This is a genomic window from Mucilaginibacter defluvii (assembly GCF_039543225.1).
GTDB lineage: Bacteria > Bacteroidota > Bacteroidia > Sphingobacteriales > Sphingobacteriaceae > Mucilaginibacter > Mucilaginibacter defluvii.
In genome coordinates this window covers 1,728,423-1,786,093 of record NZ_BAABJI010000002.1, presented here as the reverse complement: position 1 = coordinate 1,786,093, position 57,671 = coordinate 1,728,423, and the positions used below count along the sequence as shown (strand labels likewise).

Sequence of the window (57,671 nt, the reverse complement as noted above, 5' to 3'; positions counted from 1 at the left end):
ATCAGGCTTGCCGGGATTGTTGGCACTATTATAAAGCATACTTGATTTATCGGCGCTGGGTGTTCCCGCGTCTTTAAATGCCTGGTTAATGTTTAAATAATAACAATTGAGCTTTTTACCAAGCGAATCAATTATTGAGGTGATCGTATCGGTTCGGCCGTTCTTAAAATTATCAGGCAAGCCAATCACTTCGGTTCCTCTGGGTGGCGGGCTCATCAACAATACTTTTGCGCCTGATTTTTTTATCCTGTTTATAACAATGCTAAGGTTATCTGCAAACTTTTTGTAAGCAACCTGCCTCGAAACATCATTAGTGCCTATCATAACAATAGCCAGATCGGGGTTCGATTGTAGCGCCGTATCAATACGTATCACAACGTCGCTTGCTTTATTGCCGCCAATGCCCTGGTTAATAACCGTAATCTGATTTGTTTTACGACAAGATGTTAAAGCCAGTAACAATGCAATAAAGCACCACTTGATCATGATTGAAAATTTATGTTCTTAAATATAATAATTGTCGCCAAGTATTTCAAATACATCTACGATGACTGTAAATGCGGGCTGCGCAAATTTTTTCTTTTCCTTCGGATTTAATCGGCTGAAAATATCATATACCGGTTAAAATTTTAAACATCAAGTTGTTAATTAATAGTTATTATTATCTGAAATTAATCTCAGTTGATAAAAGGTTTTAATTGTAACCTTATTTTTACAATATGTGTATTTATCTGTAAATAAATCGGTTTACCAACAAAAAAATGTTTTACAGAGAATTTGTTGAGCATTTTCTAATTGTTGAAATATAATAAAGTTGTACTTAAAAAAATAATGCTTTAGGTTAGAGCCGATTTAAGCTATACTTTGGCATGTTCACCACAGGGCATGCGCAATATTACCTTGTAAATTTATTTTATGAAAGCCATTTTTAAACGAGCGGAAGTGCGTCCGCGTGTAAAAAATTGCACTACCAACCAGGGGCCACCTCTGAAAAAACTAACCCTTTTTCTGGTACTCTTTATCAGCAGCATTTTATCGTTACCGGCGTTTGCGCAAAAACAGGTAACCGGTACTGTTGTTGATAAACAAAAGCTGCCGTTACCCGGTGCAACAGTAAAAATTAAGGGCACCACAACCGCTGTCGCGTCTGACATGAATGGTAAATTTACCATCAGCGTGCCGGGAGACAATGCCGTTCTTACAGTCTCATCAATCGGTTTTACCTCAAAAGATGTACCTGTGGGTGCACAAAACAATTTGAGTGTAACCCTGATTGAAGAATCTCGCGGCCTGAACACCGTAGTAGTAGTAGGTTACGGCGCGCAAAAGAAGGGCGAGATTACCTCGGCTACCGGGCATGCTGACAGCTCTGACTTCAGGCAAAGCGGTTCGCGCAATGCGCTCGATCTTGTACAGGGTAAAATTGCCGGTTTGCAAATTACCCGTGCAGGCGGCTCTAACCCTAACTCAGGCGTAAATATACAGCTACGTGGAGTTACCTCTATAAACGCTCCGCAAACACCGCTTATTGTTATTGACGGTATTCCGGGCGGTAACCTGGATCTGTTGCAACAGGACGACATTGAGTCGATAGACGTATTAAAAGACGGATCAGGTGCAGCCATTTACGGCACTAACGCCAGTGCAGGTGTAATTTTGGTAACCACTAAAAAAGGCAAAGCAGGCCCCCCTCAATTTAGCTATTCAAGTTACTTGCGTAAAGAATACCTCGCGCGTATCCCTAAATTTCTGAACGCTGACGAGTTTAGGCAAAAGCTTGCTTCGGGAGAGATAAAAGGTACGGATTATGGAAACTCTAATGATTTTTTTGATCAGTTGGTAAACCATGGCAACCTTTCGCAAAATCATAACCTCGCGTTACAGGGCGGAACTGATAAAAGCAACTACCGCGCAAGCTTAAATTACAGAAACCTGGACGGCTTCGCGAAAGAAAACACCCGTACTGAGTATACCATACGTTTAAGTTTAAACCAAAAGGGTTTTAACAATCGTTTAAATACGCAGGTTAACCTTGCTACCAACTTTAACCGTGCTAATTTACTTGGCGGCGGCGGATGGGAAGATCAGCTGATGAGAAATCCAACGCTATCAAACTATAATCCTGACGGAACTTGGTACTTTGAGAACACAAGTACAAACCAATTGGCACGGTTGAGCCAGGAAACAAACAAGCGTCAGCAACAAACCACTTCAGCCGATGCTAAAGCCGAGTTTGAATTTATTAAAGGTTTAACGGGCGCCGCGTTTATTTCTTACCAGCGCAATAGCTATGTTGATGGTATTTACAGAACCCTGGCCAGCGAATTCTCATTGGAAAATGATGTTTTTAAAAACGGTGGTTATGCGCAGCGTTCAACCTTTTTGGAGCAAAACTTAGCTTTTGAGCCTACTATTAATTATACGCGGTCATTCGGCGATCATAGCCTAAAAGGTGTTGCGGGTTATAGCTATCGTTATAATCAAACCGAAAACTTCAGCGCGTTTAACTATGGTTTCCTGAATGACAACTTCGAGGAGAATAACCTTGGGGCCGGTAATCAGTTAGCGGCGGGCAAAGCAGGGATGTCGAGCAACAAAGAATCTGATAAACTTATCGCATTTTTTGGCAGGGTGAATTACTCTTATAAGGATAAATACTTATTGCAATTCATACTTCGCCGGGAAGGCTCAACCAAATTCGGCAGGCTTAACAAATGGGGAAATTTTCCTGCGGTTTCTGCAGGCTGGGCAATCAGCCAGGAAAGTTTTATGGAGAACGTAAAGTTTGTAAATTACTTAAAGCTTAGAGCTGGTTATGGCCAAACGGGTAACTCGGGTGTTAACAGGTATACCAGCGACGTTTACTTAGGTACAGGTGGCGTATACCTTTATCCTGACGGGCAGTACCGCGAAACTTACGGTCCTAACAACAACCCCAACCCTTACCTGCGTTTTGAGCGTAAAAAAGAGTTAAACATAGGTGCTGATTTTACCTTATTTAACAACAGGTTGAGCGGTAGCTTGGATTTATTTAACAGGGTGACAGATGGCTTGTTAGACACTTATACCACGCCTCAGCCACCATATGTACGTAGTTCAATCTATGCTAACATCGGTCAGATGTCTGCAAAAGGTGTGGAACTTGCTTTGAGTTTTGCGGCAGTTAAGTACAAAGATTTTAGCTGGAATATTGACGCGACAGCCAGTACTACCAGAAACAAGTTGGACAAATATTCTGATGATATTTTCGCTATTGATTACCGTTCATTTGGTGATATTGGTGGTTACGGCGCGCTTGGCCAGGCAATACGTACTTATGCGGGCGGAGCTATCGGCGAGTTCTGGGGTAAAAAGTTTGCCGGATTTACTGAAGATGGCAAATGGCTGTTTTACAATCGTAATGGCGAAAAGGTACGTAATGACCAGATCAACAACTCATTTGATAAAAACGTAACTGATTACCAGAAATTGGGTAATGGTATACCTAAATATTACGCATCGTTAACTAACACATTCAAGTACAAGGGTTTTGATATGCGGATATTTATGCGCGGAAAATTTGATTACAAAATACTGAATACTACAGCTATATCATACGGTAATAAAGTAACCGGATCAAACTTACTTTCTGACGCATTTACAAAATATGCCGAAATCAATGATACTTACATGTACTCAGATTATTACCTTGAAAATGGGTCATATTTAAAAATTGATGAGGTAACGCTTGGTTACACATTTAAACTGAAGTCAAAGCAAATACGTTCACTACGTGCCTACCTAACCGGCCAAAACCTGGTAACCTTTACCAGCTATAGCGGTAATGACCCGGATTTTGTTAGCGACGCAGGCACTGGCCCAAGTATAGATGCCCGCGGCCCATATCCAAGTACGCGTTCATTCATATTAGGTGTAAACTTTGGATTTTAATTAAGAAGTAAACATGAAAACATTATACAAAAAACTGGCGCAGGCTTCATGCCTTACTGTGTTGCTTAGCGCTGCTGCCTGTACAAAGCTTGATGAAACGGCTTACAGTCAGATCCGGAGCGACGATTTTTTTAACAATAAAAATGAGGTTATATCAGCGGTTTTAAGGCCGTATACACATGCTAACGCGTGGGCAACACCATCAGGACAGGACGGTTGGTGGAGGCCTTCAGAGCTTTCTGCCGATCAGTTAGCCTGGCCAACCAAGGGCCGTCATGGCGAAGATGGCGGTAAATGGAAACGTCTGCATTATCACACCTGGACAAATGATGAAGGAGGGTTAAACAATGCCTGGTCGTTAATGTACTGGGGCGTTGGCCTATGTAATATAGCGATACAATCAATTGAAAAGGTAAATGGGCCTGCTATCGGCTTAACTGAAGTGGAAAAAGCCGGTTACCTGGCCGAGTTGAAGTTGCTGCGCGCCTATCATTACTTAAAACTAATGGATTTGTTCGGTAACATCCCGCTGGCAACAGTGGTACCGGATGGCCCTACAACCGATTATCCGACCAATCTTTCGCAAAAAGAGGTTTTTGATTTTATTGAAAAGGAGATTAAGGATAATATTGATCAGGCGCCTAAGCTATCTAAAACTATGCTGGGCCGTATGTCTCAGGCCGGCGGTTACGCCATGTTGACAGAGTTATATTTAAATGCCCAGGTTTGGAGCGGTACCCCGCGTTGGGACGACTGTATAGCGGCAGCAAATAAACTTATTGACAACCAGGCGGGTGGCCTTAACGGTGCTATGGCGCTTGACGCCAACATTACAGATGCTTTTAAGCCAAACAATGATCTTTCAAAAGAAGCAATTTTTTCTATCGCCTACGAATTTCAGCGCGCTAATTTCCAGCCTTCGTGGACAGGTGAATTCTTTCACTTCCAGCAGCAGTTCATCTACGGTGGTAGTCGTAATGGTAACGATGGTGTAGTTGTTGTACCCGGTAACTACACGAAGTTTGATGATGAAGATCTTCGTAAAAAGGAGTGGATACTGGAAGGGCCAATGACGCGCTTTGATAACGGCCAGCCAGTTATAGCTACCGGTGGTAATGAGTATGACGGTAAACCGCTTGTGTTTGTTGATAACATTCGCCGTAACAGCCAGGGTGGTACATCATCAACCATGAGCGATGGTGAAGAGAACAGCGGTGTGCGTTTTAATAAATACAAATTAGGTAACAACATTGCAGGTTTTAAAGGTGAATTGCCTAACCCTAACTACAACAGTACCGATTGGCATCTATACCGCTTATCGTGGATTTACTTTGCTAAGGCAGAAGCCATAATGCGCAAAAACGGAGGCGCTGCGAACGCTGAAGCGGTACAATTAATAAATGATAGCAAAAAACGCGCTTATAGTAGTGCTGATTGGGCTAACCACGCTTATACAACGGCTACCTTAACAATGGATGAGTTATTGAATGAGCGCGGGCGCGAATTTATATTCGAAGGTTTCCGTAGAGATGACCTGATTCGTTTTGGTAAATTTACCACCGGTAGCTGGTGGGATCATCAACCAAGTCAGGATTTTAGAAAGCTGTATGCTATACCACAGCAACAAATTGCGTTAAACAGAAACCTGAAACAAAATCCGGGCTATCCAAATTAATGCGGTAATTATTTAATTGGCAACGGCCGGGCGTTTAGCCTGGCCGTTGTTATTTTAGTATTGTTGCAGTAACGAAAGTTGTATTTCTAACAGTTGTTTTTTTAACTTAAACGTACGCTCGTTAATTACCGCAATAAAGCTTGATAGCGCAATTTCCAGTGTGGCAATCGCTTCATTGTCATAATCGGGATACGCAAAATAAGTCCAGTTATGTGAAAGATATTTTTTTATTGCTTCGGCTTGTTCAATAACCATAACCGCTTTATAAGCATCATCATTAGCAATCTCCTGCAAACGTGTTTTTAAGCGTTTTTCAACTTTATATAATTGCGCAACCGCGCGTTCAATTTCCGCATAAGGCATGGTGTTGAATAATGGTGAAAACGCGGCCCATACGTTATTATAAATTTCGTAATCGCCGTTATCCTGCTTTTGGTCTTTAAATAGCAATATATAGCCGTCTCTAAGCTTTTGCTGCTCATCTGTTTCCGCATTCTTATAAGTAGCTATAAATAGATCCTTGTCCAGTTCTTTCACCTGGCTCTCGGCCTCCGATAGTTCCTGGTTAAGCAGTTCTTTAACTGAAGCAGCTTCGCTGTTTGGGTACTTGGTGCCCTTAAAGTCGAATGATTTTACGCCGCTTTCTATCCGGTTTTCAATAATGGCGTCCAGCTTCGCAATATCATCGGCAAGGTAGCTGATCCGTTTGGGCAGATTACTTTTCTCATCTGTAAACAGCTCGGTGAATCTGATTTTGCCTTTATCGTTTTCTGATTGCCGTATCGCTTCGTCGATGTCAAAATTATTTAAGTGCCGCCCATTATAATAACCGCGGTATTCGGGATGATAATTATTTTCATTTACATCCTTATAATACTTCGCTTTAAAAGCTTCGAGGTCGAGTTTTTCAAATGTATTAATTTCATTAACTGATGAATACATATCGTCGGTAAATTTACGCTGCAGCTGGTCGGCATCATTAAATAAGCTCCATGCGCTTTGATCTTCAATCGGCTGCGGAATATTGAGCGCTTCCAGAGCCGCCTCACGGTCTTTACTTGAAGGATGCGATGCCCATTGATCCTCGATAACTATCTGCTCATTATCCAGCGCCGCTATACGATGATGTACAACAGGCAGGCCGTTGGCATCAATAGCAAGCTGATTAAGCGTCGAAAATTGACGAACGATCTCACTGTGTTGCGGATAAAAATTGTCTGCACGCTTTTTGTCTTTTATTTCGGCATTCCAGTAATTTAAAATCGTGTTATAGCACATGCCGCCAATGTCTAACCTTCTCGAAGCGGTAATGGCATTGTTTGAACCGGCGACATAGGCTGATATGGCATCAGCATGAAACTCCATTTGCCTTGAAAGGCTCATCTGGTTTTTATTTAAGAACACATATACCTTGCGCAAAATAAACTGAATACCTTTTATAATTTGTACGTTGATCCATGCCGTTCCCCGTAAAAATGAATGAAAGCTTGCCCACTTATCAATAATACTTTGATAGCTATCATTATCATACAGCATGTTGTGTATCACCTTGTTCATGTTGTACACATAGCTGCCGAACTTCATGCTGCGTTGCGAGAAGTGCCCAAACTCATGTGCCAGTACCGATTTAAACTCTGACCGGTTAAGGCTGTTCACCAAGCCCAGACCAATGGTAAGGTTTTTCTTGACCGGTAAAAACATGCTCCAAAAGGTAGAATCGTAACTTACGTATGCATTTACTTCGGGCGTTAGGTAAACATGTTTTGGGAAATCGGTGCCCGTTTCGGCAGTAAGCTGGCGGATAAAGCTGAACAGTTCAGGTTGATCGGCTTCGAAAATCTCAAAACGTTCTCCATAGTGATCCCTGTTCCGTTTAAAAATAAACTTAACAACAAAGAAAACGAGCATCAGCCCCGAAAAAATAAGCCCAAGGCCAAAAACGATTGTTACCCAATGGGCTTTAAGGGCTATGATGCCTACGCCCAAAGCACCAAAGATGATGGCACAGCCGATAGCGCCTAACAGTAGCAGCAAGTAAACAATAACAAATAATATTACGGCATTTACCGAGCGCGATATCTGTTGTTTAAAAGCCTTTGAGGGTTGGATTACCGATTTGTCGGGTTTAGTAGTATGCATTTTGATATTAAGGTTTAGCGGCTTAAAATAAAAGATTTATGTTAACAAAAACAAAAGGCCGTGTAATTATTACACAGCCTTTTTGATATGCTTATAAAGCAGGCTTATTGCAGAATATTCTCTATAGCGTTCAACTCTTCCGCGGAGAACTGTATGTTATCCAGCGCTTTTAACGAATCGGCTAATTGCTCCGGTTTGCTGGCGCCAATAAGTACTGATGTTACGCGTTCATCCTTTAGTAACCAGGCCAAGGCCATTTGCGCCAGGCTTTGGTTGCGTTGTACGGCTATATCATTCAGTTGTTTTATCTGGCTGATGCGTGCGTCGGTCACCTGGTCCTTTTGTAAAAAGCCGGTTGATTTTGCCGCACGTGAATCTTCAGGAATGCCGTTCAGGTATTTGTTGGTAAGCAGGCCCTGCGCCAATGGCGAAAAGGGGATGCAGCCCACGCCATTATCTTCCAATACTTCCAATAGACCACCCTCAACCCAACGCTCAAACATAGAGTATTTAGGCTGATGGATAAGGCATGGCGTGCCCAGTTGTTTTAATATTTTGATGGCTTCAGCAGCTTGATCGGCCGGATAGTTGGATATACCGGCGTATAATGCCTTGCCCTGGCGCACGATCAGATCGAGCGCTTGCATGGTTTCTTCAAGCGGCGTATCAGGATCGGGGCGATGGTGATAGAAGATGTCGACATAGTCGAGCTCCATGCGTTTCAGGCTTTGATCCAGGCTGGCCACCAGATATTTTTTTGAACCCCAGTCGCCATACGGGCCATCCCACATAGTATAACCGGCCTTGCTTGATATGATCATCTCGTCACGATAACCCCTGAAATCAGCCTTCAGTATCTTGCCAAAGTTCTCCTCGGCCGATCCCGGAGGCGGGCCGTAGTTGTTAGCGAGGTCAAAGTGGGTTATGCCACTATCAAACGCCAGGTGCAGTATTTTTTGGTAATTATCGTAAACATCTACATGCCCAAAGTTATGCCATAAGCCTAATGATATAGCGGGCAGCTTAATGCCGCTTTTACCGCAGCGGCGGTATTGCATGTTCTGGTATCTGTTTTTTTCAGGTTGATATGTCATTCTGTTTAATGAGTTGGTTGCGGTAAAAATAGGCTTTTATCGTAAATGCCTACCCGAAAAATATAATGCTTGCTTATTGTTACAAAAGAGAGAAAGCAGCTTGCTTACGGCACTATCTCGGCTACAACAAAGGTGCTTCCACCAGCAAAAACAAGATCGTTATTATTAGCTGCCGCCTGCGCCGCCCGGAGCGCCGCCTTTACCGAGGTATAAGTATCACCGGTCAAATTAAACGATAAGGCTTTTGCCTGCAATTCTTCAGCGGCAAGCCCTCTGGGTATATCAGGTTTGCAAAAATAATAAATGGCAGCCTGCGGCAGCATGGCTAACACTTTTGTAATGTCCTTATCGTTCACCATGCCTATTACAAAGTGCAGCTGGTTATAATTTACACCGGCAATATTTTTCAACACTTCCTGAATTCCGTCCGGGTTATGGCCGGTATCGCAAATGGTAAGGGGAGAGGAGCTCAGCACCTCCCAACGCCCATGTAGGCCGGTTAGTGTTTTTACTTTTTTAAGCGCCTGTTCAACATGCTCGTCAGTTATGTGGAAGCCTTGCGCACGCAACTGCTCAACCGCTTCTAAAACGCCTTTTATATTTTTCTGCTGATAGGTACCGGTTAGGTCAACATCCAGTTTGTAAACCTGTTGCTTTTTTTTAGCGATGAGGGTGTTGTGTGTTAAAACATCATCCTGATGATCCATAACTTCTACCTGCCATTCATCGGTAGCAAAAGTGATTAGAGTGTTTACCTCAGCGGCTTTCTTAATAAACACACCGGCAACTTCATCCTGCCGTTCGCTAATGATTACGGGGACGTTTGGTTTGATGATACCGGCCTTTTCTCCTGCTATCTCAGGCAGGGTATTGCCCAGCATGTTCATGTGGTCCCAGCCGATGTTGGTGATGAGGGATAACAGGGGAGTGATCACGTTAGTTGAATCGAGCCTGCCGCCCAGGCCAACTTCAATAATGGCTATATCAACCTGCTCCGTAGCAAAAACATCAAAAGCCAGGGCAACCGTCATCTCAAAAAAGGAGGGTTGTATATGCTCAAAGTCGGCCTTGTAATTTTCAACAAAATCAATTACCGTTTGCTCGGTTATCATTTGTCCGTTTACACGGATGCGTTCCCTGAAATCCTTAAGGTGAGGGGAGGTGTATAAGCCGGTTTTATAGCCGGCCGTTTGCAATATGGCGGCCAGCATGTGCGACGTCGATCCTTTGCCATTGGTACCGGCTATGTGTACGCTTTTAAATTTTTTATGCGGATTGCCCAGCCGATCGCAAAGGGCAATGGTATTATCCAGACTGTTTTTTATGGCCGATGCCCCAATGCGCGTGAACATGGGCAACTGGCTGAAGAGATAGTCAAGGGTTTCAGCGTAAGTGGTCATGGTTACTAAGTCAATAGTCGATGGTCGATAAAGAATAGTGATAGTCGATAAGCTATAGCCTATAGTGAATTAATTAACATAAATCATTCTATGGACTATCGACTATCGTCCATGGATTAACCTGTCTTGTTACCATGGACTATGGTCCATTGACTATCGACTAAATTATTTCGCTTTGAATACAAATACCTGGGTGTACTTGCGGCCGTCTGCCGTGCTTGATGATGGGGTTACCTTGGCATTGCGCACGGCTTGTATACATTTGCTTACCAATTCATCGTCAATAAGCGTTGATCCACGGCCGACACCTGCACTAACCACGTTACCGTTATTATCTACCGTAAATTCAATAACTACCTTACCATTATATCGATTACCTACATCGGGTTTAGCCGGTGCCCTGTCCCAACCCGGTGCAGATGTTGCACCGCCACCACCGCCAGAGCCTGTACCATCGTAGCTGTTAGTTAATGTAGTACCGGTGGTTTTTCCCTGGTTGCCGGGTGTATTGCCGGTACCGTCGCCACTACCGGTACCATTGTTTGCTTTACCTTTAAACAGCGCGTTTTGGTTTATCACCGGTTTGCTTTCTGTTTTGTTAGGCTTGGTGGCTACTGTAGGGCTCGGCGTTTTGGTGTTGGCCGCTATTTCGGGTGCGTCCTCGTTATTTTGGGTCACTACGTTTTTGTCGCTGTTATCAGCCTGTACCTTTTCTTCGGTTGGCGGTTCAGGCGTAACCTTGTCGGGGCGGGTATTATTCGCCTTTTCGGCTACGGATGGCTCTTCCATGCTCATGTAAGCATCGCCCATACCTTCATCAACCGTACCATAGTTCACTAAAATACCACCGGTACCGTCGGCTTGCTTAGGCAGCGAGTGCAGCACTATAAAGTAGCTCAGCGCGAGCACCACAGCCAGTATAATGCCTGTTGCCAGGAACGCCTTAGGGTAATTATTTTCTTCTCGGTAATCCATTTTTTCAGTGTGCAGTGTTCAGTTTGCAGTTGCCAGTTTCAGTTTGCAATTACCGGTTGGCAGTATTCAATTTGCAGTAATGTTTGCCAACTGCAAACCGCTCACTGCAAACTAAGCAAACTAACTAACCTTTCTTCTCCGTTGCTAATACCAGCTTAATGTTCAGTTTTTGTGCTATATCCATCACTTGTACCACATCCTGTATGGCTACGGTACGGTCAACATATAAAACTATGGTCAATTCTGTTGCCAAACTTTTATAGCCACCCAGGGTAGCTTCCAGCTGGTCAACAGGAGTTTCCTTTTTATCGATATAATACTTCAGGTCCTTGGTTACCGATACTGTGATAGTCTTTTTAGAAACCGATTGGCCTGATGACGATTTTGGCAGCATCAGTTTGATCACGTTCGGGTTGGTAACTGTTGACGCGATGAGGAAGAACAGCAGCAGGAAGAACATGATGTCGTTTAGTGCCGAGGTATGCACCTCAGCCGTTACGCGTCCGTGTCTTTTTCTCAGGTTCATTTGCTTGGTTCTTCTAACAGGTCAATAAATTCAATAGCGTCGGTTTCCAGTTTCAGTATCACTTTGTCAACCATCATATTTAACACATGGTGGCAAACGTAAGCTACGATACCAACAAACAAACCGGCAGCCGAGGTTACCATCTTTACATATAAACCGCCTGATATTACACCCATGCTGATGTTATCAGTTTTTGAGATGTTATAAAAGATCTGGATTACACCCGCGATAGTACCCAAAAAGCCGAACATTGGCGCGATACCGGCCACAATGCCGATGATACCGATGTTTTTTTCGAGCTTGGCTACTTCCAGCTTACCAACGTTTTCAATAGCGCCTTCAATATCCTTTATCGGCCTGCCGATGCGTAACAAACCTTTTTGCAGCATACGGCCAAGCGGTGTATTGCTGTTGCGGCATATAGCCACTGCCGATTGCAGGTTGCCCGACATAATGCTGGCACGTACCTGCGCCATCAGGCTCGATTCATCCTTAGCGGCTTTGCGGATGGTAAAATATCTTTCAAAAAATATAACCAGGCCCAATACAGCCAAAATACCAATGGGAATCATTACCCAGCCGCCTTTTAATATCAGGTCGCCAAAGCGCAAATCATCTGCCGGTACGGTTGGTACCGCTGCATTGTTCACTGTATCCGCCATTTGTGCAGCCGTATCTGCAATCTGTAGTAATAGTGTCATCGTTTTTTAGTAATTTCCAGGGTATATGCATCTCCCCTGAGCTTTTTTGATTTTATGAGTTTGTTTTTTTCTTTTAATGCTTCCGCAAGCGTTTTGTAGGTGCCTACAACAACCTTACGCTTTTTACCATAACCGGGCTCTGCCAAAATATGGGCATCAAGGCCTATCTTTTTATAGTTGATAATGCATCTCTCCGCTTCCTCAACCGTAGCAAACGAGCCGCCTATTATTACCGTATATGGATAACCCATAGCAGGCGCTACAGCCGCAGTTGTTGGAGTGGTTTTGGCCGGAGTAGGTTTAGTCGTTTTTTCAGTTACGGGTTGTTTTTCCGCTTCCGGCTGCGGATTGATTACCGTAGTTTTTACCGAATCGTTCAGGCTCATATCCGCCTGGGGTTCCTGCTTTGCAACTGTATCCGCAACCTTACTAGCCGGGGCCACCTTGGTTGTTTCCGTTTCCTGCTCCGGTGTATCGGCTTCGTTAGTTAATGAGTCGTCGGTAACCGGCGCTGCAGCTTCGGCTTTGTTTTTGTCCATACCCAGCAGTTCCGGGTTATACATATATAAACCGATGCCCGCAATAGCCAGCAAAGCAATTACAATAGCTGTAATTACCCAAACGTTTAAACCGCGCTTTTCGTCTTCAATAAATTCAGTCTGCGGTGTTTCAATTACTGGTACTGCACGTTGCACGGCAGGTTGCTGTTCAGGTGTTGCTTCAACGGCTGGTGGTATAACAGCAGGCTCAGGAACCTGAGTTTCAACTACAGGGATTGCCGCTTTCGGCTGTTCATTAACCGGAGCGTACTCAGCTTGCTGCGGCACCTCAACCGGTGGGGGCGGCGTTAAAATAACAGTTGTTGTTTTAATAACGGGCTCACCCCTTTTGCATAGCTCAATGGCAGGTAAGCCAAAGCCCGCGCTGACTTCTGTTTGTTCGGTACTCCTGAAAATTATTTTAAAGCCATCGTTGCGCAGCCAGCCTTTAGTGCCCACTGCAAAATCGCGGATGGCGGTTTCCTGTAAAACATCGTTTACATAGCGGTCAACAAAATATCTTGCTGATGCCATAGAGATATTTTTTTTTTGCGAAATAAATTCGGCAAAACCATCGCTGTTATCCGCCTGCTGTTCAAACTGCAATGTTTGTTTGGGTGGATAGATGCGCGCTTCGGCTGCGTTATAGAACGCGCTTTTCTTCGCATAATAAAAACGCCCCAAGCCTGGTATGCTCACCTCGCCACGCTGCCCAAGTAGTTCTATTAAGTAGTTGGCTAAGTCCATTCCCGTAAAAGTACAAAAAAACTAAAACGCGTAACCAACGCCGCCAAAAATATTAAACCCGTAGTTATTATAATATAAAAAGGTTGGGTTGCTATTGTTCAGTATGTTGTTCACCTGAACAAAAATTGACAGCTGCTTAGTCGCCTTATATTCGGCGCCGCCATTCAGGTCGACGTATGATTTAATTTCAACAGCCCGCGGCTCTGTGAACGTGGTGCTCAGCGGATCAAATATCCTGTCGTAGGCGTTACCGCGAATTAATAGCGAGCCGTTAATATTCACCTTGTCGCTTATGCGGATGATGGTACCGGCGGTAAGTTTAAATTTAGGCATGTTCCACGCCTGCTCCTCGGTATCCATTTTGTAATCCTTAAATTCGGCACGGCCGAAGATGTTCAGGTCGTCAGTAGCTTTAAAATCTAACTCACCGGTAAAGCCGCTAACGGTGGCGGTGCCATCGTCATAAATAACCGCGAACTTATTGTTGGTGCTGTTGGTGTTAAAATTGGCAATGAACAGTGGCATATCCTTAACCCTGTTGCGGAAGAAGGTAGCCTTAAAGCCCAGGCCCGGTGCTAGTGTGCCCTTTAAACCGGCGCTCAATGCTAAACGGTCGGCAGAGTTTTTAAGGGTGATGTTTTCAGCAATGAATGGATTGGTTTCTGCAAAATCACGGATCGATGCTTTGTTGATATCGCCTTTCGCCTCAGCAAATAAGCGTACGTATTTCGGTATTACCTGGAACTCCAGCTTAGCAGCGGGGAAGATGGAAAAGCGGCTGCTTAATCCAAACTCTTTGGTGATGTTTACACCTGCGTCAATTTTATACTTTTCGCCCTGAAATTTAATATACGGGTTTAAACGGATGATACTGTTGTTGTAAGAGTACAGACTGTCTTTTTGCGTACCCAGATCAAGCGATGCGGCTAAACCCGCGTAAAACTGCTTAACCGTTTGGTTGACAAAGCCGGATAGCACCAGGTTATTCTCTTTGGCGTTGTATGCGTTGTTAAAAATGTAACCGTTAGCTTTTACAGCATAGGTAAAATCATTTTCTACATCTCGGTAGTTTTTGGCCAGTTCGCCTTCAGCGGATATCGTGTTAAACGTTTGCTTTTGCGGATCGAACTGTAACTGCGGCTCAATGTCGCGGTTATAGCCGTAAAAATTCACGCCACGGCGCTTGTAGTTTATTGTACCGCGTAAGGTATGCTCATCGGTAATGCTCTTACCAAACACACCTAACTCGTTACGGCTTTCATTTTGTTTGTTGAAAACGGATGAACCTTGCGCAAAGTGCTTAACGTAGCCACCAACCTGTAAAGCCTCATCGGCACCGTTTGAAAAATAGCCTTCGCCGAAGGTGGTTTTCATACTGCCTAAGCCGCCTTTTACATAATTATTGGTTGGGATAGAGTCGCGTTCAGGCGGGCGTTTCATGGCCTCAAGCTGCTGAATCTCGTTGTCTTTAGTCAGGCGTTTATCAATCGCGCTGTAGCTTAGTGGGGCCTTGAACGGTGTTTTGTCTTCCAAATCCGGGTTGCGGCGAATTTTTACCGCATCAGCCAATACCGGTTTATACGAGGTGGTTACCACAATCTCTTCAGATATGGCGCCTGCCTCATTCGGGTTCTGATTGGCCTTCTTACTCGTATCCTGTGTAGTTTTTGATGCCGCGTCGCCCAACTTCTTGGCGGTATTTTGCGATGCCGGTGTACTTTTCTGACCTTTTTTGGTGTTGTTTTTAACCTGCGCGTTTGCCGGTAAATAATAACAGGCGGTTAACGCGGTAAACAATATATAGGTGTATCTTAATTTCATTTGTCTGTTGCTCGTTGGTTCTCGTTGATGTTTCCTGTTATTGCTGGGTGGTGTCCTGCACGGCAGTGCCGGTTGTATCGGTACTGTCGGTTTTCGTAGTTTCAGGTGCTATCTTGATACCTTTAAGTTTAGCCAGTTTTTGTTTTGCCTCAGGTAATATGTCATCCTTAGCGGTATAGTTGTCAATTATACTTTGCAGGGTAGCTGTAGCCTGGTAATTATCTTTAAGTTTGATGTAGTTATCTGCCAGGAGAATAAATGTTTTGGCCGTCCAGTATTCATAGTTCTGGAAATCCTTGGCTATCTCAAAACATGTTTTTTGCGAAGCTTTGTATTTACCCTGATTGTACTCAATTAAGGCGATGTTGTATTTAGCCTCGGCAGCTGCAACGGTTTTGGTATTGCTGAGGGTATAGTTGAATTCTTTAATTGCGGCTTCATTGTTCCCCATTTCCAGGTAAGCTTTACCCGCGTACAAACCCGTACGGAATTTATCTTCCTGGCCGGTTTTTTCGTTAGCACGAACAATAGCTACGTATTTCAATACATCGTCAGACATCTGCATCTGATCGTAACAGTACAATAGCGTGTTAACCGCGTAAGTATAATCAGCTTTATATTCTGAATTGGTTTCCAAACGTTTCAGGAATACAACTGCATCATTGTATTTCTTTTGCGCCATATAAAGCTTAGCCATGCTGATCAGCGATTTCTCGGTATAAGCGCTGGTCCAGTCATTTAGTATGTAGTTGTAATCAACCACGGCTTCCTGGGTACGGCCTAAATTGTTAAGGCCCTGAGCGCGCAGGTAACGTGCCTGCTTATCATAAATCTGCTTGGTCGGAAATTTATCTAAATAAGCGTTAACAGCGTTTACAGTTCCCTGCCAGTCGCCTTTAAGGTAAAGGTTGTTGGCGGCCGTTATCATGATGCTTTCCTGCTCGGCAGTGGTATAGTTGCCGATAGGGGTAGTGCCCGCGTAATTAATAAATGTTTGGGCGTCGCCTTTATCTGTGTAGATTTTCTCAACCTGCTTTAAGGCCTGTTTAGCCTCATCGCTTGATGGATAATCAGACACTACTTTTTTGAATGATTCAACCGCGGCATCATCCTGGTTCGCGTTGTAATCTATCAAACCAATAGTCGTTATAGCGCGTGGCACATAACTGCTGCGCGGATACTTTTGTATCATGGCCTGCAGGTCAGTTTTGGCACGCGGACCGTCATTTTTAAGAAAGTAGGTATACGCTATCTCAAAAGAAGCATCATCCGCGTAATCTGAATTGGGGAACTGCTGCAACACATCGTTAAGGGTGGCTATCTTGGCATCGTAGTTACCCTGCAAACCCTGTATCACGCCCCGCTGGAACAGGGCATAATCTTCGCCCTTTGTTTTTTGCGCAATAATGCGGTTGTAGTACTCCAGCGCTTTGCCATAGCTTTTTAACACAAAATAGCTATCACCTATGCGGGTAATCGCGTCGTTAACAGTATTCGGGTCTTTTTCGGTGCCTTGTAAAAAGCGCTCAAAATATTTGGCCGCTTTGCCATACTGGTTATCATAAAAGGCAGCATAAGCAAGCGCGTAGTTGGCATAGTTGCTCAGGTTGGTTTGCTTGGCTTCGGGCATCGCCAAAAACTTTTCAAAGTTTTCAACCGATTCGCCGTATTTACGCACCTCGTACATGGCTTCTGCCATCCAGTAGGTTGTCAGTGCTTCTATTTGCGGGTCAACCGGTGCGCTTAGGGAACGCAGGAAGATACCAATAGCGTTTTCGAAAGCGCGCTCGTTATAAAATTCCAGGCCGCGGTAGTAAGTAACCTTTTGATAAGCGGTACGCGCGCTAACCGATTTGTTCGGTATCGGCTCTAAAATTTCAACCGCTTCGCGATAATTGCGGGCGTTAAGCAAGGCCTCACCAAGTAATATTTTTACTTCTTCGGTGCGTGCCGAGCGCGGATAGTTCTTTAAATAAGTACGGGTGGCCTCAAGTGCCGCTGCATTAAAATCAAGTTCGTAGGATAGCTTGGCGTAGTTAAACAAAGCGTCTTCCTGTATCTGTTTGTCAAAATCAAGCCTTGATGCTGTTTGATAAGCGGTACGTGCGCCTTGCTTGTTGTTTTGCTTGATAAAAATGTCGCCTAAGGTATAGTTACCGCTCTGGCTGTAAACATCGTTCTGGCCAACCAGCTTTTTAAGTTCTGCGGCGGCTTTGTTCAGGTTGCCGGTTTTGTAGTGGGCGTAACCTATCTGATAGCTGTCCTGGCTGTTCTGCGTTTTACCCTGGTCGCGATCCTGGAAGCGGTTATAGTAACTTACCGCCTGCGGATAATTGGCCTTAGCGAAATACGAGGCAGCAATAATGCGCAGCATCTCGGTTTCGTTTTGCTGTTTGGTGTTGTTTACTATAGGGATGGCGTAGCTCAATACGTCATCATAGCGTTTATCTAAAAAGTAAACCGCTGTAATATAGTAAGGATAGCTTGCTTCGTATTTTTTTGAATTTTTTAGTTTCTCAAAGTTAGCCAGTGCCAGGTGATAGTCCTTATTAAGGTAGGCGATGTAGGCAAAATAGTACGTAGCATCCTCTGTGTAGGGCGAGCGTTTGTTTTTTACATCGCTGAATAATTTTTGGGCGTTCGGGTAATCGCCAAGGGCGAAATAAGCGTAACCTTTACGGAATTTATATTCGGTATTATCCCGGCCGCTTAGTTCGCCGGCCTCAACCTTGTCAAACCATTCAAGCGCTTCTTTGTACTTGCCTTGTTTAAAATACGATTTACCCACCTGGAAAAAAGCGAGTTTGGCAAGTGGGTTTTCAGGATGCTCTTTTATAAAGCGCTGAAACATGCTCTTGGCATCGTCGCTGCCTGATTCAAGGGCGCAAAGCGCTTCGTAATAATGTGAGTTTTCTTTTATTAATGATATTTCTGACTCGAAGCCCGGTTGATTACTGGTGCGGATCTTTGAGGCCTCTACAAGCTTGAACTGTTCGGCAGCCGCTACGTACTTTCCTTTATCCAACAAATCAAGCGCGGTGTGATATGTTTTATAGATGTGGAACGACGGATTTTGCTGTGCCTGAGCTTGAGATACTAAAAATGCTGCTGTGGGCAGCACAATATATTTAAGTTTTATCATACGGTACGTACTTGCGTTGCGCTAAATTAGCTAAATGGCAAAGATGCAATCCACCTTAGTAATTAACAAGTGTGGAAAACACTTTTTTAAACGAAGCTAAAACCCGTATGTTGTTGGTGTGGAAAAAAATAAGAGGGGGCGGTTACGCAGCGGTATGAGATTCAACCGCACCAATCAGGTCATTAATGTCAAAAGGTTTTGCGATAAAAGCGTTAGGTGCGCCTTTATGTTTTTGTGCTACGCTGTCGGCCATATTATGGCTTGCTGAAATTAATATAACAGGTATCATGCTGGTTTCAGGCCGCATTTTAACTTGTTCACACAACTCACGGCCATCAAGATCGCCTAACATAATGTCAAGCAATATAATGTCGGGGTTTATTTCTTTTATCTTTTCAAAGAGGCCATGCCCAGTTGTAAGCGTTTCAACTTCAAAACCGCTATCTTCAAGTATCAGCTCAATTACATCTAATATATCTCTGTTGTCATCAACAGCAAGTACTCGTCTCATATTGCCCTGCCAATCTCACTCTAAGTGTATTCAAGTGTGTATAAGCAAAATTTATACCATAATTTTTTTTAACAATTATGGAGAATTGAGCGCACTAATGGAAAGATAACTATTTATCTTTCTTTAAAACGTAATACGAACGCTGGCAACGGGCACAGAAATATTTTTTAAAAGGTTTTACCAGGGACAACAGCCTTTCAAAAAAATTACGATGTTGCTGAAAGTGGTAAACCGTACCGCATTTACTACAGCGGTAGTCTTTTTTTTCGACTGTATTATCCAACTATGTATAGATTTAGAATTTCAAATTTCTAAATCACCTTGGACAAATCATAAAAAAATCATAAAAAATTAACAACTATTTAATTGCAGTATTAAATAGTTAATAGTATATAATTTTAGTTAACCCACAGGTACAGCTTTTTGCTGCACTTATAGCACATGTAGCGTTTTATAGGCAGCCAAAACAAAAAGTTACGCACAAAAAAACCGCGGTGTACCCTTTCACCTGATAGCTTATTATGGCAGTGCGGGCAAAATAATGCTTTTTTTGAGGTCTCGCTTTCGTTAATCGTCCCGGTTACTTGTTTTTCCATAACATACAATTTAGTGGGTGATACTTGTATAATTGCAGATATATCAAATATACAATTATAATTGTATTAATTATATTAACACTTGGTTAAAATAATTAGTATAGTTATGGATATTGATTTTAGAATATAATAATTAAAATGGATATTTATTAAGATATTCTCAATAGGAATGGAGGTTTAAGTGCTCTAATTGTGATATTATTAACGCCTGCTGAATCGTATAAGTTAGTGTCAGATCAGGCTATTCACTTTTTCAACCAGTTCGCCCAGGTCAAACGGTTTATTAATGATGGCGTCACAGCCGTAAGCATTCAATTCGCCACCGCTGTTTATGTATGCCGAAAAGATGATAACCGGTATATCGCCGTATTCAGGATGATTTTTAATCTGACGGCAAATTTCGCCGCCGTTCATGCCTGAAACCCGGTAATCCAGGATAACCAGATCGGGCTTAAAATCATTGATAAGCGGCAACACATGTTCGCCCTCAGCAGTGCTCTTTACCTCAAATTGTTCATACGATAATGTTTCCTGAACAATATCCAGGATATCTTCATTATCATCTAATACTAAAATACGTTTCAAAATATTTACTTACTGCTGTTTTTCCGAGAGATATAAAGTGGAATATCTAAAAATTAAAAGTAGCGGCTATGTCTGTCGGTTAAATTTTTTACCTCGCAAAAATATGAAAATTTATTTAAAGCGATTTTGTTTGCTGTTTAGATGAATAAACTGAATTTGATATTATAAAATTTTACTGATGCTGAGCCTGAAGACTTTCGGTTAGCGGACGGGCAGATCAAAATGCTTCACCCAAATTGATCATTATAGTTGAAAAGCCTCTGCTAAAGCCATAATCTACGCCAATATTGGTGCCCGAGTTTTTATTGAATTTTACACGTAATCCGCCGCCTGCCGCAGGGTGCCAGTACTGAAAACTGCGCGTTCCCTGTTGCGTAACTGAGTTGATGCTGGCAAATAACACATAGCCTATTAAGCCGTTTCGGGTAAGGTCTCGGCGATATTCCCCCTCAAAATAAAGAAGCGCGTCCCCACGGTACCTGTTCTGCTCGATACCCCGGCCCGAGCGGTTGTAGGGGTCCCAGCCTATGCTGGGCAGGTTAAGATAAGGCGTACCGGGGGTTAGGGTTGTCCAGTAATAAGCCCATAATGCCACTACATTCTTTTTGCGCGATTGTGGCGTAAGGGATACATACTTGCGCATATCAAAATATAAAGACTGCCAGTGATTATTGCTACCAAATACCGGACTACTGAAGCGGTAAACTAAATTTGCATAACAGCCAGGCAACGGGTTTATGGAGTTATTGCGGGTGTCATACAACAAATTAATGCTCGGGCCAGATGAAAAGGAGTTCTTGCTATCCTCGGTGCCCGAATCATAACCTGTAAAAGTTCTAAGCGCGTTGGTTTTATTGGTTTCTATATTGATATAGTAATCGAGATTATAACCTATGCCGGCAAAAAAATAAGGCTTTATCTGTTTAAGCGCGCTCTGATAAAAGCGAAAGTACCGGTAATCGAGCAATAATTTGGTATCATTATCCCGGCCGCCGCCTATGCCCCAGGTGTACTGCGGATATTTGAGTACCCGTGTATCGCCCATAATATTCCATGAGTTATTTTTTAACCAGATGTTTGAGCGTATAGGCAAACCATAACGCCCCTTAAAGTTAAAATAAGGCGCGAACGTAACGCTGGATAAATAGGTAGTACTGCGGTTACCCATATAAAAGCCCGCCGTGGTTGACGTGAACAGCGCCTTACCACCACCAGGCACCGTTGATGATGCTGGCAGGAAAGAAAAGTAAAGGTCTTTATCCTCTTCGGCCTCAACTTTTTTTGGTTTGATATTGAAGAGGTCTTTACCTATGTCGATCAGGTCGCGTTGCCCTTCGGTATTGATCACCGCTGCCGTATCCTTATACATACGCGGCTGCGCAAAGGCGAAGCACGGTACAAGCAGGGTGAGAAAAACGGCTACAGATCTGATCATTTAATACACTGAACGGAAAGATAATAAAAAGCGATACTATTCACTTAACTATTTTACACAAAACAGCCCCGCCATATTATAATAACGGAGCTGCTTTTAGCGCTTGTTTCAACTTATTTGTTTTTGGCCGCGCTGTCTCTTTTAGCCTGCGCTTTTTTCTCTTTACTTTTTTGCTTTTCGTTGCCGATGATGTAACCACCACCTGCGCCTAAAGCGCCGCCAATCAACGCACCTTTAACATCGCCGCCAATAAGGCCACCCGCTACTGCGCCACCGGCACCGCCAATAATAGCGCCTTTACCCTGTGAGCTCATTTTTTTCTTCTTAGTCGTGTCCTGCTGCGCATGCGCGGCATCGCCCGCCGATATAATGGTAGCCATCGCCAGGCTTAAACATATTGCTAACTTTTTCATAGGTTAAACTATTTGTTAGCCTGATAAAGCAAATCGTAAGCCAAAGTGGTCAACGATTAGTTAGCCCTTATCACATTGAACTTATCACGATATTCCTTCGGCGTTAATCCCACTCCCTTTTTAAATAATTGCCTGAATGATTTTACGTCGTTGTAGCCGGAGTTGTACATCACCTCTGAGATGCTTTGGTTGGTTTTCTCCAGCAGCTTTTTGGCGCCCTCCAACCGCGTGCGCTGCAAATATTCAATAGGAGTGATGCCGGTTGCCTGTTTAAAACGGCGTACAAAGTTTCTTCTGCTGGAAGGTATATCGCCTATGATCTCCTCAATGGTGGCCGGTTTATTATATTTTTCTTCCATGCGCTGCTGAGCGTTGGCTACCAGCGGGTCGGTATGGTCTTTTGAGGGCAAAAACGTAGCAAAGTAACTTTGCCTGTCCCTGTCCATATCAATAGCGAACAGTTTTGCTATTTGTACGGCCACCTCGCGGTTGCAATATTTTTCTACCAGGTAAAGTAAAAGGTGAAAGGTATTGGTAGCGCCGCCGCTGGTGTAAATGCCGCCATCGTGCGTAACCACCTCTTCGGGCTGCACATCAATCTGCGGAAAGTTGCGTGCGAGGTCATACGTAGCTAAAACATGCGTGGTGGCTTTACGGCCATTTAATAAACCTGTTGCCGCTAACAAAAACGCGCCCGTACAAAAGCTGGCTACTTCGGCGCCCTGCTGGTATTGTTTCATTATCCAGGGTATGAGCCCGGTATTAGCGCCGATTGCAACCTTAATATCGGCGTACTCTGAATTAAACGCCGGTATGAGTATCAGCCGGGTATCTTCAGCGTTACCTGCATCGCGCGTGTGGTATTTATTGTTGATCACGTCCCCGGCGTCATGGCCAACCAACTGGATATCAAAAGCAGGCGCATCGCCCCGGCGATGCAGGGCTTTGTTAACGCTTTCAAACACATCTAATATGGCGGCCATGCTTAACGGACGGCATTCCCGCGTGTACAATACGGTTAATGGTATCATGGTATAATTGGTGATTGTTATACTAATGTATATAAAAATGTCCGATACACACCCTTATGTTGTCAGATTATCATGCAAAATTTCAAATGGTGTTCCTGTATATTAGTAGCTGTATAATTAGATATACCTAACCTGTGCATCATGAAAATTAAAACCTTATTTGTATTTGCACTTGCTTTAAGTGCCTGCGGTAAGCCGGATGATAAGCGCGAAGCTAACGCCCGGGCAGTAAAAAGTATGTTTGCCGCTTTTAACCGGCACGATTGGACAGCAATGGCAGGTCACTATGCCGATACCGCCGGTTTTCTCGACCCGTCATTAGGTACTACTTATGTAAAAATGACCCATGCCGAAACGGCGGCCAAATATGCAGCCATGCAAAAAATGTTTCCGGATATTAAAGATGATGTTAACGCGATACATGCTGGCGATAGTGTAGTGGTGGTGGAATTTACATCAAGCGGCACGCCAGCCGGTGGCGAGAAATGGCATTTGCCGATATGCTCGGTATTAACCTTTAACAATGAAGGTAAAATAGTAAAGGATGCCACTTATTACGACAACAAAGAATAAGGCTGCCGATTTTACACTGGGCTTATTATTTATTTAAAACGATGAGGCATCTTTGCAGCCTGTTTAAACAGGGTATAACAGCATGACAAGAAAACGTTACATCTCGCTTATATTAATATTAGGTACACTTACGGCCTTAGGTCCGTTCTCAATAGATATGTATTTGCCCGGCTTCCCGGCTATAGCCAAATACATGCATACTGACGTGGCGGGTGTGGCGCTTTCGCTCTCGAGCTTTTTTATTGGCCTGGCAGCCGGGCAGCTATTATACGGGCCATTATTAGATAAGTTCGGCAGGCGCAAACCATTGTTGTTTGGGTTGAGCTTTTACATCGTGGCATCTATAGGTTGTGCCATGGCAACCTCGCTCAACGCGCTTATTATATTACGGGTCATCCAGGCTATAGGTAGCTGCGCGGCGGCCGTAGCCTCCATGGCTATGGTGCGCGATCTGTTCCCGGTGAATGAAAACGCTAAAGTATTTGCCCTGCTGATGCTGGTTGTAGGTGCATCACCCATGGTTGCCCCAACTGTAGGCGGTTACGTAACCGCCGGACCAGGCTGGCAATGGGTATTTATTGTGCTGGCGGGAATGGCCGTGCTGATACTATTAGCCGTAATATTTGTATTGCCCGACAGTTATAAGCCCGATCCAACCATATCGCTTAAACCACTGCCTATTATAACCGGCTTTTACAATGTTTTAAAGGTGCCGCAGTTTTACACTTATACGCTCACCGGCTCGTTCGCGTTTTCGGGTTTGTTTGCTTATGTAGCCGGTTCGCCGCTGGTATTTATGGAAGTATATGGCGTGAGTCAAGAAGCTTACGGCTGGATTTTCGCAGGACTGTCAGTTGGTTTCATCGGCTCCAGCCAGGTAAACAGCTTGCTGCTGCGTTATTTCAGCAGCGAGCAGATTGTTAAGGTATCTTTACCGGCCCAGGCATTGGTCGGGGTATTGTTCCTGATCGGCTCTGTATCAGGTGTACTTGGCTTTTGGGGAACTATCGTAATGATCTTCCTGTTCCTGTGCTGCCTCGGCATCACCAACCCAAATTCAGCCGCTTTAACCCTTGCTCCATTCTCTAAAAATGCAGGTACGGCCTCGTCATTGTTCGGTGCAATTCAACTTGGTATCGGGGCTTTGGTATCAACCAGCGTTAGTTTTTTCGACAGCCTTTCGGTGGTGCCTCTTGCTGCGGTAATGTGTGCCACTGCACTCATTGCTTTTGTAATATTATTTACCAGCCTGCGCCTTAACCGCGGTAAATTTACCGGCGTAACGGGGGAGGCTGTGGTGGTTGGGCATTAAATGGCCGATAGTCCATGGTCGATAGTTGATAGTCAACATGATAAAAGTCTTGTAGTTGATAGTAAGTGCTTGACCTTTGATGAGTGCTTACTATCAACTATGGTCTATGGGCTATAACTATTCCCTCACGGCTGTCACCTTTGATGCATCGGCACCAACAGTTTCAAACACAATCTCTTTATCGGTAAGTCTGGAAACATAAAAAGGAAATTCCCGGGTTTGGCCTCCGCCAAGATCTTCTTTAAAATGGATATTATCGGCTTCAATTCTGTAAGTGCCTTTTGATAGTACTTTGCCGCCCCATATAATCTGTAATTTATTATCACTCGAAAACTCAATATAAGGCTTTAGTTCTTGCAATTCTATGGTCGAAACACTGTCGGGCGGAAAAGCTTCCGGATTAAAAACTTTGACGTACTTCCACTTTCCGCGCAGATTTTCGGGTTTCAGGTTTCCCGAGCATCCCGCAACCAAAAAAAGCAACACGATATTTATTAACAGAATGATATTTTTTGCCATTTCGGAAGGCTTGTAATTAATAAGTGAATTGTAAAAATATCACTTTATTGCAACTTAACTAAATATTTAAAAATCCTTGACGGATGTTTCAAACTGTGCAATATTTGGTCAGTAATATTTATACAAATGCGACCGTAATTCTACTCAAATCCTAAACAGCTATACAGCTAAGGTTTTGAAAATAAAGCTGTAAGCTTTTCAAAAAGGCCTCAACCTTATGGGCTTATCATTTTAAAAATCATAAAAAATGTCTGGTTTATTTATTAACCTGTGGTGGGTTGTGCCCATCGTAGTAGGCCTTGTTATGTACAAATTTGTGCTCAGGGTATTTTGTGGGATGGTTATCGTGCCTGATGATCGTATTGGCCTGGTCATTAAAAAATTCACGCTCAACAACAGCAAGCGTATGCCCGATGGGCGCATTATTGCCACCCATGGCGAAGCCGGTATGCAGGCCAAAGCGCTTGCCCCCGGGTTATACTGGCGCTTATGGCCGTGGCAGTATGAAGTGATTATGGCACCGTTTACCATCATTGAGCAGGATAAGCTCGGGCTGGTAAAGGCTAAGGATGGTGCCTCGTTAGATACCGGCCGCGTACTGGGTAAGCCTGTTGATTGCGATAAGTTTCAGGATGCCATCGCTTTTCTGGACAATAACGGGCAAAAAGGCCCGCAGGCAGCTTTCCTGACGCCGGGTAGTTATCGTATCAATACCTTTTTGTTTGAGATACAAACCGTGCCTATTACCCATATTAATGATAACAAGGTAGGCATTATTACCACCCTTGACGGCGAACCGCTGGATAAAGGCGAAATAGCAGGTGAATCGGTACATGGGCATAAAAACTACCAGGACCCGATAGCATTTATTAACGCCGGTGGGCGCAAGGGTTTGCAAGAGGATGTGATACTTTCAGGTACATACTACCTCAACCCCTGGTTTGTAAGTGTTGAACAGGTGGATATGGTTTATATACCGATAGGCTATGTAGGGGTAGTGAACTCCTTTGTAGGCCCCGAAGGTAAAGACACCAGCGGCGACAGCTTTAAACATGGTAACATCGTAAAGCGTAACGAAAAAGGTGTGTGGGATGAACCGCTTGACCCGGGCAAGCACCCGGTAAATATTTATACCCACGCCGTTGAAGTGGTGCCCACCACCAATATTGTGCTTAACTGGGCCGATAGCCGTACCGAAGCGCATGAGTTGGATAAGAACCTGTGTACCATCACCGTCCGCTCGTCCGACGGGTTTACCTTCAACCTTGATGTATCGCAGATCATTCACGTACCTCGTAATGAGGCGCCCAAGGTAATAGCCCGTTTTGGTAAAATGAAAAACCTGGTATCACAGGTGCTGGAACCTACCATTGCCAACTACTTCCGTAACTCGGCGCAACGCAGTGATGTGATCGGCTTTCTGGCCAACCGTATCCAACGGCAAAATGATGCCAAGGAGCATATCAGTACCGTACTGGCAGGTTATAATGTGGTAGGAGTGGATACCCTGATCGGCGACATTGTACCGCCCGCAGCACTCATGAAAACCTTGACAGACCGTAAAATAGCCGAGCAGGAAAAGGTGACTTATGAGATACAGCGCCATGCGCAAATTGAGCGTAAGGAGTTTGAGAGTGCCAAAGCCGGAGCCGATATGCAGCCCGAGGTGGTAAAATCAACCCGGCAGGTGGAGATCAATACTCAGATGGCGGCATCAAAGGTGGCCGCGGCCAAAGGCGAGGCCGAATCAAAAACCATTAACGCCAAGGCTGATGCGGAGGTTAAAACCATCAACGCTAAGGCCGATGCCGAAGTGAAAACCGTGAACGCAGCTGCTGATGCCACTGCTACCGAAGTGAACGGTGTTGCCGAGGCCGGTAAGATCAAAGCCATAGGCTTGGCCGAGGCCGAAGTTACCAAGCAAAAAACCGAAGCCATGGGTACCGAGCAATATGCCGTAGTGCGTGTAGCCGAAGCGCTGGCCAGCAACAACATTAAGCTGGTGCCAGAGATACTGGTGAGCGGCAAAGATGGTGCCTCAGGCGGTATGATTGAAGCTTTGATAGGCAACGAAATGCTTAAAAAGCTCCAAAAAGAAAATGCTGCCCCGGCAACCGAATAAACGATACCTTACCTAAAACCCTTATCACATCAAAGCAAAAAGCGCCCGGAAGGGCGCTTTTTATTTTGTAGATTTCATTTGTTTGAGTTCCGTTTTAAGCTCGTTAACCTGCTCATTCATTTGCCTGTTCTCCAGATAATAATAAATCGCGAAACCCAAAAATATTTTGCCTAAAACAAACACCGCTGCAAACACCCAGCGCCACACCTTGTGTATACGCATGTGCGTAGCTTCCGATTCAATATCAATATATTGCGATTTGCTGTCGGTATTTGTTTTTTCGCCTTTATCAACACTTTCGCGGTACAGCTGTGGTTGAAACTGCTCGCGCAAAACAATCTCATTTATCTCATGCGCAATCTGAGGCCACAAATTATCGGGTGGATCAATTGCCATTGATGCAGCCAGCCTTTCCATGTCGTTCTCTAGCTCAAGCAAAGCATCTTTAACTTCAGGATATTTCTCCTTCATGCTGAGCACTTCACGCGCCTCCTGCTCTGAGGCACAGCCCAATACATAGGTTTCAAGTATGCCGCTGTTAATGTACTCCTGCATCGTTACCTTGTTCTAATTATTACAAACGCCTCTCTTAATACTCTTCTCACTACGTCTTCGTCCTCATTCATTTCGGCAGCAATAGTTGGTATGCTCTTACCATGGTAATGCACACCGCAAAAAACCGTTTGCTGCCTTACATTCATTTTACTTAAAAAAGTGTTAGGCCGATTGCTAACAATCTCGTCAACCTCACAATTTCCAACCGATTTAAAATAGCCAGCCAACCTTTTACGGGCTATCATTTGCAGCTTGCAGTATACGTTATCGTTTGGATTATTAAATAATTCGGGAACCTTGACTACGGCAATAAAAGTATCAGCAAGATACTGCTCAGCCAGTGCCTTATCCTTCACTACATCATATATATAACCCAACAGCATGCCTGCATAGCGGTTATAAATATGCTGTACATCATACACCTTATGGTGTAATGATGATGTTTCTGCAGAAGTTTGTAAACGTGTATTCAAATGATATTATGGTCTGTTATAGCTTATCAAATATCACTATTTTTTACAACAGATTAAAGATGGATAAATTCATTATTCTTTTAAGGAATACTTAATGTAACAATGTTGTTAATATTTATCGGTATCGCCAATCCGCCAGGCAGCTGGGGATTATCATTAATGATAATTACGCCATTAAGCTTTTCATTAATTTCGGCTCTTAACGGCCAGCCGCTTATGTAATCTGTTGTGATATTTACGTAAGTATCTCCGGCAAGGTTACGTTCAACCGGCATTCCGTTAAGTAAGGCTGGCCTGGCAGGCGCAACTGACTGTATCGTTCCGTTGCCTTGAATTACAATGCTTTTGGGCAAAGCTGTTTTAACCATATAATAGTTACGGGTGGCAATGTCGGGCTCTCCTTTATTTTGTGTTTGGATAATCCACTTGTCGTTATTACTTACGGCTACTTCCGGGTATATGTTGAATATCTTTTGCAGCAGGTTGGTAATCGCTGTTGATCCTACCGACTGGCGAAGCTGTTCTAAAGCTTGTTGCCTTTGTGCGGTATCCGCTTTAGTATCGGCTATGGCTTTTTGTAAATTGTTATCAGAGCCTTCAACTTCCATTATTTTACCTGTTTTGCTAAGCCGGATGTTAAATGGCCTTTTTTTTAATGACTTTAACACTACAGCGTAGATGCCGCTATCGCCCCGCTTTTCTGTGTTGAATTGAAGGTCGCCATTGGGTAGTTCTAATTGTAGTTTTATACTGTCAAACGTAGTGTTTAAAGTATAGTCACCTTCTGTAACATTGCTTACCATAAATCTCATACCTGCGGTTAATATCAAACGTGTTTCAAGCGGGCGTTGCCTGATGGTTTGACTGGTGGTAGAGGTTTGCTTTATTACAAATGAATAGGTGGCACCCGGTTTAAGCTTAAGTGCAATGCTTCGCTTTTGTGCAAAAGCGAAGCAGGTTAATAACATTAATAATGTAAATAAACCGGGTCTGGCCATAAATTAATCGCCTGCATAGCGGCGATGAGTGAATATACAATTTATTTAGCCACTAATGCCGAAAGCCCCAAAGCTACGGCATCCTCTGCAGCACCGGTAAAGTAGTCTTTAATTTTCGGATGGCTGCTTATGTATCGCCTCAGGTAAAAAAACGCATAAGTTGATGCAGCGGCTACGCCTCCGCCTATGAGCGCGCCTGCAATAACATTTTTATTATTGGCTTTGCTGATTGATGCCGCCGCAAGGCTTCCGGTAACGATACGGCCCACGAGGCCCGGCGTCGCAATGCGGTTAGGTGCGGTAGGTAGTTTATCGCCAACCAGCTCTCCGGCTGCCAAAGCATTAAGGACTTTTAACCCGGCTGATGAAGTAAATATTTTATCGAGCACCGCATTGCCGGGCGTTTTACGTTTACGGTGTAAAAAGGTTGCAGCCGCTGCAGGGGCCATCATGCTGCGCATGCCTGCGATTATTCCAATACTTACTATTTGTTTAAGGTGATTTTGCATAATGTGTTTTTTTAAATACACAACACGCGAAAATTGATGAAGTTTTATTTAACGAGACTCTATGGTTTTTGAATATTTTTTTACCTCAAATGAAAGTTTAAACATGTTTTATGAAAGTTTGTATAAAAAAGCACACATAAACTGTCTTTTTAAAAATTTTATAATGTTACTCACGGTAGTGTGGAAAAAAATTCCCGGGTAACAAACGTGTTGTTTTAACACTATGGTAGAGCATATCGGAATAATCAGGCAATAAATCAGCATAAGTTTTTAACATTCTTCAATTGTGGCAATATGTTTGGCTATAACTTGCCAAACACCACAACAATGAAAACAAATTTCATATTCAACAGATACAAGGCGTGTATTTATACGGCAAGTTGGACGTTCAACCACTACTATAAATACAGCAATTGTTATTCAATTCGTTCTGTTGATGAGGAGATGCAATCTATATTACGTAAAGTAGCTATAGCTTATGCCAAATTGATCAGCTTTGTGGAACTGCGTAAAAGGGGAGATAACTCGGAACCTTTAATTACCGATATAATTGATGAATGCGAAGCGCTGATGAGCAATAGCAGTTCATTCTTTTTAAAGATATTGCACTTTTTAAATAGCAATTACGAGTGGTTGCTGAAGGTATTTGACAGTGAGTATTTTATAAAAGTAATTAGTAAAGAGATTGAAGGCCTTGAACAAAACCTGGCTTATGCTAATAAACTGGTAAGTAAAATGGATATTATGCTTAAAACATCGCAGCATGTGTATGATACTACCCTAAAGCTCAGAATTGCCTGATTAAGCAACGGCTTAAAAGCAAAAGGCTCGTAACTTTTAAAGTTACGAGCCTTTGCTTTTTGAGTGTTTTATATTATTTGCCTTTCAAGCTATCGGCGCGTGCCCTTTCACGTTTCTTAAAGAAGCCCCTTAATAAAAAGTTATGCTGCACCGCTTCAAGGTCGTCATTCAGTTTGATGGAACTTTGCTCCAGGTAATTCAAGGTGTTCTGCATTTGCGACGCTGTTTTGCGGTCGTTAAGCAAAATACCCAGGGCATTATCGGTAGTGTTTAGTTTAGATGACGCTTTATTCAGGTTATCAGTTAACATGCTGGCATTAGCCGCGGTTTGCTGTAATTGTGTAACCGATTGGCGAATCTGGGCAAACGTTGCCGTGTCGGTCAGTAACTTATCGGCAAGGCCACCTTTGGTATTCATTTTTTGGCTGAAGTTATTCAGTTGCACCGCCATGCGCGAAGCGCTTTCTGTTGTGGCCTGCAGGTTTTTCATCGAGTTACGTAACTGTACGCCCATACTGCTATCGGCAAGTAAAGCGCCTACGGTACCTTTGCCTTGCAGAATCTGGCTGCTCAATTGTTTAAAATCTTTAGTTATAGCCAACAGGTTGCGGTTGTTCTCCTGCAGGGTGCTCATCATCTCGTCTGTCGACAGCATTTTTTCTGACTGTATCCTGTCGCCATCCTCTATAACCGGCGCCTGCGGACTGCCGCCATCAAGCACAATGATCTTGTTACCGATCAAACCGTCTGATCCTATCTTGGCTTGTGTGTTACGGTGTATGTAAGGCTGCACAGCCGCGTCAATAGACATGATCACATCAACTTGCGAGTTGTTGCTGAACGCGATCTCTTTAATAGTGCCTATTTTAACACCTGAAAACCAAACGTTACCGCCTTTTTTCAGGCCGGCTACATCACCAAATGTTGAGCGTATGTGTATGGTTTTTACAAATGTTTTTGATGAGCTACCTAAAGTAAGCACACCAACTACAAATATAATTACACCAAGGGCGATGAATATGCCCACTATTATTGCATTTTTTCTTTCCGAAGCATCCATTGTTATGGTATGTTTTTATTGAACAAAGTTATAATCATAAAAAGGTTTCACCCGGGCATCGTCCGTCTCAAAAATCTGATCGAATGAGCCCACCCGTTGAAACTGGCCGTCGAGCAACATAGCTATACGGTCGCCTGTGGTTTTAGCACAGGTTAAATCGTGCGTAATAATGATAGACGAAGTATGGTAACGCTGTTGCACCTCGTTAATCAGGTCATTTATCTCGATACAAGTGATCGGGTCGAGGCCTGCCGTCGGCTCGTCATACATCATTATCTCAGGGTTAAGTATTAGCGTACGTGCTATACCAATACGTTTACGCTGCCCGCCTGATAATTCAGACGGCATTTGGTTGATAGCCTGTGTCAGGCCAACGCCGTCCAGCACTTCTTCAACAGCCTTGTCGATGTCCTTACGGGTAATGCCTTTACGGTTGCGCACCAGCGGAAATTCAAGATTTTTTCGTACCGTCATGCTATCGTACAAAGCACTGTTTTGAAACGAGAAGCCAATGCGGATTCGCAGCTTTTGTAATTCCCTATCAGTCAGGGTTAGTACATTGTTGCCTAGTACATTGATGGTTCCTTCGTCCGGACGTAACAGGCCAGAAATCAGTTTAATCAATACTGACTTACCTGTACCTGACCGGCCGAGCACCACCAGATTTTCGCCCTGAAAAATATCCAGATCGATACCGCGCAGTACATGATAGTCGCCAAATGATTTTTGGAGCCCCCTGATGCTGATAACCGGGTTATTATAGTCGATATGTGCTTTTGCCTTTTCCATATTACCTGAACCAGCCGGTTATTTGAACGATGAGTATCTCCTCAATAAATATTAAAAACATGGCGATAACCACCGCGTTATTTGCTGCTTTACCCACACCCTCAGTACCTTTGTTTGAGTGATAGCCCTGGTAACAACCTACTAAACCAATTGTAAAACCAAAAACAATCGCCTTTATCAGTGATTGGTCAATGTCTATAAAATCAATCGGTTCAAAAACCTCGCCCATAAAGGCGCTGTAACTGATGCCCTCGTTGGCGCTGATGTTAAGGTACGCACCCAATAGAGCGATAAGCGCGGTGTAGGTGGCCAGCAGTGGAATGGTAATGGTAGTTGCCAGTACACGTGTTACAACCAGGTATTTAAACGGATTGGTACCTGATACTTCCATAGCGTCAATCTGTTCGGTAACCCGCATTGAGCCCAGCTCGGCGCCTATACCGGAGCCTACCTTACCCGACGCGATAATAGCCGTAACCATAGGGGCAAGCGCTTTCAATATCGCGATAGATACCAGTGACGGTAGCCACGAAGTTGCGCCAAACTCCAGTAACGATGGCCTTGATTGTTTGGTGAAAATTATACCGATAATAAAACCGGTTAAGGATATTAATGGTAAGGAGCGCACGCCAACCTGATAGCACTGGCGTATGAGTTCCTGAAACTCGAAGGGAGCAACAAAAGCTTCTTTAAAAAAGCGCATGGTAAAGCCACCGATACGGTACAGGTCAACAAAAAAATCGGCAACACGTGTCTTTAATTTTGAACCGGGATTTTGTTGCGGAGATGATGTGTTTGCTGTATCCATTAATGCGCGCAAAGGTATTATTTATGCCTTACAAATAGGCAACGCATTAGGTACAAATTGAATACCACAATGCTTATTAGTTGTAAATATTAAATTATACTGACACAGGCAGCGCAGCTACGCATTAAAATTAAGTTGTGGTAAAACTTTAGCGTATGGTTTTTGCTTTATGTATCAAAACGATATTAACGATGGGTGCTTACAAGCAAAAGTGGATGCAAATATTACAAAGGGCTAACCTGCAGGGATGGACAATTGAAGAAACAGCGGATGCCATACAGATAAATATGCCGAATGTAACTGACTTAAAGTTGATTAAGGATAATATTCCTAACACCATAGCCGCGCTTACGCTTGATATTGATGTGCCTAAAGAGCGCTTGAAGTTTGTTTTTCACAACGGTTACGAAACCTTTGATTATATACTCAACCCCAATGAGCGCGATAGGGAAGGCAATTAAAAATAACCCGGCGTTTTGTAATAATATATAGGTGCGTAAACGCCCTCGCTGGTGGTAAGGTAGCCTTTTCCGCCGGTCATAAAACCAACAGCTTCGCCCAGTTTTTCCTGTTGATAGGGAAGTTCGAGCGGCTTACGCTGCAGGGTTTGCCATAATGCTTCGTCTGTTTCGCGGCGCCAGTAAAAAACCTTTTGGTAGTTTTTTACCAGCACCTGCCGGCCATCTTTTGATACATCAGCAGCGGTAATCCATTTTAAAGGTTTTAATCCCTGAAAAAACAGGCGGCAGCGTTTAGTAAGTTTGAGGGTATCATTCGCTTTAAAGGCTAACGGGGCTGTATAAACTGTAACGCTATCATACCGCTTGGTAATAATATACATCAGGCGGTCAACCGGGTCAACCATAAATGCCTCGGCGTCCTTAGGCCCATCGGGATAAACCAGGTGCACAGCGGTAGCTTTTGTGCCGACCGTTTTTTTACCAATGAGTGCAGCCCTCTCTTTAATGCGAAATATATTCACAAAGTTGCGGGATGCGGAGTTGTCGCCAATGTCGGCAACGTAAATATATGAAGCGCCTTTTACCGGGCCGGGGCCGGTGCTTATGTCTTCGCAATCGTGCTGGGCTATACCGCCATTGCCCCAGTTGTAATAAATGGTAGACAGGAGCTCGCCCTTATTGTTGATGGCAAAAATACGGCTGGTGTCTCCGCTGTCGTTATGAATATAAAAAACATCCTGGTTCACTGCAGATGCTGTTATGCCCGAAATCTCCTTTGCCTCTTTGCTTTGCATCCGGCCTGATATCTCAAATTTGCCGGCCAAGTAGCGGTGCCAGGCATACGCGCAGGTAAAAGTTATGGTTACGATAACTATCAGCGCGAATAATTTCTTTTGCCGGCTCATTTTCATTTCGGCAGGCAAGGTAACCTTTTATTGTTAAATTATTAACTAAAGGTGTATTTGAGTGAGCTTTTGATTGGTAAGGAGCGGGTTTTTACTTCGATATTATGCTGCTCTATTTCGTCAATGGTACGGTAATCGGCCAAACCCAGTTCATGCACATATTTGCAATTATGATTGCTACCCGGGGCAATAAATACCGGCATATCAAACCCCAACTGCTGATAATAAGGGGTAATAAATGCCTGTACCGGTAAATTATTAGCCGTATCGATAATTTGGGGGGTTAGCTTTTTAAGCGGTTTTAGCAGCAGCTTTATATCATTAAGCAAGATATCATCAGACAGCGGAACCCAGCGGTTAACGCCTTTTATCTCGATCAGCAAAGCGCTGCCGCGTACGCCCTGCAAACTGCCGATAGTATCCCGCTCATTGCTTAGTAAACTATTAATCACTACCAACTGGCCAATGTAGCGGCTAAATATGGTTATCCGGTCCTGTACGCTCACTGTAATCATATTTGCTAATTTTATTAGCAAATATGCAATTAAAACTTTTTTAATGCAAACTTTTTATTATAAACAAAAATCCCCTCTGGTGTAAGAGGGGATGTAAAACTTAAGCCACAACAGTTGTCTTTTCTACCTGTATTTCCGCGTCAGGACGGGCCTGATCTTTCAGCGGCACTTTACCCCTGTCCTTACGCACTATGCGGCTGAACAGCGAAATCTCTTTATCAAACAAAAAGCGGAAAAATAGCACCGTCCATGACTTGTGCGATATCAGTGTATCATAATATACAGGAGCCGTTTGTTTTATTTTAGGCAGGCGATTCCATGGTATTGACGGAAAATCATGATGCTCATTATGGAAACCCACGTTGAATGATACCGTATTTAAACGGCCATAGTAGCTGTAAGTTTCCTGCTCCTCGTTATGGGTAAGGTAATGCTCCTGTATCCAGCGGGCACCTAGCGGGTGTAAACCTACCGAGAACATAAAGCTCAGAAATAAATACCCAACCGCGGCACCGCCAAAAAAATACCATATAGCGGCGGTAAATACAACTTGTACGGTAACGTTGGCTACTATCCACGCATCAAAATTCTGAATTTCTTTTAACCTTGATATACGGAAAACCTGGAATAATGGAAAGAAGAGCAGCCAGATGGCTTTACCTAAAAATGAGTTGTTGATCAGCTTGGCTTCCCAACGGTTAGGCAGGTCGGCATCAAGCTCATGTATACCCTGAAAAGAGTGGTGCTTAATGTGGTAACGCTCAAATGATACAGAGCTCGGGAAAATTTGCGGCATGTTGGCCAGCATACCCGCCCAGCGGTTAAGCTTTTTATTTTTAAAAATTAGATGATGCGCACACTCATGTATCATTACGAACAAGGAATGATCAGCAAAGGCACCTAATAAATACGCCGCGCCAACAATAACCCACCATGCCTGATCGCGAACCAGCCAGGCCATAACCACCTGGAAGGCCACCAAGCCTAATATGGCGAATATGGTGTTTGAATTACGGCCAATAAGGTGGCGCACTTCCGGATGCTCCTTCAATATCTTCTTCGTCCGTATACGGTGCGGCTCCGAATATTCGGAATAAATAAAGTCAGTTTTTTTTGTCATGTGTGTGTAAATATAGTCATAACGCATAAATTTCCTAATACGTACAACAGAAAACCATTATTCTTTTTTGAAATATTTATAAACATGGGTTAAATATTACTTTGGCTGCTACCTCATATTATTTTAATGTTAAGTATCGCAAAAAGGGTTAACAAAATGTTAATTAATAATATGTTAACATCGATGTTACATTTGCGTCATGTCCGCACCCACTGTTCCAGCCTATGCCATCGTCGAATTATTAATAAGGCTTTCGGGTATAAATAAACAAATAGGGGATTATAAGGGACACATTGTGAGGAATGATTATGTTGATGTAAAAACCACAGGTGGCAATCTTAAGCTAACTACCGAACTGATTACCCAACAGTTTGAGAAACCCGAGCAAATAACCGCGAACGACCTGGCGCTTACTGCCGATACCTTTCGCCCGCTGCGTAAACGTTAACAAACCATTCGGCTATCCGCCTGTTGTGCATTTATAAAGCAGGTACGATGAAAGCCAATAAACATTACAAGTTTATAAACAGCAGCACTGGCTATTGTATATACCACTACTCGTTAAGCAGTGCCTTACCACCCGAACAAATTAAAATAGAGCTCGAGAAAATTAAGGCGCAGGTAGCTTCAAAGAATGGTTTGTTACTGAATACAGTCTATTGGGAAGAAGTGCGTGACGAGCAATAGCTTTCTTGCCATCAGCAAAGGTTGTTTTTATTTTTAGATACAATTTGCTAAATCAAACCGTTAATTACCTTTGCAGTAACTAATTTGAATACCACCATGAACAAAACATTAAAATTAAAGGCGTTTGCAGTTGTGCTTATCGCCATGTTCTTTTCAATTACCACCAACGCGCAGGATGCAAAACCGGTTGCCAGTCCGCGCGATAGCGTTAGCGGTAAAGCCGGTAAGGCCAACATCTCCATTAATTATGGCAGTCCATCGGTTAAGGACCGTAAAATCTGGGGTTCACTTGTACCTTACGGCCAGGTTTGGCGCGCAGGCGCTAACGAAGCTACCGTTTTTACTACTGATAAAGCCATTAAAGTTGAAGGTAAAACCCTGCCCGCTGGTACGTATAGCTTATTTACTATACCTACTGAAAGCAGCTGGACGATCATATTCAACAAAGTGCCTAAACAATGGGGTGCGTACAAGTATCAACAGACCGACGATGCTTTGCGCGTAACAGTTAAGCCTGTAAAAGCCGACGCTAAAAAAGAGCGCCTGGTTTACGCCATAAATCCTAAAGGCTTTACCTTAAGCTGGGACGAACTGACTGTGCCTGTATCAATAAAATAAGCTTAATTAAAGTATTACAAAGCCCCTGCATTTTGCGGGGGCTTTTTTGTTGCAGCATGTGCAGGGATATGTATATTTACACGCCATGCTTAAAACCCATAATCCCCTGGTTAAACCTTTTTCCACCGTTTTAATAGCTGCTCTGGTTATTTATCTGCTGATGGTGTTTGCCGGGCACCCGCAAGCGGTGGAGCGGTACTATTCACAGGGGTTTTACCGCGGCGTATGTTTGGTGTTGCATGGTTTGTTTAACTGGTTGCCCTTTAGCCTGGGCGATTTGGTTTACATCCTCACATCGCTGTTACTGGCTTATGTTGTATTCCGCATTGTTAAGCAGTTGTTTCAAAAGCGCTTTAAAGACGCGCTGGTAACCACGTTAAAGTTGGTTGCAGGCATCGAGATCGGTATAATTGTGTTTTATCTTTTTTGGGGATTAAACTACTTTCGCCCGCCGGCCAGTATCAGGCTGGGCCTAACCGATACTGCATACACCATAGTTGATCTGAAAGCTGTAACGCTGGAATTGATTGACAGCGCTAATCAAACACGCCAAAGGTTATCCCAAGCCGATCTGGCGAAGCCTAATGATAGCATTTATGCCTCGGCTGTTAACGCTGTAAAACATTTGTCAGATTCATCGGCGCAGTTTAAAACCTACATCCCGGGTGTAAAACCGGCTATGCTTACTTTTGTCATTAATTACTTAGGTACGTCTGGTTATTATAACCCCTTTACCGCTGAGGCGCAGATTAACTACCAGATGCCGGTGTATGTACGGCCGTTTGTGGCTTGTCATGAATTGTCGCACCAGGTAGGTTTTGCGCCTGAGGATGAAGCCAACTTCGCGGGTTTCCTGGCGGGTGTAAAATCAAAAGATAAGTTACTGCGCTATTCCGCATACTACAGCGGGATGACGGAGTTTATGTATGCGCTGCGCGATGCCGATACCACGGCTTTCAAGCTGTTCAAAAAACGCATCAGCAAAAACGTAATGGCTGATTTAAAGGCCGAGCGTAAATATTGGGAATACTATTCGGGCAGGCTTGAGGCGGTAAGCAGTATTTTTTATGACAAGTTTTTAAAGGTTAACAATCAGCCGCAGGGATTGCTCACCTATAACCAGATGATTACTTTGGCAATGGCCTGGTATAAAAAGCAGTCACCGGCAGGACACTGATTTCGATCTGTAACAAATGCTTATATTTGAGGGAGTTTAATGTTGTAATGAAGAGAGTACTCCTTATCCTGTTGCTTTTTACCTGCGGATACGTGCAGGCGCAAAGCTTAACCCTTAATGACCTGACTAACCTTGCCCAGCTAAGCAACGGCGAAGCACATGATTACCTGGTGCTGTCGAGAAAGTTTAAACGCGATTATATCCAGAAGATTAACGGCAAGCAGGTGGAGAACTACAAAGGCCTTGCTGATACCACCAAGCGTGAAACCGTAATTATAGGCGATGGCCAAAAGCTTGACAATGGCTCCATGCTGCGCAACGTTTATTATGCCACCAACAACCGCAAATTTTTACTTAACATGATAGGTCAGGCCAAGCAGTCAAACTTTAAACTGAGCTTTACCGGGATGGATGCCAATAACAACATCTTTATGTTTGATGATGACCTGTACCATATCATCATCAATGTGGGGCGGGGTAAAGGCACAGGTTCAGTAAGTGTTAAGCAAAAAGAATATTCAGGTGTTTATTAACGGTTTAGTTTAGTAAAGCAGGTAACCGCTTTGTGTACTCTGGATTTTTATCAATGCCATTATGTTTTTGTCCTCTAAGGATGATTAGCTGATCTCCGGGCTTAAAATGCTGTTTTAATCGTAATGAGGATTGATGATAGATGGTTTCGTCAGCATTACCATGAAATATAATTACCGGGAATTTAACCTTTTCAATATAGCTATAAGTATTTAACTGGTATTTAGAGATAAAGGTCGGCAGGTAGGGGTATAAGTGCTTAGCCAGATCAGTAAAACTGTAATAGGGGGCAAGCAGTATCAGTTTATCCGGTTTGTTATGAGCTGCCAGCCATGCCGCGGGCCCCGTGCCTATGGAGAAACCCATAATGATGATCCGGCGACCACGATATTCATTCTTTAGCGTATCATAAGCGGTTTGTACAGCGGTTAATAATTGGGCCTCGCTGCTGATATGCCCGCTGCTTTTGCCAAAACCCGGATAATCCAAAACAAACATATCATAATTTTCGGCGGTATGTTCGGGTGTGATATCACCCCAGTCGTCAGCATTACCTGCATTGCCGTGCAGAAAAAAGATCAGTCCTTTAGCGGTATCAGCCTTGAACAATACGCCGCTTAATGTATCATTACCATTTTTGATGCTATACTCTTTAAACGGACATTTAAAGCTGAATTGGTGATCGCGCGGCAGCTTTGCTTCATGGAAGATCAGCTTGTCCTGCTTAAAATAAAAATAAGAGCAAACCGCTATGTAAAGTGCCACGGTAATACCAGCCAGCCAGGCCAGGATCTTAAAAAATTTGTTCATATTACGGGGTTAAGTTATATAAATGCCAGGGTTTAATCAAAGCCTTTATAACCGTGTCAACGTTAAAAAACTACTTATCTTTACCGCCAAGCGTTTATACTATGCCCCAAACACCTGCACTTAACAAGTGGCTCTATTTATTTTTAGGTTTAGCGGTAGCTATAAATTTCAGCGGGTTATTTGTTCCGCTGATGAACCCTGATGCAACTCTTTATGCCACCATTGCCAAAACCATGGTACTGCGTAATGATTATGTGAACATCTACGTTCGCGGCACTGACTGGCTCGATAAGCCCCATTTCCCATTCTGGATGGCGGCCCTGTTCTTCAAAGTATTCGGCATCAACACCTGGGCTTATAAACTGTCGGGTATTGTATTTATGCTGATGGGTGCGATATACACCTGGTTGTTCGCCAAAAGTTTATACAGCAAACAGGTAGCTATTTGGGCGGTGCTGATATTATTGACCGCACAGCACATTGTATTATCAGACAATGATGTACGTGCCGAGCCTTACCTTACCGGATTGATCATTGCATCGGTGTATCACTTTTACCGGTCGTACACCAAACCCTCGTTTTGGCATTTGCTGATTGCCTGTTTGTTTGCCGGTTGTGCGGTAATGACCAAGGGGATATTTGTGTTAATTACCATCGGCGGCGCTATTGCAGGCCATTTGATCATCACCAAACAATGGAAGCAATTATTCAACCTGCGCTGGTTATTAGCTGCCGTGCTGGTATTCATTTTTATGTTACCCGAGGTGTACTGCCTGTATGTACAGTTTGATGCGCATCCCGAAAAGCTCGTGTTCGGTCAGCATAATGTTTCGGGCATCAAATTCTTTTTTTGGGATAGTCAGTTTGGCAGGTTTTTTAATACCGGCCCTATCAAAGGCAGCGGCGATCCGTTCTTTTTTGTGCATACCACACTATGGGCGTTTTTGCCCTGGTCGTTACTGTTATTCGCTGCTATTTATCAGTTTATTAAAAAGGGCGTTAAAAATGTAAAGGCATACGAGTGGTTCAATCTCTGCGGAGCCATGCTAACATTCCTGATGTTCTCGGCTTCGAAATTCCAATTGCCGCATTATATCAATATCGTGTTCCCGTTCTTCGCGATCATCACAGCACAGTGGTTCTGTAATGTCCGGTCTGCAAAAAGCATTAAGGCTATCAATATTACCCAATGGGTAGTAATAACGTTGCTTGCTGTGGTTTTAGTTGTACTACATTTGTACTATCAACCTGAAATAAATATTGGGTTACTGGCTACGTTATTACTTACGCTTTTTGTTTTACCTGGCAGGTTTGGTAATAACTGGTTTGAGCGAATTGGTTTTCGCAGCATAATAATTTGTGTTATAGTAAACCTATACCTTAACCTTGCCTTTTACCCGGATCTATTAAAATACCAGGCCGGGAGTGAGGCAGGGATGTACATCAGCCAAAGCAAAATCCCAGTAAACATACCTGTGCTGCAAAGTGGCGACGACGTGAATTTTGCCATGGAGTTTTACCTTGACAGGCCTATGCTCACTATACCTGCCGATGGCTCCGCTCACTTACCTAATAACGCGTTTATGCTTTACGCTCCGGCCGAAGCGGTGAACACTATTCTGAACGGAAGGAATTTGAAAGTTATAAAGAAATTTGAGCGTTATGCGATTACACGCTTAAAACCATCCTTTTTAAACAAAGCTACGCGTAGCGAGCAAACTATCTGGATGGAGTTGGTTCTGGTATCGCCGGTTAAGTAGATCAATTTAAAAACATCTAAAAAAGCAATGCCCCTTCTACAATTGTGTAAAAAGGGGCTGTATAATAATTGGGGTGAGTTAGCTAAGCAGCTTTTGTAAATACTTACCGTAACCGCTCTTAATATATCGTTGTGCCAGGTTGCTTAACTGCTCGGCATCTATAAAGCCCATGCGGTAAGCTACCTCTTCAATACAACCAATTTTGGTGTCCTGGCGTTTTTCAATTACACGTACAAACTCGGTTGCATCGCTTAATGAGTCGAAAGTACCGGTATCCAGCCATGCGGTGCCGCGATCCATTACGCCAACCTGTAGTGTGCCTTGCTCCAGATAAACCTTGTTAACATCGGTTATCTCGTATTCACCGCGTGGTGATGGCTCCAGGTCAGCCGCTATCTGGATTACGCTGTTGTCATAAAAATATAAGCCCGGTACCGCGTAGTTTGATTTTGGTTTTTCCGGTTTTTCTTCGATAGAAAGGGCTTTGAAATCCTTGTCAAATTCAACCACGCCATAACGCTCCGGATCGGCTACTGGGTAGGCAAATACCGCCGCGCCCACCACATCATTAAAGCTTTGTATCAGTTTGCTAAAGCCCGAACCGTAGAAGATGTTATCACCCAGGATCAGGGCGGCTTTGTCATCGCCAATAAAATCCTTACCAATTACAAACGCTTGTGCCAGGCCATTCGGTTTTTCCTGAATGGCATACTCAAAGCGGCAACCCAGCTCACTGCCATCACCCAGCAGGCGCTTAAAGCCTTCGTTATCTTCGGGCGTGGTGATGATCAGTATCTCCTTGATATCAGCCAGCATTAAAACAGAAAGCGGATAGTAGATCATCGGCTTATCGTAAATAGGCATAAGCTGTTTACTGATGGCCTTGGTAATAGGATATAGCCTGGTGCCTGATCCGCCTGCTAAAATAATACCTTTCATATAGATGGGTGGTTTGTGTTGGTTAACGGTTTGATTGATTATTATTAATTATTTTTGAGCCTGTTGATGCAGATGGCCAGACTATCGCGCCAGTAAGGGATCTCGATATTCAACGCGTTCTTGATCTTGCTTTTGTCCATTACCGAATAAGCCGGGCGTACCGCTCTTGTTTTGTACGCGCTGGTTGGTATCGGCAGGGTTTTTACATGCGTTTCCGAAAGGTCAAATATAGCTTTCGCGAAATCATACCATGAGGCTACGCCCTCGTTGCTGTAATGGTACAGGCCATAAGCGGTGCTTTCAGTATTGATGATCTCCATGATGGCATAAGCCAGGTCGATACCATAAGTAGGTGTTCCTACCTGATCTGCAATAATGGTGAGCTGCTCGCGCTCAGCGCCAAACTTCAGCATGGTTTTAACAAAATTATTTCCATACTCGGAGTATAGCCAGCTGGTACGCAAAATGAAGTATTTTTCCATCGCGCTGCTAATAGCCAGTTCACCATCCAGCTTGGTTTGGCCGTAAGCGTTTATTGGCGCGGCAATATCGCCCTCTATACGTGGTGTCGGCTCGTTGCCTGCAAATACAAAATCAGTTGATACGTGGATAAGCGTGGTGCCGTACTCGGCGCAAAACTTAGCCAGGTTAGCGGCACCAACCTTGTTCACTTTATCGGCGGTTTGGTAATCATCCTCGGCCTTATCAACAGCGGTGTAAGCCGCGCAGTTGATGGCATAGGTTGGGCGTTGTGCTTCAAAAATGTTTTTCAGCGCGTACTCGTCCAAAATGTTCGCTTCCGTTTCGCCCGGGAAATAAATATCGGTTATCCCTTCATTCTCGGCTATTTGCTTAAAGCAGCTGCCTAATTGACCGGATGCACCGAATATTACTATGTTTTTCATGGTTTTGTATGTAGATATTAAAAGAAAGGCTCCTGAACGTCGGCAAGGTAAGGCAATATCCTGTCCTTTTCTGATGTTTGCAGGCTATCGGCTGGTAATATCCAGTCTATATTCAATGAAGGATCGGCATAATGCAAACCGCCTTCTGAAGCTTTGTTATAAAAATTATCGCATTTATATGCAAAAATTGCGGTGTCACTTAATACCACAAAACCATGCGCAAAGCCACGCGGAACGAACAACTGGTGCTGGTTCTCTTCGCTAAGGCGTGCGCCATAGTATTGGCCGTAAGTAGCCGAACCGGGACGAAGATCAACCGCAACATCCAGCACTTCGCCTTTTACTACGCGTACCAGTTTAGCCTGGGCATGTTCGCCTTTTTGCAGGTGCAGGCCGCGCAAGGTTCCCTTTGATGAGTAGGATTGGTTATCCTGTACAAAGGTAGTGTTGGTGCCGGTCAGTTCGTTAAAAGTTTGCTGGTTATAGCTTTCAAAAAAATAGCCACGGTCATCATTAAATACGCGTGGTTTTAATAGTACGCAACCCTCAAGCGGAGTAAGTTCAATAGTCATGTGTTGGTGGTTAGCGTTTGTCGTATTGAGTTTCGTAATAATCAGCATAAGCACCGCTGGTTATGCGCTCTATCCAGGCTTTATTGTTCAGGTACCAGTCAATAGTTTCTGACAGGCCTTGTTCAAAAGTTACTGATGGCTCCCAGCCCAATTCCTTGTTTAGTTTGGTGGCATCAATAGCGTAACGTGCATCATGGCCAGGGCGGTCTTTCACAAACGTGATCAGTTTCTCATTTGTCCCCGGTTCGCGACCAAGTTTTTCGTCCATCTGGCGGCAAAGCACACGCACCAGGTCAATGTTGGTCCACTCGTTAAAGCCGCCGATGTTGTAGGTATCACCGTTGTTGCCTTTGTGGAAAATCAGGTCAATAGCGCGGGCGTGGTCAATTACGTACAACCAATCGCGTACGTTTTTACCATCACCGTAAACCGGTAATTGCTTGCTGTTTAATATGTTATTGATCAGTAGTGGTATCAGCTTCTCAGGGAAGTGATTAGGGCCATAATTGTTTGAGCAGTTTGATACAATGGCCTGTATGCCGTAAGTGTCATGGTAAGCGCGCACAAAGTGATCGCTTGATGCCTTGCTGGCGCTATATGGCGAATGCGGATCGTACTTAGTAGTTTCTGTAAAAAAACCTTCAGTACCTAATGACCCGTAAACTTCATCTGTTGATATATGGTAAAAAAGATGCTTTGAGTAATCATCTTTCCAGTATTTTTTTGCGGCTTCAAGCAGTATAACCGTACCAATTACATTGGTTTGTACAAAATCAAGCGGATTGGTGATCGAGCGGTCAACGTGCGATTCGGCAGCTAAATGCACCACATCGGTAACGCCGTATTTTTCAAAAATGGTATTAATGGCAGCAGCATCAGTAATATCAGCGCGTTCAAATGTATAATTAGGCTGATCCTCTATATCTTTAAGATTCTCTAAATTACCGGCATAGGTTAGTGCATCAACATTGATTATCTGATAATCAGGATAATTTGTTACAAATCGCCTTACAACATGCGACCCTATAAAACCAGCACCACCGGTAATTATTATTGTTTTCATATAGAGTGTTTAAAATATAATTATAATTATTATTTGCCGAAAATAATGATAAAATTGTAACGGAACTAAGAGTTTATAATTTTTTTATTAAATATAATAGATAGTTTATCTTATTTTTATATGGATAACGGAGTACTAAAATAGGCATTGTATCAATAATTGCCGCAATAACCACGAAACTTACGCTAACAGGGCAAATGCAAATTGGTTTATTTTTCTGATTTAACTATTTTAATTATTTGGCTGATTAAGTCGGGGGCGGCAGTATCAACCCAATTTACATCTTTATCTCTGCGGAACCAGGTGAGTTGCCTTTTAGCAAAGCGACGGGTGTTTTGTTTAATAAGATCAATAGCTGTTTGCAGATCGGTTTTACCATCTACGTAATCAAACAGCTCCGAATAGCCTACGGTATTTAAGGCATTAAGATGGCGGTAAGGCAGTAGTGAGCGAACTTCCTCAACCAGTCCCTGCTCAACCATTACGTCAACGCGCCGGTTTATCCGCTCGTATAGCTGTTCGCGCGGCATATCTAATACAATCTTGATGATGTTGAACGGGCGTTTATTGATATTGGTTGTACGATACGATGAAAAAGGTTTACCAGTAGTTTCAAAAACTTCAAGGGCGCGTATAACGCGCTGCGGATTGCTCAAATCAACTTCGTTATAATAATCTGGATCGGCAGTTTTTAATTTTTCCTGCAGATGGTTGATGCCATGCTCCGCTAATTCCTGGTTAAGTTTTTCACGTACCGACGGATCGGCAACCGGCAACTCATCAAACCCCTCGCAAACGGCTTTTATATACAATCCCGAACCGCCGGCCAATATCACCACATCATGGATTTTAAACAATTCATCGAGCAGTTGCAGGGCCTGCTTTTCGTAATCGCCAACATTAAAATCATTAGTAACGGAGTGTGAGTTGATAAAATAATGTTTTACGGCTGCCAGTTCATCCGCGTCAGGTTTGGCAGTACCAATGGTCATCTCCCTGAAAAACTGCCTTGAATCAGCAGATACCACAACCGTATTGTAATGCCGCGCCAACTGTATGGCCGCGGCGGTTTTGCCTACTGCCGTTGGGCCTGCTACTACAATAAGTGTTTTTGAATCGCTGCGCTGATTCATCTGAAATACAAGCGTTTTAAAATTAAATAGCGATGGGTAAAGCCATCGCTATTTGATATGTTTTAGACCATGGTCCATAGTCTATGGTCTATCCACTAATTAATAATCATCCCGGCTACCGCGGCCACGACCGTCTTCGTCGTAATTTTCATTATCCGAAAATTCGTCGCCAAACTCATCGCTTTCTTCTTCGCGCTCCTCCTCGTCGTTGCTAACGGCTTCGCCGGTTTCATCAACTTCGGTAAAATCCTCCGTGTCCTCCGGGTTGTATTCCATTTCGTTCAAAAAGTCAAACTCTTCGCTGGTTGGCGGCAGTATGGTTGGGTTGAATACGTTGCCGAATTGCTTAGGCGCTTCGCCAATTGAACGTACAACCTGCGGATATTCAGCTTTTGGAGATTCATCCAGGATGATCTTCATCAGTTCCACATGAAAATCAAAAGGGCGGTCGAAGTTAAAGGTGTAATAAAACTTCTGGTGCGGATCATCAATAAAACTGCTCAGTTTTACTTTGTCCATCAAGGCTATGCCACGGTCAATTTTGCGCTGGTTAGGCATAAAGGTAATTTCCTCGCCTTTCGTCCACTGATCGTTGCTGATATAAAAAGATGAAGGATAGTCGGGGTTATAGCCTGTTGATTTATGTATCGCATAGTGAAGATCCTGAAATGTTTGGTTTGATTTAACATCGATCTCCCTTACAATATCATCATAATCCTCAAAGGTAACCCTGAACCTGTATACTGCCATTTGTTATATTTTTATCAAAATTAATAATGTTTTGTTTTATTTGGTTTGAGCAACAACTTTTAAGCCAATTTGTGTGCCTTTTTTAATAGTAAATTGAAGTGCCGCTTCGCGGGTGTTGGGTATCTCCCCTTCAAGGATGGCTTCGCGTATCTGGTTTTTGATAATTCCCACCTCACGGCCCTCTTTCAATCCGAATATCTCCATAATGTCGGTACCGGTAACGGGTGGCTGCCAGTTGCGTATGCTGTCGCGCTCCTCAACATCTTTTAGTTTTTGCTGAACCAGCTCGAAGTTTTGGCGGTACTTTTTAACCTTGTACTCGTTCTTGGTGGTAACATCGGCTTTGCAAAGCTGCATCAGGCTGTCAATATCGTCGCCCGCCTCAAAAAGTAATCGCCTTACTGCGGAGTCGGTAACAATGGATTGCGACAGTACGATAGGCCGCAGGTGAAGTTGTACCATTTTCTGAACAAACCTCATCTTATCGTTAAGCGGAAGTTTTAGCTGCGCGAATATTTTGGGCACCATACGCGCGCCTTTGTCCTCATGGCCATGAAACGTCCAGCCGTGGCCGGGTTCAAACCGTTTGGTGGGCGGCTTGGCAATATCATGCAATATGGCGGCCCAGCGCAGCCAAAGGTCGGTAGTGGTTTCGCAAATGTTATCCAATACCTGTAGGGTATGGTAAAAATTATCCTTGTGCCCTTTGCCGTCGCGGTATTCTACGCCGTAAAGCGCTACCATTTGCGGGAATATTTTATGCAGCAGGCCTGTATCAAACAGGTATTCAAAACCGAGGGATGGCTTTGGCGAGAGGATGATCTTGTTCAATTCATCCGTAATCCGTTCCTGCGATATAATCTTGATGCGATCCGTATTGGTTTTGATAGCCTCAATAGCCGTATCGTCAATTTTAAAGTTAAGCTGTGCGGCAAAGCGTATAGCCCGCATCATCCGTAAAGGGTCATCGCTGAATGTTTCAACCGGGTTAAGTGGTGTTTTAATCAGCTTTTGCTCCAGGTGCGATACTCCGCCGAACGGATCAAGCAGTTCTCCAAAGTTATTGGGATGTAATGATAGCGCCAGCGCATTGATGGTAAAATCTCTGCGGTTTTGGTCATCTTCCAAAGTACCATCTTCCACAATGGGCTTGCGCGAGTCGCGGCGGTATGATTCGCGGCGGGCACCAACAAACTCCACTTCCAGGTCGTGATATTTAAGCATGGCGGTACCAAAATTTTTAAATACTGATACCTGTACGTTCAGCTTTTTGGCTACGGCTTCGGCAAAGGTAATACCGTTGCCTATCACTACTACATCAATATCCTTTGAGGGGCGTTTCAGGAACAGATCGCGCACGAAACCGCCGATGGCATAAGCCCGCACGTTTTGCTGACCCGCCAGTAGCGATATTACTTTAAATATATGGTGTTGCAGATGCTCCTTCATTCCCTTTGTATGCCCGAGTGGCATTGATGAAAGGTGCAAATTTATAAAAATGAGCTATAAAACAGCCAATCAGCGGCGCAGAAACTCAAACCTGCCGTCAGGCGCTAAACGCATAATGGTTGATGGTTTTTTTAATGTAGTATCGTGCTGGTCTACATCAACCACGTAATCAACACCTTCTATAATTTCGGACGCTATTTCGTTAAAGTTTTGCGGAGATGGTTGCCCGCTGATATTGGCTGATGTTGAAACCAGTGGTTTACGCAGGCGCTGTATCAACTGCTCGCAAAAGGGATGTTTGGCAACGCGTATGCCTACACTGCCGTCAGCAGCTATCAGGGCTTCAGATATATTTTTGGCGCCTGGCATTACCAATGTTAATGGGTTCTCGGCATATTCTATCAGGTCGTAAGCTATATCGGGCACCTCGCGTACGTAGCTTTGCAGTTTGTTGTCGGTATCCAGCAGAATGATCATGCTCTTTGCTTCCTCGCGCTGTTTAAGGGCGAATATCTTTTTCACGGCCTCGGTATTAGTAGCATCGCAGCCAATACCCCAAATGGTATCGGTAGGATAGAGGATGATCCCGCCATCCTGAACAACTTTAAGGGCTTTTGCTACTTCGTCTTTAAGCATGGTTCAAATATTTACTCAGGGCTTCAATAATTTTTGTTTCGTTAAGCAACTGCATACACTTGGGTTTGCCGTAGAGCTTACAGGTATTGCGTACACAGGGTTCACAGCTAAGCTGATTAGCGCGGATCACCGTCATGTCATCCAGGTTAAAGGGCTCGGTATTGTGCTCGTTGCCGGCACCAAATAACACTACAACCGGCAAGCCAACGCTGTTTGCCAAATGCGCCGGACCGGAATCAACAGTAAGCAATGCCGCGGTACCCGCCATTAGTGATGCCAGGTTGCTGAGGCTGGTTTGGCCTGCATGATTAATTATCCTATCCTGGTTATCTACACCGGCAACAATAGCGTTTACATGCGCTGCATCCTTAAGGGCACCTATCATGCCGATGGTAATATCAGCAAAGGTACTCAACAACAGGTTAAGCAGGGTAATGCCTTTATCAACCGGCATACGGCGCGATTCTGCTTCGGAGTTAAAATTAACCAGCAATTGCCTGGGCTCGTTAAACAGGGGATGGGCGATGATCTTTACCGGTTCGGAGGGTATAGGCTGCCCGGTGAATTGCTCCAGAAGGGCGATATATTCACGTACCCGGTGTACGCCTTTCGGGCGTTTGCAGGCTTTAGTGAGTAAAAAGAAACCGCCTTCGCTGCCAAAACCAACCCGTTTTTTCGCACCTGTTGCAAAGGCCATCACAGCTGATGACAGAGATGGCGGAAGGTTAAAATAAATATCGTACCGCTGATTGCGTAGTACTTTGCCAAAACGGTACACGCCGCTCAATCCTTTAAACTCCTGCTTGGCGAAAGGATAAATATTAGAGATACCCGGAATCAAGGCGGCAATGCTTTTTAATTCCTGCTTAATAATCACATCAATCTGCGCATCAGGATAAAGCTGCTTTACCGCGGTAACAAACGATGTGCTCATCACCACGTCACCAAGCCAGTTAGGTAGCCTTATCAGTATTTTCATTTTTTAATGAGTAGTGAGATGTGAGATAAGCTGCAGTGCTATGCACTATCTCAAATCTCACATCTGGTATCTCAAATCTAAACTAAACGGCTACGTTATTTTCGCGCAGGGCGTCGTTCAGTGAAGTTTTTTTGTCGGTCGACTCTTTACGCTTGCCGATGATCAGCGCGCAAGGCACCTGGTATTCACCCGCAGGGAATTTTTTTGTGTATGAGCCCGGTATAACTACCGAACGTGCCGGTACGCGGCCTTTATATTCAATCGGCTCCTCGCCGGTAACATCAATAATTTTGGTTGAAGCGGTTAGTACCACATTAGCGCCAAGCACAGCTTCACTTTCTACGTGTACGCCTTCAACCACAATTGCACGTGAGCCGACGAAGCAGTTATCCTCGATAATTACCGGTGCAGCCTGAACCGGCTCTAAAACGCCGCCAATGCCCACACCACCGCTCAAGTGTACGTGTTTGCCAATTTGCGCGCACGAGCCTACGGTAGCCCAGGTATCAACCATAGTACCCTCGTCAACAAAAGCGCCTATGTTTACATACGATGGCATCAGGATTACGCCTTTGGCTAAATGCGCGCCATAACGGGCAATGGCATGAGGAACCACGCGAACGCCGGTTTGCTTGTAATCGGTTTTAAGCGCCATTTTATCATGGAACACAAACGGGCCCACCTTATTCTCTTCCATAACGCGGATAGGGAAGTATAGGATAACGGCTTTCTTGATCCAATCGTTAGTATGCCAGCGGCCGCCAATAACTTCGGCAACGCGGTATTCGCCTTTATCTAACCGTTCAATAACGGTTTCAATGGCGTCTTTGTATTCGTTATATTGTAACAGGGCGCGGTCTTCCCAGGCTTCTTCAATAAGTTTTTTCAGATCTTGCATGGTATTATTTAAACTTTGGGGCAAATTAAAGGATTTTTATACAAAAATGTGGGATGTTATTGGGCAGATAACTGTTTCATCGCCTCCGGATCAATTTGTTTCATTATAACAGCAAGAGCTACATAAATAAGTATAGCAATGCTTAATGCTCCCCAGATACTTTTAGGATAATAATCATCTGCCGGAAAGTAACGTTTATAAAAAAACACTGCGTACATATATCCGCCGATAATATTGGCCAATATTACAAGCAAATTTATTATGATAATGTCTTTGGTCGGTACAGAAATTATTGCCGCATAGGAAACGCATGAGTAAATCAGAGCAAATGCTCCGATCGCAAATGCAGCTCTTTTAAATCCTGAAATCCAAAGATTTCGTAATAGCAATGCAGCCCCCAAAAAACTCGAAAAAAATATGCTGAAACCCCATATGCTCCATTTGGAGTAAAGCTCTACATAATCCCCCTCGGGTTGCTCATCGGTATCCTCATAATCTTCTTCAAATTCGTCGTCGTATCTGTCGTTCTCAGTAGCCATATAATTATAGTATGAATGCAAAAGTATAAATGTGTTTTTAATTGAGATGTTTTTACATAGATAGATTATATAAGAATTATACACTTAATATTGTTATGTAACCTTTAATTTTGCCCTTATGCCTGAAAAAGAAAAACTACGTATAGATAAATACCTTTGGGCCATACGCCTTTTTAAAACACGTACACTGGCTGCAGAAGCCTGTAAGGCTGGCCGTGTTAAAAAGGATGGTCAGAATTTGAAAGCATCCTATGAGGTTAAGCTGGGTGATACTTACAACGTATCAAAAGGACTGGAACGGAAGGTGGTAAAGGTAACCGGCCTGCTCGAAAATCGTGTGGACGCCAAAAAGGCTGTCGACTTTTATGAGGATCTGACCCCGGTGCAGGATACGCATTCCTTTCAATCCATGTTTCAGGCGCCCACGTTACGTCGTGATCGTGGTGCGGGCCGCCCCACCAAACGCGACCGACGCGAGATCGACGATCTGCAGGAAGGTTTTTTCGAAAATTCAAGAGATAAAGAAGAAGAATAGGTATATTATATCCAAAACAAATAACAATGAAACCAACCTTGCGCATTTTAATTGCCGCTATGTTAATAATTGGCAGTTGCAAAAATGATGATTCTAAAGAAGTTATCCCCAAAAAAGATGAAACAGCTATAGCCATTGACGGAAAACAATATCCCACGGTCAAAATCGGGACACAATTATGGACTGCGGTGAATTATGAAGGTACCGGAGGCGTAAAGTATGATCAAATGGCTGATATGGAAAATTCCGGTAAACTTTACACACTCAATGAAGCCAAAACTATTAAACCGCCGACGGGCTGGAGATTACCTACTAAAGAGGATTACCTGAACTTAATGAATTACGTAGGTAAAACCTCGGAAAATTCAGGCGGTATATACTTGCAAAAGGAAGATGCATTGAAATTTATGGCTACAAAAACATGGTTTACAAAAGGCATTAATTCTTTAGGTTTTAATGCCGTAAGTACCGGCGCCTACGATGGTTATTTCAAACAATATGATTATTCAGGCAGGCTCGCCGTGTTTTGGACGACAAGTTGGGCAAAATCGAGTGATAATACCACAAATTTGCCTGTATGCTTTAGTATTTATGATCATTTAAGTGATGATGCTACCTATGTTTTAATTCATGCATTACAAAACGAAAGTAGCCGGCATGCTGTAAGATTCATTAAAAACTAACTTAAATGCAAAAGCCGCAGTTCAATCAAGAAATTGCGGCTTTTTTTTATAACACCCCTCCGTAGCAAGGCGGGGCGGTTTATTTCTTCTTATATTCTTCGTTCAGTCCCTTTAATACGTCAGCAGTAACGTCCAGACTTTGGTCTCCATAAAGCACGGTAGGGTTAAGGCGCGAGTAGCTTAATATCATTTTATAGCCTTTTTCTTTAGCGTATTTTTTAACGTAATCGCTAACCTTGTTAAATAGTTTGTCGTTTTCGTCGGCCTGGCTGTTTTGGAAAGCGGCTGTAGCGTTTTGCTCATAACCTTGCATTTCCTGTGCTTTTTTCTGTAAGCGTTGCTCCGTAGCGGCACGCTGATCGGCGCTCATGGTAGCAGCGTTTTTTTGATACTCCACAATCTCGCGTTGTATGGCTTGCTTGCGCGAGTCAACATCACCCTGTGCGGCTTTGCCCTTCTTTTGCAGGCGATCGCCCATATCTTTCACATAATCGTATTTAGCCAGCAGGGTATCCTGGTTAATGTAAACTATGGTTTCTTTGGCAGGGGCAGCGGTTGTACCGGTAGTTGTAGTGGTTGCTGCAGGTTTGTCTGCTGGTTTTTGCTCATTATTGCAAGCGGCTAAAGTGCCGGCTATTACTAATGCTGCAGAGGCAGCGCCTAAAGTCAGTTTTGAAAAGTAAGAGGCTTTATGTATCATCATCCTTCAGTAAAAAATTTCACAAATATAACTTTTAGCAATTACTATCCTAATCATTTAACAGGCAAGTTTCCACACCCGGGTAGTTATCAACATAGCGGTAATCTCGCATATTTTTCGTATTTTTGAAGGTTATACTTTTAATTATTTATGAGCGAACAAAATCAGGATAAATCAAATTACTCAGCAGATAATATACAGGTTTTAGAGGGTTTAGAGGCTGTACGCAAGCGACCCTCCATGTATATTGGCGATACCGGCGTTAAAGGTTTACACCACCTGGTATATGAGGTGGTTGATAACTCGATAGATGAGGCACTTGCCGGCTATTGCGATGATATAAAGGTTACTATCCACAAAGGCAATTCTATTACGGTTGAAGATAACGGCCGTGGTATTCCGACAGGTATCAACACCAAAGAAAATAAATCGGCACTCGAAATTGTAATGACCGTATTGCATGCGGGCGGTAAATTTGATAAGGATACCTACAAGGTATCAGGGGGTTTGCACGGTGTGGGTATTAGCTGCGTTAACGCGCTGTCAACCCATGTCAAAACCGTAGTGCACCGCGAAGGCAAAATATTTACCCAGGAGTATGAACGCGGCAAGCCGTTGTTTGATGTAAAATCAATAGGCGAGAGCGAACGTACCGGGACTATACAAACTTTCCAACCCGATCCGGAGATATTCACCACTACTTTAGAGTACAAGTACGATACCCTGGCAGCCCGTTTGCGCGAGCTTGCATTTTTGAACAAGGGCATCCGCTTAACTTTGACGGACGAGCGTGATGAATTACCTGAAGGCGGTTTCTTATCTGAAGAATTTTTCTCGGAAGGTGGCCTTAAAGAGTTTGTTAAGTTTCTGGATGGTACCCGTGCCTCCATTATCCCGGAGCCTATTTATGTTGAGGGCACTAAACAAGGTGTACCGGTTGAGCTGGCTTTACAGTATAATGACAGCTACTCGGAAAATGTACACTCGTACGTTAACAACATCAATACCATCGAGGGCGGTACACACGTAGCTGGTTTCCGTATGGGTTTAACACGTACGCTAAAATCATATGCTGATAAAGAAGGTTTGCTAAAAAATGTTAAGGTTGAAATTACTGGCGACGACTTTCGCGAGGGCTTAACAGCGATCATATCAGTAAAAGTGGCCGAGCCTCAGTTTGAAGGCCAAACCAAAACCAAGCTGGGTAACAGTGAGGTGAGCGGCGCGGTAAACGTTGCCGTTGGCGAAATATTGAGCAACTACCTGGAGGAAAACCCCAAGGAAGCGCGTATGATCGTTCAGAAGGTTATTTTGGCTGCTACTGCCCGTGCAGCGGCGCGTAAAGCACGCGAGATGGTACAGCGTAAAAACGTAATGGGTGGCTCAGGCTTGCCGGGTAAACTGGCCGATTGCGCCAACAGCGATCCTGCATTGTGCGAGATCTACCTGGTCGAAGGTGACTCGGCGGGTGGTACTGCCAAGCAGGGCCGTAACCGTGATACACAGGCCATATTGCCTTTACGTGGTAAGATATTGAACGTAGAGAAGGCCATGGAGCACAAGATCTATGAGAACGAGGAGATCAAGAACATGTTTACCGCGCTGGGTGTAAGCATTGGTACGCCGGAGGATGCCAAGGCACTTAACCTTACCAAGCTGCGTTACCACAAAATTGTGATCATGACGGATGCTGACGTTGACGGCTCCCACATTACTACGTTGATCCTGACCTTCTTCTTCCGTTACATGAAAGAGTTGGTTGAATTTGGTTATGTATACATTGCATCTCCACCACTTTACCTGGTAAAAAAAGGTAAAGAGCAGGAGTATTGCTGGACAGATGAGCAACGCGATCAGGCTATACAACGCCTTAAAGGTGCCGGTAAAGAGGATAGCGTACATGTGCAACGTTACAAAGGTTTGGGTGAGATGAACGCCGAGCAGCTTTGGGAAACTACCATGAACCCTGCCACCCGAACGCTAAAACAAGCAACCATTGAAAACGCTGCCGAGTGCGACCATACCTTCAGCATGCTGATGGGTGATGAGGTTGCTCCACGTCGTGAGTTTATCGAGAAGAATGCGAAATACGCTAAGATTGACGCGTAAGTAGCTAACAGATACAAAAAAGCCTCTCAATTTTTTGAGAGGCTTTTTTATGCTTTCCGCTTTCGTGTTTTTAGTGTGATTTGTCGCTTGCCATAATCAATTACTGCTTTGTACTTCATTAAAACATCGCCCCCTAAAACACCCAATACCTTGGGGTGGTTAAGTTGTTCGTATGCTATGTTGATGGTGGAGAGGTCGAGCACAGCCGCGTCAAATGCGTCCAGTTTAAGGTCGCCCAAATACATATCACTAAGTGTAGCCGTGAACGACACCATGGTGTTGGTACCTAAGCCGGTAGATAGTTTATCGCTTGCCAGAATAAATTCCTCGCCGTTAGCTTCGGTCAGCAAGGCTTTATCCAGCGCGGTACGCGATGCGCCTGTATCCAATACCAGTTTATAGGTTTTGCCAAATAAAGTAATATCAATTAACGGGTGAAAGCCGTCGCCTTGCAAGTCAATTATATTTAACGGTATGATGTATTGCATTGGGGGGCAAAGGTAGTATTTTCAGTTTGCAGTGCGCGGTTTGCAATGGGCAGTATATTGCTTACTGCCCACTGTAAACTGCAAACTTTATTAAAACGGATAACCGATAGCCAGGTTGAACACTAAGTTTTCGTGGCGCCATGCGCTGCTGCCAAAGTCAATCTTATCAATCACCCAGCGCTGGCCCTCAGGCAGCCATGGCTTGCGGATAGGGAAACCAAGGTCGGTACGCAGTACCAGTACGCTTACGTCAAAACGTAAGCCCACACCGGCGTCAACCGCGAACTCTTTATAAAAGTCTTTGCCAAACGCTGCGCCCGGTTGCGCGCCATTGCCACGCATTAACCATATGTTACCGGCATCAACAAATACGGCACCGCGCACAATGCTGAAAAGTTTCGGGCGCCACTCTACGTTGCCTTCAATACGAATATCACCTGCCTGATCGGGTAGGAAACCACCCTCCTCTGGCCGGCCGGCATAATAAGTTCCCGGACCTATTGATCGTGCGCGGAAACCACGTAAGCTGTTTGAGCCACCAATGAAGAACTGCTGACTATAAGGCATCAACGTTGAGTTGCCGAATGGTACACCAACGCCCACCATTAAGCGGGTAGCAATCGAGCTGTTTGGGCCTGTTTTATGATAAAAACGCAGATCGTTCTCAAACTTTACAAACTGGTTAAATATACTGCCAAACAGGTATTTCTCCTTACCTGCAAGGGTGTCTGCACCTGATACTAAACCCGCAATTACCCCTGATGAACTTACACGACCGTTGTAAAACAATGTGTTTGTACGATACTCCTCAGTAGTATTAGTATAGGTATAGCTGTAGCTTGGGCCAAAGGTAAATTGCCTGTCAATTACATGCTGCAACGCGGGATTTCTGCTATTTCTTATACTGTCACGATACAGTTGTGTTACATT

The 57,671-nt window shown here is 43.8% G+C and carries 58 protein-coding genes (2 of these 58 cut by a window edge); 16 read left to right on the top strand and 42 right to left on the bottom strand.

Going from position 1 to position 57,671, the window contains the following annotated elements:
- Positions 1–486 carry the 5' portion of an SGNH/GDSL hydrolase family protein gene (locus ABD960_RS14115; RefSeq protein WP_345331799.1) on the bottom strand. It extends 177 nt beyond the left edge of the window, so only the first 486 of its 663 coding nucleotides appear in the window; it begins with the start codon at positions 484–486; the stop codon falls past the left edge of the window.
- A 429-nt stretch (positions 487–915) separates the two neighbouring features.
- Between ABD960_RS14115 and ABD960_RS14110 the strand changes: the two genes are divergently transcribed.
- Both ABD960_RS14110 and ABD960_RS14105 read left to right on the top strand, forming a co-directional pair.
- Positions 916–3,930 (top strand): SusC/RagA family TonB-linked outer membrane protein, encoded by a 3,015-nt coding sequence (locus tag ABD960_RS14110; protein ID WP_345331798.1) that lies wholly within the window; start codon positions 916–918, stop codon positions 3,928–3,930.
- 13 nt (positions 3,931–3,943) lie between these two features.
- The gene (locus tag ABD960_RS14105) at positions 3,944–5,605 is read left to right on the top strand and encodes a RagB/SusD family nutrient uptake outer membrane protein (RefSeq protein WP_345331797.1); all 1,662 of its coding nucleotides are present in this window, start codon (positions 3,944–3,946) and stop codon (positions 5,603–5,605) included.
- Positions 5,606–5,659: 54 nt separating this feature from the next.
- Here ABD960_RS14105 and ABD960_RS14100 read toward each other — a convergent pair whose 3' ends face one another.
- From ABD960_RS14100 to ABD960_RS14030, 15 genes are all read right to left on the bottom strand, one after another.
- On the bottom strand, positions 5,660–7,744 hold the full coding sequence (locus ABD960_RS14100; RefSeq protein ID WP_345331796.1) for a M48 family metalloprotease: 2,085 nt from the start codon (positions 7,742–7,744) through the stop codon (positions 5,660–5,662).
- Between the two features lie 104 nt (positions 7,745–7,848).
- Positions 7,849–8,838, bottom strand: coding sequence for an L-glyceraldehyde 3-phosphate reductase (gene mgrA / locus ABD960_RS14095; RefSeq protein WP_345331795.1), 990 nt, complete (start codon positions 8,836–8,838; stop codon positions 7,849–7,851).
- A gap of 104 nt (positions 8,839–8,942) precedes the next feature.
- Positions 8,943–10,238: a bifunctional folylpolyglutamate synthase/dihydrofolate synthase gene (locus tag ABD960_RS14090; protein WP_345331794.1), complete on the bottom strand. Its 1,296-nt coding sequence runs from the start codon at positions 10,236–10,238 to the stop codon at positions 8,943–8,945.
- Positions 10,239–10,403: 165 nt separating this feature from the next.
- Positions 10,404–11,213, bottom strand: coding sequence for an energy transducer TonB family protein (locus ABD960_RS14085; protein ID WP_345331793.1), 810 nt, complete (start codon positions 11,211–11,213; stop codon positions 10,404–10,406).
- Positions 11,214–11,337: 124 nt separating this feature from the next.
- The gene (locus ABD960_RS14080; RefSeq protein WP_345331792.1) at positions 11,338–11,739 is read right to left on the bottom strand and encodes an ExbD/TolR family protein; all 402 of its coding nucleotides are present in this window, start codon (positions 11,737–11,739) and stop codon (positions 11,338–11,340) included.
- Positions 11,736–12,440, bottom strand: coding sequence for a MotA/TolQ/ExbB proton channel family protein (locus tag ABD960_RS14075; RefSeq protein ID WP_345331791.1), 705 nt, complete (start codon positions 12,438–12,440; stop codon positions 11,736–11,738). Before ABD960_RS14075 ends, ABD960_RS14080 begins: the two co-directional genes overlap by 4 nt.
- Positions 12,437–13,726, bottom strand: a complete 1,290-nt coding sequence (locus ABD960_RS14070) for an HU domain-containing protein (protein ID WP_345331790.1) — start codon at positions 13,724–13,726, stop codon at positions 12,437–12,439. Before ABD960_RS14070 ends, ABD960_RS14075 begins: the two co-directional genes overlap by 4 nt.
- 21 nt (positions 13,727–13,747) lie before the next feature.
- Positions 13,748–15,547 (bottom strand): porin family protein, encoded by a 1,800-nt coding sequence (locus tag ABD960_RS14065; RefSeq protein WP_345331789.1) that lies wholly within the window; start codon positions 15,545–15,547, stop codon positions 13,748–13,750.
- 37 nt (positions 15,548–15,584) lie between these two features.
- Positions 15,585–18,689, bottom strand: a complete 3,105-nt coding sequence (locus ABD960_RS14060; RefSeq protein ID WP_345331788.1) for a tetratricopeptide repeat protein — start codon at positions 18,687–18,689, stop codon at positions 15,585–15,587.
- Positions 18,690–18,831: 142 nt separating this feature from the next.
- Positions 18,832–19,200, bottom strand: a complete 369-nt coding sequence (locus tag ABD960_RS14055) for a response regulator (protein WP_345331787.1) — start codon at positions 19,198–19,200, stop codon at positions 18,832–18,834.
- Between the two features lie 398 nt (positions 19,201–19,598).
- Positions 19,599–19,796 carry a hypothetical protein gene (locus ABD960_RS14050; RefSeq protein ID WP_345331786.1) on the bottom strand — a complete coding sequence of 66 codons (198 nt, stop codon included), beginning with the start codon at positions 19,794–19,796 and terminating at the stop codon, positions 19,599–19,601.
- Positions 19,797–20,027: 231 nt separating this feature from the next.
- Positions 20,028–20,381: a response regulator gene (locus tag ABD960_RS14045; RefSeq protein ID WP_345331785.1), complete on the bottom strand. Its 354-nt coding sequence runs from the start codon at positions 20,379–20,381 to the stop codon at positions 20,028–20,030.
- Between the two features lie 217 nt (positions 20,382–20,598).
- Complete coding sequence (locus ABD960_RS14040; RefSeq protein ID WP_345331784.1) at positions 20,599–21,816, bottom strand: BamA/TamA family outer membrane protein; 1,218 nt, start codon at positions 21,814–21,816, stop codon at positions 20,599–20,601.
- A gap of 113 nt (positions 21,817–21,929) precedes the next feature.
- Entirely contained in the window at positions 21,930–22,229 is a 300-nt protein-coding gene (locus ABD960_RS14035; protein WP_228950259.1) for a YMGG-like glycine zipper-containing protein, read from the bottom strand.
- Positions 22,230–22,285: 56 nt separating this feature from the next.
- On the bottom strand, positions 22,286–23,260 hold the full coding sequence (locus ABD960_RS14030) for a GlxA family transcriptional regulator (protein ID WP_345331783.1): 975 nt from the start codon (positions 23,258–23,260) through the stop codon (positions 22,286–22,288).
- 141 nt (positions 23,261–23,401) lie between these two features.
- Here ABD960_RS14030 and ABD960_RS14025 point away from each other — a divergent pair, with 141 nt between their 5' ends.
- Entirely contained in the window at positions 23,402–23,833 is a 432-nt protein-coding gene (locus tag ABD960_RS14025) for a nuclear transport factor 2 family protein (RefSeq protein WP_345331782.1), read from the top strand.
- 82 nt (positions 23,834–23,915) lie between these two features.
- Positions 23,916–25,145 (top strand): multidrug effflux MFS transporter, encoded by a 1,230-nt coding sequence (locus tag ABD960_RS14020; protein WP_345331781.1) that lies wholly within the window; start codon positions 23,916–23,918, stop codon positions 25,143–25,145.
- 117 nt (positions 25,146–25,262) lie between these two features.
- Here ABD960_RS14020 and ABD960_RS14015 read toward each other — a convergent pair whose 3' ends face one another.
- Positions 25,263–25,664, bottom strand: coding sequence for a hypothetical protein (locus ABD960_RS14015; protein ID WP_345331780.1), 402 nt, complete (start codon positions 25,662–25,664; stop codon positions 25,263–25,265).
- Between the two features lie 247 nt (positions 25,665–25,911).
- Between ABD960_RS14015 and ABD960_RS14010 the strand changes: the two genes are divergently transcribed.
- Positions 25,912–27,786: an SPFH domain-containing protein gene (locus ABD960_RS14010; RefSeq protein WP_345331779.1), complete on the top strand. Its 1,875-nt coding sequence runs from the start codon at positions 25,912–25,914 to the stop codon at positions 27,784–27,786.
- A 60-nt stretch (positions 27,787–27,846) separates the two neighbouring features.
- On the opposite strand, the gene ABD960_RS14005 is transcribed toward ABD960_RS14010, so the two are convergent.
- The 4 genes from ABD960_RS14005 to ABD960_RS13990 all read right to left on the bottom strand — a co-directional run bounded on the left by ABD960_RS14005 (position 27,847) and on the right by ABD960_RS13990 (position 30,321).
- Complete coding sequence (locus ABD960_RS14005; RefSeq protein ID WP_345331778.1) at positions 27,847–28,341, bottom strand: hypothetical protein; 495 nt, start codon at positions 28,339–28,341, stop codon at positions 27,847–27,849.
- A gap of 2 nt (positions 28,342–28,343) precedes the next feature.
- Positions 28,344–28,814, bottom strand: a complete 471-nt coding sequence (locus tag ABD960_RS14000; RefSeq protein WP_345331777.1) for a sigma-70 RNA polymerase sigma factor region 4 domain-containing protein — start codon at positions 28,812–28,814, stop codon at positions 28,344–28,346.
- A gap of 80 nt (positions 28,815–28,894) precedes the next feature.
- Complete coding sequence (locus ABD960_RS13995) at positions 28,895–29,782, bottom strand: DUF6263 family protein (protein WP_345331776.1); 888 nt, start codon at positions 29,780–29,782, stop codon at positions 28,895–28,897.
- A gap of 71 nt (positions 29,783–29,853) precedes the next feature.
- Positions 29,854–30,321, bottom strand: coding sequence for a DUF4126 family protein (locus ABD960_RS13990; RefSeq protein ID WP_345331775.1), 468 nt, complete (start codon positions 30,319–30,321; stop codon positions 29,854–29,856).
- 327 nt (positions 30,322–30,648) lie between these two features.
- Between ABD960_RS13990 and ABD960_RS13985 the strand changes: the two genes are divergently transcribed.
- The gene (locus ABD960_RS13985) at positions 30,649–31,122 is read left to right on the top strand and encodes a hypothetical protein (RefSeq protein ID WP_345331774.1); all 474 of its coding nucleotides are present in this window, start codon (positions 30,649–30,651) and stop codon (positions 31,120–31,122) included.
- 73 nt (positions 31,123–31,195) lie between these two features.
- On the opposite strand, the gene ABD960_RS13980 is transcribed toward ABD960_RS13985, so the two are convergent.
- Genes ABD960_RS13980 through ABD960_RS13970 form a run of 3 tightly spaced genes read right to left on the bottom strand, consistent with a single transcriptional unit; the run spans position 31,196 to position 33,779 of the window.
- Positions 31,196–32,182 carry an MlaD family protein gene (locus ABD960_RS13980; RefSeq protein WP_345331773.1) on the bottom strand — a complete coding sequence of 329 codons (987 nt, stop codon included), beginning with the start codon at positions 32,180–32,182 and terminating at the stop codon, positions 31,196–31,198.
- 15 nt (positions 32,183–32,197) lie between these two features.
- Entirely contained in the window at positions 32,198–32,971 is a 774-nt protein-coding gene (locus ABD960_RS13975) for an ABC transporter ATP-binding protein (RefSeq protein WP_345331772.1), read from the bottom strand.
- 1 nt (position 32,972) lies between these two features.
- Entirely contained in the window at positions 32,973–33,779 is an 807-nt protein-coding gene (locus ABD960_RS13970) for an MlaE family ABC transporter permease (protein ID WP_425563472.1), read from the bottom strand.
- Positions 33,780–33,970: 191 nt separating this feature from the next.
- Here ABD960_RS13970 and ABD960_RS13965 point away from each other — a divergent pair, with 191 nt between their 5' ends.
- Entirely contained in the window at positions 33,971–34,240 is a 270-nt protein-coding gene (locus tag ABD960_RS13965; RefSeq protein WP_345331771.1) for a hypothetical protein, read from the top strand.
- Here ABD960_RS13965 and ABD960_RS13960 read toward each other — a convergent pair.
- The 3 genes from ABD960_RS13960 to ABD960_RS13950 form a co-directional block, all read right to left on the bottom strand.
- Positions 34,237–35,151, bottom strand: a complete 915-nt coding sequence (locus ABD960_RS13960; RefSeq protein WP_345331770.1) for a hypothetical protein — start codon at positions 35,149–35,151, stop codon at positions 34,237–34,239. The genes ABD960_RS13965 and ABD960_RS13960 overlap by 4 nt on opposite strands.
- 35 nt (positions 35,152–35,186) lie before the next feature.
- Positions 35,187–35,660, bottom strand: a complete 474-nt coding sequence (locus ABD960_RS13955; protein ID WP_345331769.1) for a hypothetical protein — start codon at positions 35,658–35,660, stop codon at positions 35,187–35,189.
- 100 nt (positions 35,661–35,760) lie between these two features.
- The gene (locus ABD960_RS13950; RefSeq protein WP_345331768.1) at positions 35,761–36,780 is read right to left on the bottom strand and encodes a fatty acid desaturase; all 1,020 of its coding nucleotides are present in this window, start codon (positions 36,778–36,780) and stop codon (positions 35,761–35,763) included.
- 199 nt (positions 36,781–36,979) lie between these two features.
- Between ABD960_RS13950 and ABD960_RS13945 the strand changes: the two genes are divergently transcribed.
- The 5 genes from ABD960_RS13945 (at position 36,980) to ABD960_RS13925 (ending at position 39,795) form a co-directional block, all read left to right on the top strand.
- Entirely contained in the window at positions 36,980–37,228 is a 249-nt protein-coding gene (locus ABD960_RS13945; RefSeq protein ID WP_345331767.1) for a hypothetical protein, read from the top strand.
- 47 nt (positions 37,229–37,275) lie between these two features.
- Positions 37,276–37,467: a hypothetical protein gene (locus ABD960_RS13940; RefSeq protein WP_345331766.1), complete on the top strand. Its 192-nt coding sequence runs from the start codon at positions 37,276–37,278 to the stop codon at positions 37,465–37,467.
- 96 nt (positions 37,468–37,563) lie between these two features.
- Positions 37,564–38,085 (top strand): DUF2911 domain-containing protein, encoded by a 522-nt coding sequence (locus ABD960_RS13935; RefSeq protein ID WP_345331765.1) that lies wholly within the window; start codon positions 37,564–37,566, stop codon positions 38,083–38,085.
- An 85-nt stretch (positions 38,086–38,170) separates the two neighbouring features.
- Complete coding sequence (locus ABD960_RS13930; RefSeq protein ID WP_345331764.1) at positions 38,171–39,262, top strand: DUF3810 domain-containing protein; 1,092 nt, start codon at positions 38,171–38,173, stop codon at positions 39,260–39,262.
- A gap of 47 nt (positions 39,263–39,309) precedes the next feature.
- Complete coding sequence (locus ABD960_RS13925; RefSeq protein ID WP_345331763.1) at positions 39,310–39,795, top strand: hypothetical protein; 486 nt, start codon at positions 39,310–39,312, stop codon at positions 39,793–39,795.
- Between the two features lie 4 nt (positions 39,796–39,799).
- Here the strand turns inward: ABD960_RS13925 and ABD960_RS13920 are convergent, their stop codons facing one another.
- Positions 39,800–40,603 carry an alpha/beta hydrolase gene (locus ABD960_RS13920; RefSeq protein WP_345331762.1) on the bottom strand — a complete coding sequence of 268 codons (804 nt, stop codon included), beginning with the start codon at positions 40,601–40,603 and terminating at the stop codon, positions 39,800–39,802.
- A 101-nt stretch (positions 40,604–40,704) separates the two neighbouring features.
- Here ABD960_RS13920 and ABD960_RS13915 point away from each other — a divergent pair, with 101 nt between their 5' ends.
- Positions 40,705–42,363: an ArnT family glycosyltransferase gene (locus ABD960_RS13915; RefSeq protein ID WP_345331761.1), complete on the top strand. Its 1,659-nt coding sequence runs from the start codon at positions 40,705–40,707 to the stop codon at positions 42,361–42,363.
- Between the two features lie 78 nt (positions 42,364–42,441).
- On the opposite strand, the gene rfbA is transcribed toward ABD960_RS13915, so the two are convergent.
- The 11 genes from rfbA to ABD960_RS13860 form a co-directional block, all read right to left on the bottom strand.
- Positions 42,442–43,302, bottom strand: coding sequence for a glucose-1-phosphate thymidylyltransferase RfbA (gene rfbA, locus ABD960_RS13910; RefSeq protein ID WP_228950284.1), 861 nt, complete (start codon positions 43,300–43,302; stop codon positions 42,442–42,444).
- A gap of 44 nt (positions 43,303–43,346) precedes the next feature.
- A complete protein-coding gene (gene rfbD / locus ABD960_RS13905) occupies positions 43,347–44,207 on the bottom strand; it encodes a dTDP-4-dehydrorhamnose reductase (protein WP_345331760.1) in 861 nt (286 codons plus the stop codon).
- A gap of 17 nt (positions 44,208–44,224) precedes the next feature.
- Positions 44,225–44,779: a dTDP-4-dehydrorhamnose 3,5-epimerase gene (rfbC, locus tag ABD960_RS13900; RefSeq protein WP_232178230.1), complete on the bottom strand. Its 555-nt coding sequence runs from the start codon at positions 44,777–44,779 to the stop codon at positions 44,225–44,227.
- 10 nt (positions 44,780–44,789) lie between these two features.
- Positions 44,790–45,842, bottom strand: a complete 1,053-nt coding sequence (rfbB, locus tag ABD960_RS13895; RefSeq protein ID WP_345331759.1) for a dTDP-glucose 4,6-dehydratase — start codon at positions 45,840–45,842, stop codon at positions 44,790–44,792.
- A gap of 209 nt (positions 45,843–46,051) precedes the next feature.
- Positions 46,052–46,975: a tRNA (adenosine(37)-N6)-dimethylallyltransferase MiaA gene (gene miaA, locus ABD960_RS13890; RefSeq protein ID WP_345331758.1), complete on the bottom strand. Its 924-nt coding sequence runs from the start codon at positions 46,973–46,975 to the stop codon at positions 46,052–46,054.
- Positions 46,976–47,074: 99 nt separating this feature from the next.
- Positions 47,075–47,725 carry an IS1096 element passenger TnpR family protein gene (locus ABD960_RS13885; RefSeq protein ID WP_345331757.1) on the bottom strand — a complete coding sequence of 217 codons (651 nt, stop codon included), beginning with the start codon at positions 47,723–47,725 and terminating at the stop codon, positions 47,075–47,077.
- A 36-nt stretch (positions 47,726–47,761) separates the two neighbouring features.
- A complete protein-coding gene (locus ABD960_RS13880) occupies positions 47,762–49,174 on the bottom strand; it encodes a CCA tRNA nucleotidyltransferase (protein WP_345332828.1) in 1,413 nt (470 codons plus the stop codon).
- A 69-nt stretch (positions 49,175–49,243) separates the two neighbouring features.
- A complete protein-coding gene (locus tag ABD960_RS13875) occupies positions 49,244–49,810 on the bottom strand; it encodes an L-threonylcarbamoyladenylate synthase (protein WP_345331756.1) in 567 nt (188 codons plus the stop codon).
- Positions 49,803–50,789, bottom strand: a complete 987-nt coding sequence (locus tag ABD960_RS13870) for a glycosyltransferase family 9 protein (RefSeq protein ID WP_345331755.1) — start codon at positions 50,787–50,789, stop codon at positions 49,803–49,805. The genes ABD960_RS13875 and ABD960_RS13870 overlap by 8 nt, the downstream gene beginning before the upstream one ends.
- 82 nt (positions 50,790–50,871) lie before the next feature.
- Complete coding sequence (locus ABD960_RS13865; RefSeq protein WP_345331754.1) at positions 50,872–51,687, bottom strand: 2,3,4,5-tetrahydropyridine-2,6-dicarboxylate N-succinyltransferase; 816 nt, start codon at positions 51,685–51,687, stop codon at positions 50,872–50,874.
- A gap of 56 nt (positions 51,688–51,743) precedes the next feature.
- Complete coding sequence (locus ABD960_RS13860; protein WP_345331753.1) at positions 51,744–52,226, bottom strand: hypothetical protein; 483 nt, start codon at positions 52,224–52,226, stop codon at positions 51,744–51,746.
- Between the two features lie 118 nt (positions 52,227–52,344).
- On the opposite strand from ABD960_RS13860, the gene ABD960_RS13855 reads away from it, so the two are divergent.
- Both ABD960_RS13855 and ABD960_RS13850 read left to right on the top strand, forming a co-directional pair.
- Positions 52,345–52,761, top strand: a complete 417-nt coding sequence (locus tag ABD960_RS13855; protein WP_345331752.1) for an RNA-binding S4 domain-containing protein — start codon at positions 52,345–52,347, stop codon at positions 52,759–52,761.
- Between the two features lie 26 nt (positions 52,762–52,787).
- On the top strand, positions 52,788–53,444 hold the full coding sequence (locus ABD960_RS13850) for an FISUMP domain-containing protein (RefSeq protein WP_345331751.1): 657 nt from the start codon (positions 52,788–52,790) through the stop codon (positions 53,442–53,444).
- A 79-nt stretch (positions 53,445–53,523) separates the two neighbouring features.
- Here the strand turns inward: ABD960_RS13850 and ABD960_RS13845 are convergent, their stop codons facing one another.
- Positions 53,524–54,147, bottom strand: coding sequence for an OmpH/Skp family outer membrane protein (locus tag ABD960_RS13845; RefSeq protein ID WP_345331750.1), 624 nt, complete (start codon positions 54,145–54,147; stop codon positions 53,524–53,526).
- Positions 54,148–54,294: 147 nt separating this feature from the next.
- Between ABD960_RS13845 and gyrB the strand changes: the two genes are divergently transcribed.
- Positions 54,295–56,253, top strand: coding sequence for a DNA topoisomerase (ATP-hydrolyzing) subunit B (gyrB, locus tag ABD960_RS13840; protein WP_345331749.1), 1,959 nt, complete (start codon positions 54,295–54,297; stop codon positions 56,251–56,253).
- A gap of 47 nt (positions 56,254–56,300) precedes the next feature.
- Here gyrB and ABD960_RS13835 read toward each other — a convergent pair whose 3' ends face one another.
- Together ABD960_RS13835 and tamL are read right to left on the bottom strand one after the other, a co-directional pair.
- Complete coding sequence (locus ABD960_RS13835; protein ID WP_345331748.1) at positions 56,301–56,741, bottom strand: retropepsin-like aspartic protease; 441 nt, start codon at positions 56,739–56,741, stop codon at positions 56,301–56,303.
- A 90-nt stretch (positions 56,742–56,831) separates the two neighbouring features.
- Positions 56,832–57,671: the 3' end of a translocation and assembly module lipoprotein TamL gene (tamL, locus tag ABD960_RS13830; RefSeq protein ID WP_345331747.1), read on the bottom strand. 1,452 nt of this gene lie beyond the right edge of the window; the window shows 840 of its 2,292 coding nt (coding positions 1,453–2,292); its start codon lies beyond the right edge, outside the window — the gene reads right to left on this strand; its stop codon occupies positions 56,832–56,834.

Coding starts and splice junctions, on each gene's coding strand:
- ABD960_RS14110 (WP_345331798.1), top strand. CDS start 916: ATGAAAGCCATTTTTAAACGAGCGGAAGTGCGTCCGCGTGTAAAAAAT.
- ABD960_RS14105 (WP_345331797.1), top strand. CDS start 3,944: ATGAAAACATTATACAAAAAACTGGCGCAGGCTTCATGCCTTACTGTG.
- ABD960_RS14100 (WP_345331796.1), bottom strand. CDS start 7,744: ATGCATACTACTAAACCCGACAAATCGGTAATCCAACCCTCAAAGGCT.
- mgrA (WP_345331795.1), bottom strand. CDS start 8,838: ATGACATATCAACCTGAAAAAAACAGATACCAGAACATGCAATACCGC.
- ABD960_RS14090 (WP_345331794.1), bottom strand. CDS start 10,238: ATGACCACTTACGCTGAAACCCTTGACTATCTCTTCAGCCAGTTGCCC.
- ABD960_RS14085 (WP_345331793.1), bottom strand. CDS start 11,213: ATGGATTACCGAGAAGAAAATAATTACCCTAAGGCGTTCCTGGCAACA.
- ABD960_RS14080 (WP_345331792.1), bottom strand. CDS start 11,739: ATGAACCTGAGAAAAAGACACGGACGCGTAACGGCTGAGGTGCATACC.
- ABD960_RS14075 (WP_345331791.1), bottom strand. CDS start 12,440: ATGACACTATTACTACAGATTGCAGATACGGCTGCACAAATGGCGGAT.
- ABD960_RS14070 (WP_345331790.1), bottom strand. CDS start 13,726: ATGGACTTAGCCAACTACTTAATAGAACTACTTGGGCAGCGTGGCGAG.
- ABD960_RS14065 (WP_345331789.1), bottom strand. CDS start 15,547: ATGAAATTAAGATACACCTATATATTGTTTACCGCGTTAACCGCCTGT.
- ABD960_RS14060 (WP_345331788.1), bottom strand. CDS start 18,689: ATGATAAAACTTAAATATATTGTGCTGCCCACAGCAGCATTTTTAGTA.
- ABD960_RS14055 (WP_345331787.1), bottom strand. CDS start 19,200: ATGAGACGAGTACTTGCTGTTGATGACAACAGAGATATATTAGATGTA.
- ABD960_RS14050 (WP_345331786.1), bottom strand. CDS start 19,796: ATGGAAAAACAAGTAACCGGGACGATTAACGAAAGCGAGACCTCAAAA.
- ABD960_RS14040 (WP_345331784.1), bottom strand. CDS start 21,816: ATGATCAGATCTGTAGCCGTTTTTCTCACCCTGCTTGTACCGTGCTTC.
- ABD960_RS14035 (WP_228950259.1), bottom strand. CDS start 22,229: ATGAAAAAGTTAGCAATATGTTTAAGCCTGGCGATGGCTACCATTATA.
- ABD960_RS14030 (WP_345331783.1), bottom strand. CDS start 23,260: ATGATACCATTAACCGTATTGTACACGCGGGAATGCCGTCCGTTAAGC.
- ABD960_RS14025 (WP_345331782.1), top strand. CDS start 23,402: ATGAAAATTAAAACCTTATTTGTATTTGCACTTGCTTTAAGTGCCTGC.
- ABD960_RS14020 (WP_345331781.1), top strand. CDS start 23,916: ATGACAAGAAAACGTTACATCTCGCTTATATTAATATTAGGTACACTT.
- ABD960_RS14015 (WP_345331780.1), bottom strand. CDS start 25,664: ATGGCAAAAAATATCATTCTGTTAATAAATATCGTGTTGCTTTTTTTG.
- ABD960_RS14010 (WP_345331779.1), top strand. CDS start 25,912: ATGTCTGGTTTATTTATTAACCTGTGGTGGGTTGTGCCCATCGTAGTA.
- ABD960_RS14005 (WP_345331778.1), bottom strand. CDS start 28,341: ATGCAGGAGTACATTAACAGCGGCATACTTGAAACCTATGTATTGGGC.
- ABD960_RS13995 (WP_345331776.1), bottom strand. CDS start 29,782: ATGTTATTAACCTGCTTCGCTTTTGCACAAAAGCGAAGCATTGCACTT.
- ABD960_RS13990 (WP_345331775.1), bottom strand. CDS start 30,321: ATGCAAAATCACCTTAAACAAATAGTAAGTATTGGAATAATCGCAGGC.
- ABD960_RS13985 (WP_345331774.1), top strand. CDS start 30,649: ATGAAAACAAATTTCATATTCAACAGATACAAGGCGTGTATTTATACG.
- ABD960_RS13980 (WP_345331773.1), bottom strand. CDS start 32,182: ATGGATGCTTCGGAAAGAAAAAATGCAATAATAGTGGGCATATTCATC.
- ABD960_RS13975 (WP_345331772.1), bottom strand. CDS start 32,971: ATGGAAAAGGCAAAAGCACATATCGACTATAATAACCCGGTTATCAGC.
- ABD960_RS13970 (WP_425563472.1), bottom strand. CDS start 33,779: ATGGATACAGCAAACACATCATCTCCGCAACAAAATCCCGGTTCAAAA.
- ABD960_RS13965 (WP_345331771.1), top strand. CDS start 33,971: ATGGGTGCTTACAAGCAAAAGTGGATGCAAATATTACAAAGGGCTAAC.
- ABD960_RS13960 (WP_345331770.1), bottom strand. CDS start 35,151: ATGAAAATGAGCCGGCAAAAGAAATTATTCGCGCTGATAGTTATCGTA.
- ABD960_RS13955 (WP_345331769.1), bottom strand. CDS start 35,660: ATGATTACAGTGAGCGTACAGGACCGGATAACCATATTTAGCCGCTAC.
- ABD960_RS13950 (WP_345331768.1), bottom strand. CDS start 36,780: ATGACAAAAAAAACTGACTTTATTTATTCCGAATATTCGGAGCCGCAC.
- ABD960_RS13945 (WP_345331767.1), top strand. CDS start 36,980: ATGTCCGCACCCACTGTTCCAGCCTATGCCATCGTCGAATTATTAATA.
- ABD960_RS13940 (WP_345331766.1), top strand. CDS start 37,276: ATGAAAGCCAATAAACATTACAAGTTTATAAACAGCAGCACTGGCTAT.
- ABD960_RS13935 (WP_345331765.1), top strand. CDS start 37,564: ATGAACAAAACATTAAAATTAAAGGCGTTTGCAGTTGTGCTTATCGCC.
- ABD960_RS13930 (WP_345331764.1), top strand. CDS start 38,171: ATGCTTAAAACCCATAATCCCCTGGTTAAACCTTTTTCCACCGTTTTA.
- ABD960_RS13925 (WP_345331763.1), top strand. CDS start 39,310: ATGAAGAGAGTACTCCTTATCCTGTTGCTTTTTACCTGCGGATACGTG.
- ABD960_RS13920 (WP_345331762.1), bottom strand. CDS start 40,603: ATGAACAAATTTTTTAAGATCCTGGCCTGGCTGGCTGGTATTACCGTG.
- ABD960_RS13915 (WP_345331761.1), top strand. CDS start 40,705: ATGCCCCAAACACCTGCACTTAACAAGTGGCTCTATTTATTTTTAGGT.
- rfbA (WP_228950284.1), bottom strand. CDS start 43,302: ATGAAAGGTATTATTTTAGCAGGCGGATCAGGCACCAGGCTATATCCT.
- rfbD (WP_345331760.1), bottom strand. CDS start 44,207: ATGAAAAACATAGTAATATTCGGTGCATCCGGTCAATTAGGCAGCTGC.
- rfbC (WP_232178230.1), bottom strand. CDS start 44,779: ATGACTATTGAACTTACTCCGCTTGAGGGTTGCGTACTATTAAAACCA.
- rfbB (WP_345331759.1), bottom strand. CDS start 45,842: ATGAAAACAATAATAATTACCGGTGGTGCTGGTTTTATAGGGTCGCAT.
- miaA (WP_345331758.1), bottom strand. CDS start 46,975: ATGAATCAGCGCAGCGATTCAAAAACACTTATTGTAGTAGCAGGCCCA.
- ABD960_RS13885 (WP_345331757.1), bottom strand. CDS start 47,725: ATGGCAGTATACAGGTTCAGGGTTACCTTTGAGGATTATGATGATATT.
- ABD960_RS13880 (WP_345332828.1), bottom strand. CDS start 49,174: ATGAAGGAGCATCTGCAACACCATATATTTAAAGTAATATCGCTACTG.
- ABD960_RS13875 (WP_345331756.1), bottom strand. CDS start 49,810: ATGCTTAAAGACGAAGTAGCAAAAGCCCTTAAAGTTGTTCAGGATGGC.
- ABD960_RS13870 (WP_345331755.1), bottom strand. CDS start 50,789: ATGAAAATACTGATAAGGCTACCTAACTGGCTTGGTGACGTGGTGATG.
- ABD960_RS13865 (WP_345331754.1), bottom strand. CDS start 51,687: ATGCAAGATCTGAAAAAACTTATTGAAGAAGCCTGGGAAGACCGCGCC.
- ABD960_RS13860 (WP_345331753.1), bottom strand. CDS start 52,226: ATGGCTACTGAGAACGACAGATACGACGACGAATTTGAAGAAGATTAT.
- ABD960_RS13855 (WP_345331752.1), top strand. CDS start 52,345: ATGCCTGAAAAAGAAAAACTACGTATAGATAAATACCTTTGGGCCATA.
- ABD960_RS13850 (WP_345331751.1), top strand. CDS start 52,788: ATGAAACCAACCTTGCGCATTTTAATTGCCGCTATGTTAATAATTGGC.
- ABD960_RS13845 (WP_345331750.1), bottom strand. CDS start 54,147: ATGATGATACATAAAGCCTCTTACTTTTCAAAACTGACTTTAGGCGCT.
- gyrB (WP_345331749.1), top strand. CDS start 54,295: ATGAGCGAACAAAATCAGGATAAATCAAATTACTCAGCAGATAATATA.
- ABD960_RS13835 (WP_345331748.1), bottom strand. CDS start 56,741: ATGCAATACATCATACCGTTAAATATAATTGACTTGCAAGGCGACGGC.